The following is a 57,671-nucleotide window of genomic DNA, read 5'->3' as shown; positions in this document are numbered from 1 at the left end:
TACGGGCCGTCCTCCGGGAAACCCGCCACGATGGCGCTGTTGCCGCTGACGGCGTCGTTCGAGGCGAACTTCAGGGCGGGGGCGGGCAGCGAGGGCACGTCGAGCACGGCGATGTCGCGCTCCCAGTCGTAGAGCACGACCTTGGCGTCGTACTTCTCGGCCTCACCGCCTATCTGCACCCGGGGCTCGTCCACGCCGCCGACCACGTGCGCGTTCGTCATGACGCGGCGCGGGGCGAAGACGAAGCCGGTGCCTTCGAGGGCCTTGCCGCAGCTGTGCGCGTCGCCGCTGACCTTCACGATGGAGCGCTTGGCGGTGACGGCGACCTGGCTGCGGGCGAGCTTCGGGTCCGGGGGCGGGACCTCCTTGATCGGCTCGTTCGAGAACGGGCTGAAGACCTGCGGGAAGCCGTTCCTCGCGAGGACCGAGGAGAAGTCGGTGAACCAGGTGTCGGCCTGGCCCGGCAGGGCGCGGTCGATGCCGAGCAGCACCTTGGAGTTGCGGACCTCCTTGCCGAGCGTCGGCAGGGTCGTGCCCGCGAGGAGGGAGCCGATCAGCCAGGCGACCAGGAGCATCGCGACCACGTTGACCAGGGCGCCGCCGGTGGCGTCGAGGGCTCTGGCGGGCTGCCAGGTGATGTACCGGCGCAGCTTGTTGCCCAAGTGGGTGGTGAAGGCCTGGCCGACGGACGCGCAGACGATCACCACGACGACGGCGATCACCGCCGCGGTGGTGGTGACCTTCGCGCCCTCGTCGTTCATGGCGTCCCAGACCACGGGGAGCAGATACACCGCGACGAGACCGCCGCCGAGGAAGCCGATCACGGACAGGATGCCGACGACGAAGCCCTGGCGATAGCCGACGATCGCGAACCACACCGCGGCGAGCAGCAGCAGGATGTCCAGCACGTTCACCGATTCAGTCCTCGCCTCGCATGAATCCCCGCCTCGCGGTCGCCGCCACGCGCCACGCCCCGCGTGGCCGCGCCGTCCCCGGCCCCGGTGGCCTCGGTCCCCGCAACCTTGTCATGAGCCCCAGTCGAGCGGGACGCGGCGGTCCCTGTCCCACGGGCGCTCCCAGCCGGCGAAGTGCAGGATCCTGTCGATCACCCCGGCGGTGAACCCCCAGACCAGGGCGGACTCCACGAGGAAGGCCGGGCCCTGGTGGCCGCGGGGGTGCACCGCCATCGCGCGGTTCGCCGGGTCCGTGAGGTCGGCCACGGGCACGGTGAAGACCCGGGCGGTCTCGGCCGGGTCGACCGCGCCGACGGGGCTCGGCACGCGCCACCAGCCGAGGACGGGCGTCACGACGAAATCGCTCACGGGGATGAACAGGCTCGGCAGCACCCCGAAGAGCTGGACCCCGCGCGGGTCGAGCCCGGTCTCCTCCTCGGCCTCCCTGAGCGCGGCGCGCAGCGGGCCCTCGCCCTGCGGGTCCCCGTCCTCCGGGTCGAGGGAGCCGCCCGGGAACGACGGCTGGCCCGCGTGCGAGCGCAGCGAGCCCGCGCGCTCCATGAGCAGCAGCTCGGGGCCCCGCTCACCCTCTCCGAAGAGGACGAGCACGGCGGACTGCCGCCCTCCACCGCCCTCCGGCGGCAGGAACCGGCTGAGCTGGTCGGGCCGCACGGTGGCGGCGGCCCGCGCGACCGGGGTGAGCCAGGAGGGCAGGCCTTCGGTGGTCAGCTCGGTGGTGAAGGGGGTCCGGCCGAGGTGAGGGGGGACAGGGGTGCCCGGCACGGTGGCGTCCAGGGGGGCGGTGGCGCCCTGCGCGCGGGCGGCGCCGACGGCCTGTGCGCGGGGAGCGTACGGCTGTCGCGCTCGCGGGGCGCCGGGGGCCGGGTGCAGCTGGGCGCCGCTCGGCGGGTGGGGCGGGGCTCCGCCCGGTGTCTCGTGGGTGCGGGGGCCCCGCGCCCCGTGGGAGTCCGTGCCGTGCTTCTCGCCGTCGTCGCTCATGTCCCTGCCGCCTGTGTGCGTGTCACTCGCGTGCGTCATCGGAACCCCGGTCTCCCTTGGTCGGGCCCCGTGATCGGCCCCCCGTGGTCGGGCCCCGTGATCCCCCGTGATCCCCTGTGATCCCCTGTGATCCCGTGTGCGTCCCTCCACCCCTCCACAACGCCGTCGGCCCCGCGGATGGTTCCTCGGTCACCCGGTGGCGCCGAGCGGCGGCGCGGCCTTGCCCGGGTAGTCCGGCGGGGGCTTGAGGCGCTGTCCGGGCAGGCCGCCCTTCTCGTACTTCAGGAGCTTCTCGGCCTTCTCCGGGTCGGTCTCGCCCTCTCCGTACGACGGGCAGAGCGGGGCGATCGGGCAGGCGCCGCACGCGGGCTTGCGGGCGTGGCAGATGCGGCGGCCGTGGAAGATCACGCGGTGGGACAGCATCGTCCAGTCGCTCTTGGGGAAGAGCGCGCCGACGGCGGCCTCGACCTTGTCCGGGTCGGTCTGCTCCGTCCACTTCCAGCGGCGCACGAGCCGGCCGAAGTGGGTGTCCACGGTGATGCCGGGGACACCGAAGGCATTGCCCAGGACGACGAAGGCGGTCTTGCGGCCCACGCCGGGCAGTTTCACCAGGTCTTCGAGGCGGCCGGGCACCTCGCCGCCGAAGTCGTCGCGCAGGGCGGCGGAGAGGCCCATGATCGACCGGGTCTTGGCGCGGAAGAAGCCGGTCGGCCGGATCACCTCCTCGACCTCCTCCGGATCGGCCGCGGCGAGGTCCTCCGGGGTCGGGTACTTGGCGAAGAGGGCCGGTGTCGTCTGATTGACCCGCAGGTCCGTCGTCTGCGCGGACAGGACGGTCGCCACCAGCAATTGGAACGGGTTTTCGAAATCAAGCTCCGGGTGCGCGTACGGATACACGTCGGCCAGCTCGCGGTTGATGCGGCGGGCCTGGCGGACGAGGGCCGTGTGCGACTCGGGCGCGGCGGGCGCCTTCACGCCCTTGGCGGGGGCCTTCACGCCCTTGGCGGGGGCCTTCGCGCTCCCGGCGGGCGGCTTCGCGGCCGACGCCTTCTTCCCGGGGGCCTTCTTCGCCGGGGCTTTCTTCGCGGGGGTCTTCGCCGCGGGAGCCTCCGTGGCCGACACCTTCTTCGCCGGGGGCCGAGCGGCCCGTGAAGCGCCTTGATTCGCCATGCGGCCAGCGTACGGGCCCCCACCGACAGCGGCGGCGGAGATACGCACTTGTCACCGAGGCGGTGGCCGGGGACGGCGATGCCGCGAGGACGACAGGTGGCGACGACGGGCGGCGGCAGGCGACGACCACGGGCGACGACGGCAGGCAGCGGACGGGCGGCGTTAACGACAGGCGGCGACGACAGGCGGCGGCGACGGGCAGCGGCAGGCGGCGACGACAGGCGGCGGCGACGGGCGACAGCGGTAGGCAGCGGACGGGCGGCGACGACGGGTGAGGACCACGGGCGACGACGACAGGCAGCGACAGGCGGCGACGGGCGACGACGACAAGCGGCAGCGACGGGCGACAGGGTAGGCAGCGGACAGGCAGCGGACAGGCAGCGACGACAGGCAGCTGGCAGGCGGCGGTGACAGGCAGCGGGCAGGCGCGGTGACAGGCGGGGACCACGGGCGGCGGCAGGTGGCGACCACGGGCGGCGACGGCAGGTGGCGGCAGGCGAGGACGACAAGCATTGACGGCAGGCGACGGCGACAGGCGACAACGGCAGGCAGCGGGCGGGCGGCGGCGACAGGCGGCGACCACGGCAGGCTGCGACGACGGGCGGCGGGGGCAGGCGACGACGACGGGCAGCGGCGACAGGCAGCGACGGGCGACGGCGGGCGACGACGGGCGACGGCGGGCGACGACGACAGGCAGCGGCAGGCGACGACGACGGGCGGCGGCGGCCTCGGGCGGCCGGGGCAGGTGGCGGCAGGCGAGGACGACAGGCAATGACGGCGGGCGGCGGTGACAACGGCAGGCAGCGACGACGGCAGGCGACGACGACGGGCGACGACGGCAGGCGGCGACAGGCGGCGACCACGGCAGGCGGCGACAGGCGGCGGGGGCTGGTGGCGGCAGACGAGGGCGACAGGCAATGACGACGGGCGGCGGCGACAACGGCAGACGGGTGCGCGCTGGGGTGCGCTCCCCTCCCCGCGCCCCTCGCGCCCCCACCCCCACCCCACCCGAAGGCCGATTTGTCCGTTTCCCAGCAGTGGCGGAAGCGTGTTCGCCCACAGCAGAATTGTCCTGCGTAACCACGCCGCGCGCCGCCGTGGCCTGTGTTCTCACGGGCCCGGAGGCGGATGTCCGGCTCTCGGCCGGGCAGTCGTATCCGGAGCTGATCCCCCGGATCGGCCCCCAATTGGCCCCCTTCCGCATTGCCTCCGTCACAAGTGCGGCAGACTTGAGTGACTGATCACACTGTTTGAACCGTCCGGCAAACTGGGGGCACCGTCCCCTGATGCAGGTCGACAAGGAGAGAACTCGTGGACGACGTTCTGCGGCGCGCCCCGCTCTTCGCGGCGCTCGATGACGAGCAGGCCGCGGAGCTCCGCGCCTCCATGAGTGAGGTGACGCTCGCACGCGGAGACGCGCTTTTCCATGAGGGCGACCCCGGAGACCGGCTGTACGTGGTCACCGAAGGCAAGGTGAAGCTCCACCGCACCTCGCCCGACGGCCGCGAGAACATGCTCGCCGTCCTCGGCCCCGGCGAGCTGATCGGCGAGCTGTCGCTCTTCGACCCGGGCCCCCGCACGGCCACCGCCACCGCCCTCACCGAGGTCAAGCTGCTCGGCCTCGGCCACGGCGACCTCCAGCCGTGGCTCAACGCCCGCCCGGAGGTGGCCGCCGCCCTGCTGCGCGCCGTCGCCCGGCGCCTGCGCAAGACCAACGACCAGATGTCGGACCTCGTGTTCTCCGACGTCCCCGGCCGCGTGGCCCGCGCCCTGCTCGACCTGTCCCGCCGCTTCGGCGTGCAGTCCGAAGAGGGCATCCACGTGGTGCACGACCTCACGCAGGAAGAGCTGGCCCAGCTGGTCGGCGCCTCCCGCGAGACGGTCAACAAGGCCCTCGCGGACTTCGCGGGCCGCGGCTGGCTGCGCCTGGAGGCCCGCGCCGTGATCCTCCTGGACGTCGAGCGCCTGGCCAAGCGGTCACGCTGACCCCCGCCCCGTAGCGAACGCACCGTGCCCCTCGGGCGCGGTGCGTTCGGCGTACGTCCCACCGGCCCGCGCCCCGGCGGCGTACGTCCGTGGGCCCGGCAGCCAGGGGTACAACGGGCGCCAGGGCTCCCTGGGGCTAGATCAGGCCGTGTTCCTTGAGGTACTCCAGCTGCGCGAGCACCGACAGCTCCGCGGCGGGCCACAGGGAGCGGTCCACGTCCGCGTACACGTGCGCCACGACGTCGGACGACGTCACGAAGCCGTTCTCGACGGCCGTCTCCACCTGGGCGAGGCGGTTGGCGCGGTGCGCCAGATAGAACTCGACCGCCCCCTGGGCGTCCTCCAGGACCGGTCCGTGGCCCGGCAGGACCGTGTGCACGCCGTCGTCGACGGTCAGCGAGCGCAGTCTGCGCAGCGAGTCCAGGTAGTCGCCGAGCCGGCCGTCGGGGTGGGCGACCATCGTGGTGCCCCGGCCCAGGACCGTGTCACCCGTCAGGACGGCCCCGTCGGCCGGGAGGTGGAAGCAGAGCGAGTCGGCGGTGTGGCCCGGCGTCGGCACGACCCGCAGCTCCAGGCCGCCGGTGGTGATCACCTCACCGGCGGCGAGGCCCTCGTCGCCCAGGCGCAGCGCCGGGTCGAGGGCACGGACCTTGCTGCCGGTCAGCTCGGCGAAGCGGGCCGCGCCCTCGGAGTGGTCGGGGTGGCCGTGCGTGAGGAGGGTGAGCGCGACGCGCTTCCCGGCGCGCTCGGCGGTCGCGACGACCTCGGCGAGGTGCGCTTCGTGCAGCGGGCCCGGGTCGACGACGACCGCGAGGTCGGAGTCCGGTTCGGCGACGATCCAGGTGTTGGTGCCGTCGAGGGTCATCGCGGACGGGTTGGGCGCGAGGACGTTGACGGCGCGGTCGGTGGCGGGGCCGCTGAGCACCCCGCCACGGGGCTGGCCCGGCAGGGCCGCTGCTTCGGTCATGCGGGGGTGGCTCCCGTCGGCCTTGAGGTGGCCGGCGCGCGCGGCGGGGTCATGCCGCGCCGCCGGAGGGGATGTGCTTGGTGAACTCGTCGTGGCCCGGCCAGGTGAGCACCAGCTCCCCGCCTTCGAGCCGGGCGCGGGCCAGGACCGGGGTGAGGTCGCGCCCGGCGGCCGCGGCCACGGCGTCGGCCGCGGTCCGGTGCGGGGCGAGCTGGCGCAGGGTGGCGATGGTGGGCGGCATCATGACGAGTTCGCCGCGGTCGTAGCGGGCGGCGGCATCCGCGGGGCTGATCCACACCGTGCGGTCGGCCTCCGTGGAGGCGTTGCGGGTGCGCTGGCCCGCGGGGAGCGCGGCCACGAAGAAGAACGTGTCGTAGCGGCGCGGTTCGAACTCCGGGGTGATCCAGCGGGTCCACGCGCCCAGGAGGTCGCTGCGCAGCACCAGGCCGCGCCGGTCGAGGAAGGCGGCGAAGGACAGGTCGCGGGCCACGAGGGCCGCGCGGTCGGCCTCCCAGTCGTCGCCCGTGGTGTCACCGACGACGGAGTCCGGGCTCGGGCCCGCGAGCAGGACGCCCGCTTCCTCGAACGTCTCGCGGACGGCCGCGCACACCGTGGCCTGGGCGGCGGCCTCGTCGACGCCGAGGCGGGCGGCCCAGGCGGCGCGCGGCGGGCCCGCCCAGCGGACGGCGCGCTCGTCGTCGCGGGGGTCGACGCCGCCGCCCGGGTAGGCGTACGCGCCCGCGGCGAAGGGCATCGACGTACGGCGCCGGAGCATGTGCACCTCAGGGCCCGCGGGGGTGTCCCGCAGGAGCATCACCGTCGCGGCGGGGCGCGGGGACGCCGGGGTCAGGTCGCCGCTCGCCAGGGCGCGGACGCGGTCGGGCCACTCCGGGGGGTACCACTGCCCATCAGCCATGGGCGGAGGCTATCCGAGGTGGAGCGGATGTTCGAGGGCCCCTTGCGGGGGCGGGTGGACGGGAGGAGCCCCCGCCCAGCCGCCCGTGGCGCTACGGCTTCAGCTCCACCTGGATCTCGACCTCCACCGGGGCGTCCAGCGGGAGCACCGCCACGCCCACCGCGCTGCGCGCGTGCACGCCCGCGTCGCCGAGGGCCGCGCCGAGCAGCTCGCTCGCGCCGTTGAGCACGCCGGGCTGGCCGGTGAAGTCGGGGGCGGAGGCGACGAAACCGGTGACCTTCACGACCCGGGCGATCCGGTCCAGGTCGCCCGCGACGGACTTCACGGCCGCCAGGGCGTTGAGCGCGCACAGCCGGGCCAGGTCCTTGGCCTCGTCGGGCGTGACCTCGGCGCCGACCTTGCCGGTGACGGGCAGCTTGCCCTCCACCATGGGCAGCTGCCCGGCCGTGTACACGTACACCCCGGACCGCACGGCCGGCTGGTACGCCGCGAGCGGCGGGACGACCTCGGGCAGCGTGTGCCCCAGCTCCGCCAGCTTCGCCTCGACGCTGCTCATGCCTGCTTCTCGCGCTTCAGGTAGGCCACCAGCTGCTCCGGGTTGTTCGGGCCCGGGACGACCTGGACCAGCTCCCAGCCGTCCTCGCCCCAGGTGTCCAGGATCTGCTTCGTGGCATGGACGAGCAGCGGCACAGTTGCGTATTCCCACTTGGTCATACGGCGACTGTAATGCCTGGGAGCGGGCCGCTATGGACAGCCTCATGCGTAGCCCGCGCGGGGACTGGTTAGGCTCGAAGACGTGAGCAGGCTCCAGGTCGTCAGCGGCAAGGGCGGTACCGGCAAGACCACGGTCGCCGCGGCCCTCGCGCTCGCCCTCGCGACCGAGGGCAGACGCACCCTCCTCGTGGAGGTCGAGGGCAGACAGGGCATCGCGCAGCTCTTCGAGACGGAAGCGCTTCCGTACGAGGAGCGGAAGATCGCCGTGGCTCCCGGCGGCGGGGAGGTGTACGCCCTCGCCATCGACGCGGAGCTGGCGCTCCTCGACTACCTCCAGATGTTCTACAAACTCGGCGGCGCGGGCCGCGCCCTGAAGAAGCTCGGCGCGGTGGACTTCGCGACGACCATCGCGCCGGGCCTGCGGGACGTCCTCCTCACCGGCAAGGCCTGCGAAGCAGTCCGCCGCAAGGACAAGAACGGCCGGTACGCGTACGACTGCGTGATCATGGACGCGCCGCCCACAGGCCGCATCACGCGCTTTTTGAACGTGAACGACGAGGTCGCCGGGCTCGCGAAGATCGGCCCGATACACAACCAGGCCCAGGCCGTGATGCGCGTCCTCAAGTCCCCCGAGACGGAAGTGCACTTGGTGACGCTCCTGGAGGAGATGCCCGTCCAGGAGACCGCCGACGGCATCGCCGAGCTGCGCGCCGCGGGCCTGCCGGTGGGCCGCGTGATCGTGAACATGGTGCGCCCCGCGCCGCTCGACGAGGCCGCGCTCGACCTCGGCCTGGAGCACACCCCCCGCGCCGCCATCGCCGAGTCCCTCGCGGCCGCGGGCCTCGGGGGCGCCCGCGGGGCGGCCGGGCGGCTCGTGGGCCCGCTCCTGGACCAGGCCGCCGAGTACGCCGCGCGGCACGCCCTGGAGGGCTCCCAGCGGGAGGTCCTCGCCCAGCTCGGCCTGGACACGCACGAACTCCCGCTGCTGGCCGGCGGAATGGACCTCGCGGGTCTGTACGAGCTGGCCAAGGAGCTGCGCCACCAGGGGGCCGTGTGACCTGCCGCCGCCCGCACCCGGAAGCACCCACCCGGAAGCACTCACCCGGAAGCCAAGGAACTCATGAGCCTCGATCCGGCACGTGACCCGCTCGACGTAGACGCGCTGCTCGACGACCGCAAGACGCGCATCGTGGTGTGCTGCGGCTCGGGGGGCGTCGGCAAGACCACGACGGCGGCAGCGCTCGGACTGCGCGCCGCCGAACGGGGGCGCTCCGTCGTCGTGTTGACGATCGACCCCGCGCGCCGCCTCGCGCAGTCCATGGGGATCGACTCGCTGGACAACGTGCCCCGGCGCGTGGAGGACGTGAAGGGCGAGGGCGAGCTGTGCGCCATGATGCTCGACATGAAGCGCACCTTCGACGAGATCGTCGAGGCGCACGCGGACAAGGAGCGCGCGAGGGCGATCCTGTCCAACCCCTTCTACCAGTCGCTCTCCGCGGGCTTCGCGGGCACGCAGGAGTACATGGCGATGGAGAAGCTGGGCCAGCTGCGGGCCCGGGACGACTGGGACCTGATCATCGTGGACACGCCGCCCTCGCGCTCGGCCCTGGACTTCCTGGACGCGCCGAAGCGGCTCGGGTCGTTCCTCGACGGCAAGCTGATCCGGCTCCTGATGGCCCCGGCGAAGGTGGGCGGCCGGGCCGGCATGAAGTTCCTGAACGTCGGCATGTCGATGATGACGGGCGCCCTGGGCAAGCTGCTCGGCGGCCAGCTGCTGCGGGACGTGCAGACCTTCGTGGCGGCCATGGACACGATGTTCGGGGGCTTCCGCAAGCGCGCGGACGCCACCTACCGGCTGCTCCAGGCGCCGGGCACGGCGTTCCTCGTGGTGGCGTCGCCGGAGCGGGACGCGCTGCGGGAGGCGGCGTACTTCGTGGAGCGCCTCGCGGCGGACGACATGCCGCTGGCGGGTCTCGTACTGAACCGGGTGCACGGCAGTGGAGCGGTCGGCCTGTCGGCGGAGCGGGCGCTGGCGGCGGCGGAAAATCTTGAGGAGCGCGGCATTGTGGATCAGGAGGACGGGAAGGTTGGAGGGCGTAGCTCCTCCGAGGCTCCCTCCTCCGAGGCTCCCGTCTCAGCGGCTCCCACCTCCCCTGAGGATTCCGGCAGTTCAGCATCCAGCGCCACCCCGCCCGAAGGGCCCGAGACCGCGTCCGCAGCCGGTCCGGCCACGACAGCAGCCACGACAGCAGCCACGACAGCAGCCACGGCAGACTCCGGGACACCCAGCGCCGGGGCGTCCGACTCCGACAGTGACACGCCCGAAGGCGCCCCGTCGGCCGTCGACGCGTCCGCCAGCTCCTCCGGTCGGCCCGATGCGACCGACGCGTCCGTCGAGCGGCTGACCGCCGGTCTGCTGCGGCTGCACGCGGAGCGGATGCGCGTGATCGCCAGGGAGCGGCACACGCGTGACCGCTTCACGGCGCTCCACCCGGAGGTGGCGGTGGCCGAGGTGGCCGCGCTGCCGGGTGACGTGCACGACCTCGCGGGCCTGCGCGCCATCGGCGACCAGCTCGCGGCGGCACGCGGCACGGACGGCCCCGCCGGGGCCGCGTAGACCCCGGGCACGGCACCCCGAAGGCACCGGTGGCCCGGCACGGCTCCGGGGCCGCCCGAGAGCGGGGGCGGCACCCCTGGGAGCCGGTAGCAGGTGGTGCGTGACGTGGGGTCAGCCCACGGCCGCGTAGCTCTCGTACGTCTCCTCGTTGTCCAAGTCCACGGGCAGCAGGCCCGCGCCGCGCTCGTACTCCGAGCGCGCTGTCTCAAGGAGCCTGCGCCACGAGGTGACCGTGGGGCGCCTGCGCAGCAGGGCGCGGCGCTCCCGCTCCGTCATGCCGCCCCACACGCCGAACTCGACGCGGTTGTCCAGCGCGTCGGCCAGGCACTCGGTCCGCACCGGGCAGCCGGTGCACACCGCCTTGGCCCTGTTCTGCGCTGCTCCTTGTACGAACAGTTCATCCGGATCGGTAGTGCGGCAGGCGGCCTGCGCACTCCAGTCGGTTACCCAGCCCATACCGGCGCCGTCCTCTCCCGAATCGAGGCTCCCCCACGGCGGCAGCGGCATATTCACCGCCGCCAGTTGAGGACGTTACGGAAGGTGGGCACAGCGCAACACCCCCTTCGGGCCCAATCTTGAATGGCCCGAACGGACTATGCGTAAGCGGCAGATCACCCGACGGAGTGAGCTGGCGACATGCGTGACCAACCCGGCAAACACGGGCAGTTCAGTTGGGCCACAGCGGACACGGGGCGACGCATGAGGCGGATCCGGACAGGGCGCGGGCCCAGCGGCCGTGTACGGGCCGTGACCGAATCGCGGGCGGGACATGCCGGACGCACGGAAAAGGCCGACGTAGGACTTGGTGCGGTACCGCACTGCTGTGACAGTTGAGAGCAGCTTAGGCCAAGGCATATACGCGTGTCCGGCGAATCAGAACGTAGGCTGCCCTCCATGGGAAACAAGCGATCGGGCGGTGGTCTGTCCCCTGCGCAGCAGGCCGCCAAGTTCCTGGGCGTCAGCGTGCTCGCCGGCGCGGTGCTCGCCGGGATCGCGCTGCCCGCCGTGGGGGTGATCGGGCTCGCGGCCAAGGGGTCGGTCGAGGGCTTCGACGAGATCCCGGCGAATCTGAAGCGGCCGCCGCTGAGCCAGCGCACCACGATCCTGGACTCCGCGGGCGGCCCCATCGCCACCGTCTACTCGCGCGACCGCACGGTGGTCCCGCTGAAGCGCATCTCCCCGTACATGCAGAAGGCGATCGTCGCCATCGAGGACGCGCGGTTCTACGAGCACGGCGCGGTGGACCTCAAGGGCATCCTGCGCGCGCTGAACCAGAACGCGCAGAGCGGCGGCGTCGCCCAGGGCGCCTCGACGCTCACCCAGCAGTACGTGAAGAACGTCTTCGTGGAGGAGGCCGGCGACGACCCCGCGAAGGTCGCCGAGGCCACCCAGCAGACGCTCGGCCGCAAGATCCGCGAGCTGAAGTACGCGATCCAGGTCGAGGAGGAGCTGGGCAAGAAGCGCATCCTCAAGAACTATCTGAACATCACGTACTTCGGTCAGGCGGCGTACGGCGTCGAGGCCGCGTCCCAGCGCTACTTCTCCAAGCCGGCCAAGAACCTGAAGTTGCAGGAGGCCGCGCTGCTCGCGGGCATCGTGCAGTCCCCGAGCCGCTACGACCCGGTGAACGACGCTACGGAGGCCAAGCAGCGGCGCAACGTCGTGCTCCAGCGCATGGCCGACACGCACGACATCTCGCAGGGCGAGGCCGACCGCGCCAAGAAGACCCCGATCCGCCTGGACGTGAGCCGCCCCAAGAACGGCTGCATCACCGCCGTGAAGGGCGCCGGGTTCTTCTGCAAATACGTCGAGAAGGTCTTCAAGAACGACCCGGCCTTCGGCAGGACCAAGGAAGCCCGCGCCAAGCTCTGGAACCGCGGCGGTCTGCGGATCAGGACGACCCTCGACCCGCAGGCCCAGCGCTCCGTGCAGGCCTCGATAAAGGATCACGTCTACCAGACCGACGAGGTGGCGACCGCCGCGACCATCGTCGAGCCGGGCACCGGCAAGATCCTCGGCATGGGCCAGTCGCGGCCCTTCGGCTACGGCAAGAACGAGACCGAGATCAATCTGTCCGTCGACCAGTCGATGGGCGGCGGCGCGGGCTACCAGCCCGGTTCGACGTTCAAGCCGATCGTGGCCGCGGCCGCCCTGGAGCGGGGCATCTCAGCGGGCAAGCGCTACTCGGCCCCGTACGAGATGCCGTACCCGTCGAGCGTCGCCGCGTGCGACGGCAAGACGTGGCGGAACGACCCCGTCCGGCCCGCGAAGCTCACCAACGAGAACGAGGCCGAGGTCGGCCCCTACCGCCTGCGGGAGGCCACCGCGAAGTCGGTCAACACCTACTTCGTGCAGATGATCGGCGACATCGGCATCTGCCCGGTCACCGAGATGGCCGGGAAGATGGGCGTCCAGCGGGCCAACGGCAAGCCGATGGACCAGGCCCCGTCGATCGCGCTCGGCACCCAGGAGGTGTCGCCGCTGACGATGGCGAGCGCGTACGCGACGTTCGCGGCGCGCGGTACGTACTGCACGCCGATCGCCATCGAATCGATCAGCACGATCGCGGGGAAGTCCCTGCCGGTGCCGAAGTCGACGTGCTCGCGGGCCATGTCGGAGCGGACCGCGGACACGATCAACACGCTCCTGAAGGGCGTCGTCGAGGACGGCACCGGCAGGCAGGCGGGCCTCGGCTCCCGCGACAGCGCGGGCAAGACGGGTACGACCGACTACCGGTACGCGGCCTGGTTCGCGGGCTACACCCCGAACATGTCGGGCGCGGTCTGGGTCGGTGACCCGGCCCACGAGCGCAAGATGATCGACATCTCCATCGGCGGCCGCGGCTACGGCAAGGTCTTCGGTGGCGAGGTCCCCGGCCCGATCTGGCGGGACGCCATGAGCGGCGCCCTGGAGGGCAAGGACGACCCGAGCTTCGACACGGTACGCCTGCCCGGCGACGGGGACCGCGACGACCACGACGGTGACGGGGGCGACGACGGTGACAGCGACGACGGTGGCGACGACGGCGGTGACGGTGACGACGGCAAGCCGGGCGATGGCGGGCGCCGTGACTGAGGCCGACTGAAGCCGGCTGAGGCCAACGGTCCGCACCGGGCTCCACGTTGACGGGGGCGGCCCCTGAGCACTGGCTCAGGGGCCGCCCCCGCTGCGTCGGGATGGGCGGTGATCAGCGGCTCGCGAGGAGGCGCTTGAGCGCGGCCGGGAAGGGCGGTGGTCAGCCGCCCGCGAGCAGGCGCTTGAGCGCGGCCTGGAGAGGCGGTGATCAGCTGCCCGCAAGCAGAGGCGCTTGTGGCCTGGGAAGGCGGTGGTCAGTCGCCCGCAAGCAGGCGCTTGACCGTGGCCGGGAGGCGGTGGCCAGCCGCCCGCAAGCAGGCGCTTGACCGTGGCCGGGAGAGGCGGTGGTCTGCCGCCCGCGAGCAGGCGCTTGAGCGCGGCCTGGAAAGACGGTGGTCTGCCGCCCGCGAGCAGGCGCTTGAGCGCGGCCTGGAGAGGCGGTGATCAGCTGCCCGCAAGCAGAGGCGCTTGTGGCCTGGGAAGGCGGTGGTCAGCCGCCCGCAAGCAGGCGCTTGAGCGCGGCCTGGAAAGACGGTGATCAGCCGCCCGCAAGCAGGCGCTTGACCGTGGCCTGGAGAGGCGGTGGCCAGCCGCCCGCGAGCAGGCGCTAGAGCGCGGCCTGGGAAGGCGGGGTCAGCCGCTCGCGAGGAGGCGCTTGACCGTGGCGGCGACGCGGCCGCCCTCGGCCTGGCCCGCCACCTTCGGGTTCACGATCTTCATGACCTGGCCCATGGCCTTCGGGCCCTCCGCGCCCGAGGCCTTCGCCTCGGCGACGGCCTCGGCGACGATCCTCTCCAGGTCGTCGTCGGAGAGCTGCTTGGGCAGATATTCGGCGAGCACCTCGCCCTCCGCGCGCTCGCGCTCGGCCTGCTCCGGGCGATTGCCCTGGGCGAAGGCGTCGGCCGCCTCGCGCCGCTTCTTCGCCTCGCGGGTGATCACCTTCTGCACCTCGTCGTCGGAGAGGACGCGCTTCTCCTTGCCCGCGACCTCCTCCTTCGTCACGGCGGCGAGCGTCATCCGGAGCGTCGAGGAGCGCAGCTCGTCACGCCCCTTGATCGCGGCGTTGAGGTCGTCCTGGAGCTTCGACTTGAGCGTGGTCATGGGGCAATTGTGGCAGGTGGACCGGGTGCGCGGCCCCTCCATTTCCGGGGGCGGCCACCGGGGGGCGACGGGGCGTCCAACAGGCGTGCCGGGTCTGACACGATGGAGGCATGCGCGCGCGATACGCAGTACCTCTGGGAATCACGGCGACGGCCGCGGCCGGAATCGCCTACTCGGTGGGCATCGAAGCCCGCTTCTTCCGGCTCAGGCGGGTGACGGTCCCCGTACTGCCGCAGGGGATGCGACCCCTGCGCATACTCCAGGTCTCCGACATCCACATGGTGTCCGGCCAGCGCAAGAAGCAGCGCTGGCTGCGCTCGCTCGCGGGCCTGCGCCCCGACTTCGTGATCAACACGGGCGACAACCTGTCGGACCCTGAGGGCGTCCCCGAGGTCCTGGACGCGCTGGGCCCGCTGATGGCCTACCCCGGGGCGTACGTCTTCGGCTCGAACGACTACTACGGGCCCACGCTCCGCAACCCCGCGCGTTACCTGCTCGAAAAGGTCCAGGGCCGCCACGGCCTGAACGGCAACGCGCCGGTGGTGGGCGCCGTCCACAACCCCTGGGAGGGCCTGCGGGACGGGTTCGACGAGGCCGGCTGGCTCAACCTCACCAACACCCGGGGCACCCTCAAGGTCGACGGCTACGAGATCGCGCTCACGGGCCTGGACGACCCGCACATCAAGCGGGACCGGTACGAGCGGGTCGCGGGCGGCCCCGACACGGGCGCGGACTTCTCGATGGGCGTCGTGCACGCCCCGTACCTCCGCTCCCTGGACGCCTTCACCGCCGACGGCTACCCGCTGGTCCTCGCGGGCCACACCCACGGCGGCCAGCTGTGCATCCCCTTCTACGGGGCCCTCGTCACCAACTGCGACCTCGACACGGACCGCGTGAAGGGCCTCTCCACGCACGAGGCCGGAGGCCACACCTCCTACCTCCACGTCTCCGCCGGCTGCGGCACCAGCCGCTACACCCCGCTGCGCTTCGCCTGCCCGCCCGAGGCCACGCTCCTGACCCTCACGGAGCGCCCCGCCCGCCCCTGACCCACCCCCTCCGGGAAACCGGATTTCGTCTCCGGGCGCCGGTCCGCTAAAGTAATCGATGTCGCCGCGACCTGCACAGCAGAGCTGACAGGCAGCGGAGCATCGACATCGGGGTGTGGCGCAGCTTGGCAGCGCGCTTCGTTCGGGACGAAGAGGTCGTGGGTTCAAATCCCGCCACCCCGACAGAGAAATAGCAGGTCAGGCCCGGTGCTGAGAGATCAGTGCCGGGCCTGATTTGCGTTGGGGGGCCATTTTGGGAGCCGACTTCGAGATGCGGCTCCCAGAACAGGGCCGGTCGCCCCAGAAGCGCCCCCAGCATTCGTAACTGCCCTCCGGCGCTGAGAAGAGCAGCCTCGCCCTCGGAAGCGCACGACGACCTTGCTCATACATCCGCGCTTCCGTAGCCTCCTGGCTCCACTAGCGACTCGGCGATCCAGTCCTACCGAGGAATGATCAAGTCGGTCAGCTGCGAAGGTGTGGGTCCCCTGTCTCGATAGACGAGGACGACCAATGCAAGGACAACGACTGGCAGGAGCGCAGTGAGCGCGCCCTCCGCCACCCCGACGAGCGAGGCTCCCACCATGACGAGGACCACGGTGACGCCTACTCCTGCCTGACGCAGGTGCTCCCGATGCACGACTGGTGTCGCGTCACCGATCTGCTCTCCGTCAAGGAGTTCACCGACCCGGCCTTCGGCATACCGTTCGGCGATCGTCAACAGCATGACCGTAAGGCCTTCCAACGCTTCCTTGGGGTGCATGTCCTGCCTTGCCTCGACTGCTCGTAAGGCCCCCACCACGCGTGCGATATGCGCCTTGGTCTTACGTTCCTGATGATCCCGAGCCTGTCCCCTCCGAGTGCGCGGCGCCCTCCACAACACTCGCTCGACGGTTCCCAGCGAGACACGTGGGCCATCCTCCCCGGGCCTGGCCTCTTGCCACTTCTTGCGCGCCCGCCCGCACTCGACATCAGTCAGTACCAGCACGACAACCGGCCAACAGCGCCAATAGCCGTCAGACCAACGCTGCTGCTGTTTCCGCTGCCGTTCTGTCGCCGCTCGGCGTTCCGGCCACTGCGCAGTCACGTGAAGGATTCGCGCGAGTAAGGGGAGCATGCGTACGGCCACAAGAACGATTACGATGCCCCGCAGCGACTCAAATACGTCGATCGGCCCCTGCCAGGAACGGACCTCATCGGGAGACGATCCAGTCCCTCACTGCAGGCACCATGTGCCAGGGTCCGGGCGGCGGTTCTGGGGCATCATGCCGATCAGCACTGTACGCAGCGAAGAATGATGCGGTATTCCAGACCAAGTAGCCGCATCCAGCAAACATCGCCGCAACGCTAGGTATCGCCACCTGCGCCGCATGCCACCATCGCAAGATCCAATCAGGGGTCAGACCCTGCCCAGCTGGAACTCTGTCCGCAACTGCGGCCGGGAGCACCTCCCGGGCCTCGTCGAATAGCGGTTGCGCATGACGAGCCGCGAGAGCGAGCCGCCCACGTCTCACTGTGCGTACGGCACTCGTCCATGCGTGGATCGCCCGCCTGCGGAGCGGGGGATATGAATAGATCACCGGCGCAGATACCAGTGCCGCCAACAACATCCACGAGATGAGTCTCTCCACGACAGACAGTCTGGCGTCCACCACTGACAGTCGGCCCCGCCTCAGGAACAAGCAGGCGCCTGACGACGCAGAAGTCTGGCTTTACCTCGCTTCAACTAGCGCGCCCGCCACCTTCCTCGACCTCCCGGCCGGAAGCCCCGGCGGCGGCGTCGAACTTTTCCCCGGCCTCTGCACCGGCGACAAACCCCTCATCCCGCACGAGCCTTCATGCTGGCCCCCGCCATGCCCAGACCCCAACTACCACCCGGCTCCACCTGCTGACGGTGGCCCCAAAGTACCTGGAGGGCGCCGTCTTCGGTCGCTACGTCGCAGCTCTGCGCCAAGCCTTGGTTACCGTGATCGATCCAGCAGAGATCGGCGTACTGCACCTGCAACACCTCACGTTCGGCGCCACTCCCGCCCTGATCTGGGCCCTGCCGGCCCACCCCAGGATCGCCCTCGTTCACGGCACCGACCTGCTCCCCGTGGTCCTCAAGGGCCGTAACGCTGCGCGGCAGGTCATGTACGGCGACACCTGGCGGTCATCGCTCACGGTGGACATCGGAGCAGGTCAGTTCCTCTACGTCGAGAGGTACTCGCCCGCCCACGTGGTGACCGGGAAGGACCTCAACAGCCAGCCAGGTGCGCAAGGTGGCTGGACAGGTGCTGGGGAATCTGGAGAAGGGGCGTGCGTAGCGGAATCACCGCACTCTCCACCTGAACCAGTGCGGTTCAGCACAGCTACGTCTCAGCCAAAGCCCGACCCGCTCTCATGGTCACCGGGTGGTCACGGATAGCGTTGCTTCGCTCGGGTTAACCCTCACCTCACCGGAGACAACAGTGACTCGCTCGACCCGGCTCGTCGCGGCCGCGCTCACCGCATCCGCGGCCCTGCTGCTGAGCGCCTGCGGCGGCTCGGACGACGACAAGGACAACAAGAAGATCGCCGGGGCGGACACGGAATCAAGTGCCAGCCCGTCGACCTCCGCTACGCCCTCCGACACGGCAGCAGGCCGCCCAAAGATCACGCTCCCCAAGAGCTTCCAGGCCGACTTCCAAGGGTGGACGAACTCGGACCCCAAGAAGCAGGCGATCTTGAATGACGGCAAACAGGAACTGCTGGCCGAGTACGCCGCAATCATCGAGGGAAACCCGGACTCCGAGGCGCTGGCCTTCTACACCGACGAAGCCGCCGGCCAGTCGGCCCGCAAATGGATCAAGGGCTTCGTTGACAAGGACTTGGTTCTGACCGGCCGCGCCACGGTGTCAAAGCCGCAGGTGAGCATCGCCGATGACGGCAGCGGCGTGTTGTTCTACTGCGTCGACGAGAGCAAGGGCTCCACCAAGAACACGAAGACCGGCAAGGTCGAGCACACACCCCAGAACTCCAAAGCGCGCGTCCAGTACCGCAACCGGCTCGACAAGACGCCACAGGGTGTGTGGAAGACGCGCTACTCGGAGACCGACCGGGGAGGCTGCTGAGCATGGCGCGCCCCTATAGGACAGCGCGCCTGCTACTTGCCTCAGCGCTCGTCGTCGTCGCGGTGCCCGGCACGGCCCACGCGTTCGGCGAGGACGACAAGTCCAAGCAGCCGAGCAAACCCTCAGGCCCCAGTGGCGACGCCTCCGGCAAATCGCTCATGGCCTCGGTGTCCAACTCGAAGATAACGCTCACGTACCCCGGCGGCCGAACAGCGAAGGCTTCCGTGGGCGAGCTCACCTCGGTGGACCCCAACTGGGAGCCACCGGCGTGCTGGTACGAGCCTGCTTTCTCACCGGAGGAGCTCAAGGATGCGGTTGCCGCCGGTGAGGGCGGTCTGGTCAACGCGCACGTCTGGTGGAGCAACGGCCTCTGGGTGGACCACTACGAGAAGGGGAAGCCGGACAGCAACTTCGACCTGACTCTGCCCGAGGACACCAGCGCCGACGGCTACAAGGACTACAACCTCGGCAAGAAGGGCATGTTCTGGCGCAGCGTGGTCCGAGAAGGGCGCTACCAGGATTCCGCAGCGTGGGAGTGCGGCCGCATCATGTTCTGGCAGGATGCCGGCACCATCCCCAAGGACAAGCACGCCCCAACCCCAGAGACGCTCGCCGCGTTCGCCTACGACAAGATCAAGGTCCCGGACACCGAGGTCGAGCTGAAGCCGCAGGCCAAGTCGACGGTGAATCTGCCCACTTGGGCGTGGCTAGACAAGGGAACCTTCAAGGACGTCACAGTCCGCGCCGACCTGCCGGGCACCGGTCTGTGGGCGGCGACCACAGCAAAGCCGGTCGCCCTGCATCTGGAGCCCGGTACCGACGATGCGGAAACCCACCCCGCCTCCGGTGACTGCGAGATCAACGACAACGGCTCGATCGGCGCCCCGTACACCAAGGGCGCCTCTGGTGAAGTCCCGCCATGCGGCATCACGTATCTGCGGGCCGCCGACGGGAAGCCGTATCAACTCAAGGCATCGATCACCTGGGAAATCTCCTGGGAGGGCACCGGCGGCGCGAAGGGCGACCTGCCCAACGGCACCTTCGAGACGACCCAGGACATGAACGTCCAGGAAGTCCAGTCCGTCAACCGCTGACCACGGTGGCGGCCGACGAGCACACAACGCACAACGCGACACACTCGGGACCATCTCAACCCACGGGGGCGGGCACAACGCATGGCGGACTTGAAGAAGGACGCGGAAGCCCTGCACAAGGCGGCCTCCGCGCTGGGCAAGGTCGACCACCACACCACCAAGCCGCTGCACGACTTCAAGGCCGCCTCGCACGACCTGTCCGTCTTCGGCGTGCTGGGCACCCTGATGAGCGCCAAGGACGACATCCAGGACGGCATGGACACCATCGCCAAGCTCACCAAGGACCTGCACAAGGAGTGGGAGGCCGAGGCAAAGTTCATGGACGACGTCTCCGACGCCTTCGACCTGCTGGACGTCCTGCTGTCCGCCGCGGCCCGCGCCAAGAAGGGCTGAGCCGTACATGGGCTTCGACATCATCCCCGGCGACGCCGAGTTCGAAATTGACGCCGGGGACCTCAACCCCCTGCACTGGATCAACAAGGCCAACCACGCCTTCGGCAGCACCCTCGCCAGCAATCTGGAGTTCCTGGGCATCACCGACCCCGCCGTCGACCCGGACGGCATCCGGGAGGTAGCCAAAAAATGGCGAGCCCTGGCCAAGGGCCTCGATGCCGCCGCCCACGCCGCCGAGTCGGCACTCAAGGACCTGGAGTGGGAGGGCAAGGCCGCCAAAGCTCTGCACAAGCGGGCCAAAGCCAGTCGCACGCAGGCCACCGACATGGCCGACTCCCTGCGCCAGGGCGCCAAGGCACTGGACGACTTCGCCGACGAGGCCCACGACCTGCTGACCGAGATCGGTGTCATCCTCGCGGAGATCGCCGAGTTCGAGATCGCCGGCCTGGCCCTGTCGGTACTGACCGGTGGCCTCTCCGCAATAGCCGGCAGCCTTGCGGCCGGGGCACGGGCTGCGAAGGTCGTGGCGCTGATCGCCCGGATCGAGGAATCCGGCAGCCGTATGGCCCGGGTCATCCGCACCGTCATGGAGGCCATCCGCGGCCTGGAGCGGGCGCTGAAGGCCCTCGGGGAGATCAAGACGATCGCCAAGGCCGGCAAACTCGCAGGTGAGGGCATGAAGTTCTCCGCCTTCGACGCGTTGTTGCAGGAACCGGGGACGTTCAAGGATCCGGACAAGCTCGCGGAGACCCTGGCCCTGGGAGCCGCTTTCGGAGTCGGTGCGGGCGGTCTGGGCAAGCTCCTCGGCAAGGGCCTGGGCAAACTCAAGCCCAGCGAGCTCGCGAAACTCGGCAAGACTTTGGGACTCGACGGCTCTGGTCTGTCCCGACTCAAGCTGCGCCCATCGGAATGGGAGAAGCTGCCCGCCTCCATCAAGGCAGTCCTCAAGAAGTGCGCCCTGGACCCGATCGACGTCGCCACCGGCGACATGCTGCTGCCCCAGACCGACGTCCAGCTGCCGGGCACCCTGCCCCTGGTGCTGGAACGCACCCACCTCTCGTCGTACCGCTGGGGCGGCTGGTTCGGCCCCAGCTGGGCCTCCACCCTCGACCAGCGCCTCCAGGTCGACGAGGGCGGGATCACCTACGCCGCGCCCGACGGTGCCCGGCTGAGCTACCCGCTCCCCGCGCCCGACGGAGAGGCTCCCGTCCACCCCGAGCTCGGCCCTCGAGCACCCCTGACCTGGGACACCGAGGTCGAGGGCGCCCTGCGCCTCACCGATCTCGACACCGGCCTCGCCTACGTCTTCCACTCCCCGTGCCCCGCTGATGACGGACAGGCGGTCGATCTGCCCCTGCAGGCCATCGTGGACCGCAACGGCCAACGCATCACCGTGCACTACACCGCCGACGGCACCCCGGTGGAGGTCGCTCACAGCGGCGGCTACCGCATCGCTCTCGACCATCACAGCGACCTGCCCCGCATCAGCGCCCTACGCCTGCTCGATCCGGAACAACCCGACGGCCGCGGCACGACCCTCGTCTCGTACGGCTACGACGCCCAGGGGGACCTGATCGAGGTCACCAACTCCTCCGGCCTGCCGCTTCGGTTCACCTACGACGCCGAGGGCCGCATCACCTCGTGGACCGACCGCAACGACACCACCTACACGTACACCTACGACGAGCGGGGCCGCGTTGTCCGCACTGAGGGCAGCGACGGATTCCTCTCCGGCACTTTGTCCTACGACGACGCAGCGCACACGACGCGCGTCACCAACGGGCTCGGCCACACGATTTGCTACGAGCACAACGACGCCTACCGCCTGATCCGCGAGACCGACCCCCTGGGCAACACCACACATCAGGAATGGGACGAGGATCATCGGCGGATCGCGATCACCGACCCACTCGGCCACACCACCAGATACACCTACGACGACCGCGGTCATCCGACCGGCGTCATCCGCCCCGACGGCCACACGATCACGGTCACCCGCAATGATCTCGGCTTGCCCGTCGAGGCTGTCAACGCCGACGGCGCCACATGGCGCCGCGAGTACGACACCCGCGGCAACCTGACGGCGGTGACCGACCCCACCGGCGCCGCAATCCGCTGCACCCACACGCCCGAAGGCCACCTCAGCACCGTCATTGACGCACTTGGCAATACCACTCGTATCGAGTGCGACAGGGCGGGCCTGCCGCGGAAGGTCATCGACCCTCTGGGCGCGGTGACCAGATACACCCGTGATGCCTTCGGCCGCCCGACCTCCATCACGGACCCGCTCGGTTCGATAACCCGCCTGGAGTGGACACCCGAGGGCAAGCTCGCCCGCCAGCAGGATCCGGACGGCGCGGTGCAGCTGTGGACGTACGACGGCGAAGGCAACTGCCTGACCCGCACCGACGCGCTCGGCCAGACAACCACATTCGAATACACCGCCTTCGACCTTCTGGCTGCCCGCGTCGATCCCGACGGCAGCCGCTACACCTTCACCCACGACCTCGAGCTACGCCTGACCCAGGTCACCAACCCTCAGGGCCTGAACTGGGATTACACCTACGACCCGGCTGGTCGCCTGACGGCCGAGACCGACTTCGACGACCGCACCATCACCTACACGCACGACGCCGCAGGCCGCACCACCGCACGCACCACTCCCCTCGGCGACGTCGTCGGCTACACCTATGACGCGCTCGGTCGGCTCACGGAGAAGGACGCCGCCGGACTCCTCACTCGGTACAGCTACGATCCGGCCGGGCGAATGCTGGCAGCCGCCAACACGGACCACGAGCTGGCTCTTACGTACGACTCCGCAGGCCGCCTCATCGCGGAGTCGACCGACGGGCGTACCGTCCGGCACACCTATGACGCCGTGGGGCGCCCCGTGCGCCGCACGACGCCGACGGGTGCCACGACCAGCTACGCGTACGACGCGGCAGGTAACCGCACCGAACTGGTCACTCCCACCGGTCATGCCCTCAGCTCCAGCCACGACCTCGCCGGGCAGGAACTCCTGCGCACCCTGGACGATGGCACCCTGACCATTGCGCAGTCCTGGGACCCCACCGGCCGCCTGACCCAGCGACGCCTGGTCGGTGGGACGGGCGCCTCACACACCCGCGACTACAGCTACCGAGCCGATGGCTACCTCGCGCTCGTGGAGGACAGCCGCAGCGGCCCCAGCCGCTACGACCTCGACCCGCTCGGCCGGGTCACGGGTGTGAGCGCACGCAAGTGGTCCGAGACCTACGCCTACGACGCTGTCGGCAACCAAATCTCGGCTGCCTGGCCGGATACCCGCCCAGACGACAACGCCTGCGGCGAGCGGAACTACAACGGCACCCGTCTCATCACTGCGGGGAGTATCCGCTACGAATACGATGCCGCCGGCCGCCTTACGCTGCGGCAGAAGACTCGCCTCTCCCGCAAGCCCGACGCCTGGCACTACGTCTGGAACTCCGACAACCAACTTACGGAGGTCACCACACCTGACGGAACTCGCTGGCGCTATACCTACGACCCGCTCGGGCGGCGAACGGCGAAGCTACGTCTCGCTGAGAATGGCGATTCGACCGTCGAGCAGACCACGTTCACCTGGGCCGGCTCGGTCCTCATCGAGGAAATCACCACCGCTCCGGAACAATGGCAGGGCTCGGTCGCCCTCACTTGGGACCACGATGGCCTGCACCCGGTCGGGCAGACAGAACGCCGTCTGGATGCGATCACGCAGGAAGAGATCGACGCCCGGTTCTTCGCGATAGCCACAGACCTCGTCGGCACCCCGACTGAGCTCATCGGCACCGACGGCAACATAGCGTGGCACACGCGCACCAGCCTGTGGGGCACTACTACATGGTCTCGACTGAGCTCCGCATACACCCCCTTGCGTTTCCCGGGGCAATACTTCGACCGGGAAACTGGCCATCACTACAACGTTCACCGATACTACGACCCTGCCACCGCCCGCTATCTCACACCCGACCCGCTCGGCCTTATCCCAGCCCCCAATGCCGTTACGTACGTGCGCAACCCCATGGCATGGGCGGACCCCATGGGCCTAGCCCCTTGCCTCGCCCTGGGGCTGAGCAACAAGGGGGAGCTGGCGCGATTCGCGGATGAGCATGGATTCAGGAATCTCATGCATATTCCTGACAGAAACGATGTGCTGGCCGTGGTGCGGCATATCGCGCACGAGCAGCCGAGCCGAAATATTCACGTACGACTGGACGGATTCATGATGGAGAACGGCAAGAAGGGGGCGCCGCAGGAGCTATTTGAGGACTTCTATAAGGCTGGGCGAGTCGGCGGGAATTGGATCACGACACAACGTGAGATGAACATCCTGGGAGAAGCTGTGCGACGCGGCGACAGGGACTGGAGCTCCATAACCTTCTGGCAGAATGGTGAGCGGGTCCATCTGACTCAGCCAGACTTTGCCGCACTGCGTCGCGCCGCAGGTATAGTTTAGGGCACCGAACGCCGTGCGGCACGTGAATGAGCGCGCACGAATGAATACGGAGCATCACGAATGCAGATCGCTAGCTGGGAACGCAACTTTCAGGTTTGGCACTTTACGTTCAGCTATGCGCAGCTTTTGCTGCGAAGCGGGCAGCGAGATGACATGGACAAGCGCATCGACGTGCTGTTTTCGAGAGTTCGCCACATGGAGCTCCCGCATGAGTTGACTGAGCTCACCATTGACGAGCTCCCGGCCTCAGAGAAGGACCTACCTGCAGGCGCTTCCATCGAGTACGGCGTTCCATGCAAGCTTTTCCTGATCAACGGTGGAATTGGGAAGATTTACGCCGGAGACTGCAAATGGCATGAAGATTATGAATGGCTCGATGCGCCATCGCATTTTGGCCCTCTTCGAGGGGTCAAGTGACGGATCGCCTCACAAGACCGCACTCCGTGAATACTGGGTATTCACATTGCGCATCCGAGAGGCATCCTCCGTGCGGCGAGGGAGGTAATACAACCCCGGTAAGCCTCTGAGGAGTGTGGACTTCAGGCTTCCATCGACGACCTATGGCTTTTGATCCCAATCCTGCTTCCGTGCTAGCCGAGACCGCCGTCCTGCGCCTCGGAAGAAGTGTGAGCAAGGGATGCGCAGCCACATGACGGCCCCGGTGCCAAGTCCTATCGCTTCGACTATCGTAAGCAATGGTAAACCATCGGATTCCTCGCCCCTGGGACACAGAGTTCTCGGGTATCGCGAGTGACGGACGGCTTTGGTGACGGGCGTTGAGATGATGGATTCCCGCGACGCACTCTGGCGAATACTGACGTCGGCATTTGAATTCAGGTACAGGACGGAGGTAAGCGACAAGCCCCGCTTCCCGCTCTCAATCAGGGGCTGAACCTCAGCATCACCTTGCGTGCGCCGGGAGGGGCTCGCGAGTCCGGCGCGGAGTATGTCATCACAGCAGCGCTCGGAATCCAGCCAGGCCTTCCGGAAATCCGCAAGGCGCAACCGAACGCTGAGGCGATTCTGCAGGCCGCTCCTCAGAGGTCATTCCCCCTCCTGGCATCGGCCCTCGAAGGGGCATTCGATCGTGGGGCCCTTCTGTGGTGCGGGTACGCCGTCGACGGACCTTTCGCAGCCATGCCCGTCATGATCGCTCGAAGACGGCGGCAGCCTACGAGCCATTTGGGGAGCCGACTTGCTCCCGGATCCACTTCCAAGCGACCCGAGACCCATCGAGGCCATGCTCCTGACCAGGGCAAACGTCATCCATGCAGGCAACATCAGCACCCGAACCCCATTCGGGACGAAGAGGTCGTGGGTTCAAATCCCGCCACCCCGACTTCGTAAGACCAGGTCAAGGGCCTGATCCTCTCTGAGGGTCAGGCCCTTCCTGCTTCTCCGGTGATCGTTTGGGAGAAAACTGGGAGAAGATCTTGGTCGGGCCCCCACCGCAGTGCTGGCGCTGATCTCGCAGGCCAACAGAGACCCAGCCCCGCGCAGCGGCAAATCGCCGTTTGCCGCAGCGTCCGCTGCGGCAAACGCGAGCAGACTTCTGCAAGCGCACTGCGGCGGCCATGCTCAGCAGAGGGCACCTACAAGCCAGGAAAGACTCCCAAGAAGTCGCGCACACGACGCCACCCCACAGCCGTGACGGCTGCCGCTAGAGCACCCCCGGCGAGAAACCAGCCCATGAGATCGTCGCGGACTCCGAGCGTCGGCAAGAGGTGGTCCAAGACGAAGACGGCACCCAGAGCCGCAGCGATGCCGCGCACAATGGCGAACGATTCCCGGAGCGCATGGCGTCGCAGCGAGACCGGCGTGACACCTTCCAGAGCCTCGGCAGGAAGGAGGGCGGTGACGAATCCTGCTGCGTGCTGTTCACCGATCGTCGCGAGCATCTTGGCCAGGTCGTCCAGCGCAGTGTCGGGCTCGATATCGAGCTTGACGAGTTCGCGGTGTAGGGCGCCAATGACAGCAGCCGCGTGGTGCCGTGCAGCAACCCTTCGCGGTGAGCGCCGGGTCATGCCTCTGCGCCAGAGGTGGGAACGCCAGATGCTCCACTCGACGGCTCGGCAAAGGCTGTCCACGCGCCGGAGCTGATCCGGGCGGTCGACATCCGTGGCGGCTTTCGCCTGCGCGCATCGCACAAGTGCTGCGCAGGTGCGCTGTGTTAGCCAGAACTTGCGGAGAACTCCCTTGCGCAGGGTGCGCCACATCACCCAAACAGCAATACCGAGCGGCGCCAGCTTGGCCACCGCGGCGAAAACGAGGTCGCGTCCCGAAGCCGAGTCGGCCTGCGCCTTGCCCCACTGCCCGTAGACGAACGCTGCCGTCTGTGTCATATCTTCGAAGCCGTAGTGGTGTGCAAATTTCCAGGCCGCCAGCGCCAGGACCGGCACAGCAACGATAGTGATCACCATGCCCGCGACGGGAGCTACGACGCCGCGAGTCAGCAAGTAACCCCAGGTAATACTCAGCGACCGCTGAGCCTGCACTGTGAGGGGTAGATCCTCACTACGGATGCCCAAACGGTCCAAGGACGCCCAGAGGTTCCGGGTTTCCTTCTGAAACCTTCGCTCATCAACGTTCGCCCGCCAGTCTCGGAAAACCCTTCTGCTCAAACGGATCGCACGACGGGCGCTCAGACGGATCCGCACCCATGCTCGGCTCCGGATGTCGGGCGCCGAAGGAGGGGAAGGTCTACCGCTCGGTTGCACTGTGGTCATGGGCGCGATGATGCAGTACGTGACTGACAACGCCCGCATGAAAGGGGCCTAGTTGTCGTCTACTGCCAAACCGTCCCGCAACTGCGGGCAGCCCTCTACGGTGCCGCCGCTGCGGAAACAGAGCAGGGCTGCTCCCGGATCACCACACGGCTCATGGGGTATGACCCTCGTTTACGTAGCTCTCAGCTACAAGCGTCTTGCCAGGGCACGGACATTCTCCATCAGAGCATGGAGCGGAAACGGGGGCTCCGTCGCAGTCGTCCGGGTTGTCTCCAAGTAGACGACACCGGCCGCGTCGGGGTCCAAACGCTCATTCAGCGCCGCAGCCGCACGGTAAGGATGGACCTCCCTGATAGGGACTACCACACGGCCGTGCACTGCCACGATGCCGGAATCTCCGTCCGCGTGAGTGGCACGCTGACCAGTCCACCCGGCGGGCTCGCCCGCATGAATGTCACCGTATTCGGCCCTGACCCGTCGCTGGGGACAGACGACTAGCAGCTCAAATGGACGAGCCGGGACTGCACGAACGACAGCCCCGTCTCTCGCGACTTGCCAGCCGCTCTATCCCTTCGCCCGCAACAGGCGATCGAGCACTCGAACTGGCGAAGTCGAGCACATGGCGCGACGCACATCGCGAGCGGCCTCCCACTGCTCGCTCAGGCCGAGCATGAGGCACTGGCGCATGCCGGAGGTCACGTGGGCGTAGCGCGCCGACACCGAACCATCGATGTGGCCCATGCGCTCGTCCATGAGGACCTTCTCCGTGCCGAGGTCCTCCATCATCGTCCGGTGAGTGTGCCGGAGGCCGTGGGGTGTGAGGCCCTTGGCAATCGGGAGCCAGCAGGCGTCGGCCCGCTGGCTGGCACCACGGCCCCGCGCAGGCACTCCTGGCCACGGTTCGCAGACGATCGGCACTGGACGGGCCTCCTGGGGAGCCTTCTTCGGGTACCAGCCGGAGGCCGCCGGGTTGAACAGCCAGGTGGCGAAGCCGTTTCTGCGCCAGTGAGCAGCGTGCTCCGACGTAGTGCCGCCTCGCACGAATCCGAGGTCGCGATCGCCTGCTCGACGCGGACGCGGGTGTCCTCGCGTAGGCGGTCGGGGTGGTTGAGGACGTTGGAGACCGTGTTGGCAGATCCGGTTGTTACGCACCCGGGCGGGCGTCTAAGGTGCGGATAGGCACGGAGCTCGGGACAGGACCTGAGCCACCGCCGGTCTCTTCAAAGGCATGGAGCGTCGGAAGACACCCTCGCCACCGCCTCTTCCGTACACCTTCCATGGCCATGCAGCCGTCATCGGCTATTGGCCGAAAGGCGTTCCTGTGACTATTTACTCTCAGCACGCGAACCGCGGGAAGACCCAGATCCTGGCGACGTACCAAGGGCTGGACGGGGTCGTTTCCGCGACCGTTACGAGCGTCGGTGACTCCGCGCTCGCGAAGCCGATCACCGACGCGTTCAACCGGGTCTCCGCTCTCGCCACCGTCCCGCTGAGCGTCTACGACCGACGCGACGGCGGCGTGGAGGAGTATCCGACGAAGCATCTTGCCGCGCTGACCGACCGGGGTTCGCGTGCCGAACTCCTCAGTGGCACGTACAGTTTGTGGTACGAGTACGCCTGTCTTGAGCTCCACCAGGCGCTGGCCGACTTGGACGACGCCTTGCTCGCGGTGCCCGAGCCGGTTCGGATCGCGGTGAACGCGGAATTGGAAGCGGAAGCAAGGGGGTTGACCGAGGCGGTCGCCGAGGACTCAGAGGAAGACTCCCTCCCTGACGCGGAGAGCCGGCGTCTGTGGGACGTCGACCATCCGTTTGTGGTGCACGACGGCGCCATGGGCGCGTTGAACCGTGAGGCTCGTGAGCGACTGGACAGCCTCGAAGGGGGAATCACCTCGAAGGAACGCGCGAAGGCCGTCGCAGATATGCGAGTACTGGCCACCGCCTTCTCTCGCTGCTCCGGGGTAGGAGGGCACGTGGATCACTCCTACCCTGAGATCTTCGCTGAGCCATACGACGCTGACCGCTACTACCTTTCAGTTCACGCGCCGCAGCCAGGAGACGGCAGCGCAGACACCTGGGAGATCGAGATTGGCCGCTGGGAACCCGATGATCCCAGCGAGGAGGACGCCGACGACTACAGCTCCGCGACGGGGAGCAGCGTGATTCGCTGCGAGCTGCCCACACCCCCAGACGCTGATGAGCTCGCAGACCTGCTGAATCGGCTCGATCAGGAGCCAGAACAACTCATCGAGTGGGCCAAGACGAGTGTCGGTGCGCCACTCGCTGGGACCGGGTTCGTCGTCACCAAGGGATACAACGGATGAGCCCACCAAGGGGTAGCGCGGCCTTCCGCTCGCCACCCATGAAGGCTCCCATCGCCGTGATCGTCGGCTCGCGGGCCACATAGCAGTCCCGTGCCACTACGTGCCATCAGGACGGCAAACAGCGGTCAACACCAGCCCTCGGCGGCAGCCGTCACACGGCGCCATCGAGGGCATCCGCACAGGTCAGAGGAGCTCTAACCTCGAACACCGGTTGATTCCATGCACGGCCGCGCGCGCCGGGTATCAGGCGGGGACCAGCTTGCTGAGCAGCCCCGAAGCGCCGCGCTCGCGGTCGGCGCGACCTCGGCCACCTGCTGCAGGTCGTCACTCTTCAGGTAGCGGTAGCTCTGCGGCGGGTGGAAGGCGCTACAAGGACCTCGCCCACCTGTGGAACCACGTGTGGCAGACCATTCACGCGACGCTGTCGCTCAACAGCTACGCCACTTCCATCCTCACGCGCTCCGTCACCCGCAACCTGATCACCCACGCCGTCGAGATCGCCTTCGAGGACGGCACGGAGCCGCTCCACGTTCTCGTCGTCCGTGACGGCATCACCCGACTTGCCAGCGCCTGGGCGGTACTGGCCGGGCACGGGGCCGACCCCGCCGAGGTGGCCACCCTGGCTACCGACGCACTTCTCGGCAGCGCTTCCGCAGCAGGGACGGCCGCAGGGCCCGATCTCGGGCAGCGTCTCGCCGCCAGCCGGGCCCAGTGGCGGCAAGAACTTCGGCAAGAGTTCCACGACGAGATGAAGGGGGCGGCGCCCGGGCTTCGGGCCGCTCAGATCGCCCAGTCCTACGTCGTCCCGGCGCAGATCGCCGTCGGGGTCGAGGGCCACGAGGGCCGGGTGCTGTCCCCTGAGGACATCTTTGACGACGCCGTCCGTTCCGTACTGGCCTCGGTACACGTCGAGTTCAAGCAGTGGGACGCGGCAGCCCAGAACGTCGAGGTCATCACCCGGGCCCTGAAGCGGATCATTCAGCAGGGTGACCCTCGCTGGAACACTGCTGACCTTCAGGCGGTATACGGCCTTGCCATCGGCCGCATTCCCGTGGCCGAGCTTCCACACGTCTTCGGAGGCGATCCGGCACCTCCCGGGACCGCTCTGTGGCGTGCCGTCTACCTGGTCAGTGCCCTGACTCAGCCGGATCTCCTGGAGCTCCTCAAGGACCAGGCCAAGGCCATCAAGGGCGGCCAACGAATGGGCATGAAGGCGTTCGGCGAACTGCTCGGCCCGATCGTCGACCTGCCCTGGCGTGCGAAGAAGAAGCTCGTCACCAAGCAGGCCCGGAATGCCTGGAACAACGGTGGTGTGCTGTCGAACGACGTCACCAAGGGCTGGACTCCGCAGCCTACAGACGACTTCACCCGGCTGATCACACCGGCGATGAACGGCGACGAAGACGCCTGCCGCACACTGGCTGTGGCCGGCGGCGTCGCGCTGATCGCCGACAAGCTCCTGACCAGGAACGTCGGTTCATCTCTTGGAGCGAAGAAAGAGAAAGGCGGCGTCCCCTTCCGGTCGGACGTGCACAAGGTCATCGAAGGTCTCTCACAACCGACGAACGAACTCGGCTTGTGGACCCTCGCGCTGGCCGCCAACACCTTCCGCAGTGACGACCTGCCACAGAACTCCGTGCGCAGGCAGAGCTTGACCGGCAAGAAGCCGGCCACTTCGGCCGAGCTGCCCTATGTGTACTTCGCAGTGGATCTCAATGCTCCGGACCGCATCGCACGCGATGCCAACGGTGTCCCGATGCCGTTGTACGAATGGGATGTCGTCGCAGCTTCGGATCCGGACCGCGTGGTGCAGGCCGTACCGTCGTCGACGGTCTCCAGTACGACACCGGCTCGAGCTCCGGCAACGCCCTCATCGAATGGTGCGACACCGTCGGCCGACGGCAGCAACTCCACCGGTGCGCCCGCCACCACGGAGCCGGTGGGGGCGTCCCGCGGCGAAGATGCTCCCGTACCTCCCAGCCAACGCGCCGTCCTGCACCGCAAGGCCCTCCACCTGGGGGCGCAGAGCGCCCGGGATGCCCTCGATCACCTGCACCTCTTGGAGCCGGAAGTAGGGGACCACACCCCGGTCGTCCCGGTGGACCAGCTGAATGACCTGCACACACTGCTGGTCGGCATCCTGACTGACGTGGAGAACCTGCGGCGCAGGGCTGTGGAGAACCATGCGCCGGAGGAGGACGATCCGGGATCCGAGGAGCCCGAGGAGACAGGTCTGGACTGACCAGTAAAGGGTCGTGGGCTCGGCTCCCGCGTCCTTGACCGCCGAAATGCCAGGTTCAGGATGGGTGCTCAGAGATGAGCGCCCATCCTGATCTGCTGTACGGGCCGTTTTGGGTGCCTCTCTACAGCTCGTGAAGAGAGGGTTGCAAGCGGTATGCATCTCGCCTGCATCGAGGACGAAACCGGCCCCATCACGTCGGGCAGCCCTCAGCTCGCTCCAACCGGCCGCGTGATTCCTCTAAGCCCCTTTCGCTGTTCGCGGTATGCTCAGCATTTGTCCCTAATGTTCCATTGGGGACAGGCCTGTTGGCTATGGCGCCGGGCGTTGTCGTAACTACCACCGGCGGCTCCTCCCACAGCTGGCGTCGCTCGGCGGGGCCTCCCTATGATCAGCATCGTGGATTGGCTGGAGTGTGCCGCGAAGCTGAGGCAGTGGAGCCGGGACGGGGTACGAGCGCCACACAAGCCTTTGCTGCTGCTGTACGCCCTGGGTCGCTTTCAGGCGGATGCCTCGGACGAGTTGGCGTATACCGCCGTAGAGGCGGATTTGAAGAAACTCCTGGTTGAGTACGGCCCGTCGCGCGGGACCACGCCTGCCTATCCCTTCCACCACTTGGTCAGCGACGGAGTGTGGGAGGTGCGAACCGTCCATGGCGTGGGCAGCCCAGGCACCAGGGTGGGGGAACTGCGGGCCGGCCAGGCCACCGGGCGGCTGGTCCCGGACCTTCAGGCGGCGCTCCGGCGGGAGCCTTCGCTGCTGGGCCGGATGGCAAGGGTGCTGCTGGATCTGCACTTCCCGGCGTCGCTGCACCAGGACCTCTGCGACGCCGTCGGCCTGGACATGGAACGGTCGGAGACCGATGCTCTGGCGGCTGCGGCGGGGAGGCGGCAGCGGGACCGGCGGATGCGGGAGATGGTGCTGACCGCGTACGAATACCAGTGTGCTTTCTGTGGCTACGACGGCATGATCGGCACGGCGCCCGTGGGACTGGAAGCCGCACACGTGCGCTGGTGGGCGTTCGACGGCCCGGACGACGTCGACAACGGACTGTGCCTGTGCTCGCTCCACCACAAGCTCTTCGACAAGGGTGTCCTCGGCTTGGACGACGACCACCGCATCCTGGTCTCGCAGCACTTCATCGGCCGCGGTCAGGCTGCCCGTGAGCACGTCACTGCACTCGCGGGACGCCCCCTCATCGGCCCTCAACCCGGCGCCCGGCCCATAGCGGCAGCTCACCGCTCCTGGCACACCGGTCAGGTCTTCCGCGGCAGCCCGCGTCCCGTCGCCGTCTGATCCGGTACCCGAGAGTTGTCCGCCCGGCGTACGGTCACGTCGGTTCTGGGTGGTGGCGTTTCGGGCGGGGGCGGCAGGGGCCCCAGCCTGAGTCGTGGAGGGCTGGGGGGTGGGGGTGGCCCGGGGGTGGGGGGTCGTTTCGGTACCGGTCCCTCCCCTCGTGGGGACCGGTACCAAACGACATGGGCGACGGCGCCCCGCGCCGTGGCGGAGAGCCGGGGACCGCGGGCGGCGCGGAGGCGGCCCGGGTGGGACCGGCCGTGCGCGTCGTCCGGCACAGCGTGGCGAGACCCTCGCCACCGCTCCGTAACTCCAGCAAAAACCAGCCAGGAAGTTGCAGCGCCATCAGTCGCCTCTCCAGGCGCAGGGCCGGTGGCCTGCCCTGACGCCGCGTGGTTGCCTCGCCCCTGCCGCGATCCTGCCAATTGCGGCGGCCGGTGAGGAGGACGCGGTCTCGTCCGGTCCGCTACGCCGCAGGTCAGCCGTATAGAGTGAGTTTTCCGGTCCGGAATTCCAGGTGCGGCGGAAGTAAAGGGGTGGAGGCCTTGAGCTCCGACTCAGGGGCACGCACAGCCTTCGCGGAGCGTCTCGCGCTGCTGTACCAGGAGGCCGGAAACCCTCCCCTGAAGCGTGTCGCCGAGGCGGTTGCCCGACTGCAACGGGTCGACGAGCGAGGCCGCCCCGTGCGGGTGTCCGCGCAGCGGATCAGCGACTGGCGGCGGGCCAAGAACGTGCCCGCCCAGTTCACCGCCCTCGCGGCGGTCCTGCACGTCCTGGTCCCCGAGGCCCGCCGGGTGCGGACGACCCCGGTCTCCCCCGGCCTGTACGACCTCGCCCAGTGGCAGCGCCTGTGGGAGCACGCGGTGTCCGACCCGGTCGGTGACGCCGCCGCCGCGGCCACGGGCGAGGAGGAGCGCCCCCTCGTCGAAGCCCCGGCCCCCAGCGTGTGCCCGTACCGAGGACTCGCTTCGTACCGTCAGCAGGACGCGCAGTGGTTCTTCGGCCGGGAGCGGAGCACGGACGCGCTGCTCGCCCAGCTCCGCGCGGCGCGGCGGACGGGCGGCCTGGTGATGCTCGTGGGCGCGTCCGGCGCGGGCAAGTCCTCGCTCCTGAACGCCGGGCTCGTGCCCGCCCTGCGCGGCGGCGCGCTCGGCGACGACGCCGGCCGCCCCGCCCAGGTGCTGCACCTCGTGCCGGGCGCCGACCCGCTCGCCGAGCTGACCGGGCTCATACCCGAGCTGGCGCCCGCCGTGGCCGCGGCCGACGAGCAGGCGGAGGAGTCGGGGGAGGAGAGCCCGGGGGCGCCCGGCACCCCCGAGTTCGCGGGCGCGGTCAGGGAGGCCGTCACGACGTGGGCACGGCGCGGGACCGCCTCCGAAGCCCGGCCGGTCGTCATCGTCGACCAGTTCGAGGAGGCGTTCACCCTCTGCGCCGACGAGACGGCCCGGCGCACCTTCGTACAGGTCCTGCACGCCGCGTGCGCGCCGGGCGACACCGGTGAGGCCGGTGCCGCGCTCGTGGTCCTCGGTGTCCGCGCCGACTTCTACGAGGAGTGCCTCGCCCACCCCGAGCTGGCCGACGCGCTCCAGCACCGGCACATGGTGCTCGGGCCGCTGACCACCGCCGAGCTGCGCCACGCGGTGACGGGCCCAGCCAAGGCCGTGGGCCTCGAACTGGAACCGGGGCTCGCGGAGCTGATCGTCCGCGAAGTGAGCACCGACGGCCCGCGCGGAGCCCACGACACGGGCGTGCTCCCGCTGCTCTCCCACGCGCTGCTCGCCACCTGGCAGCGGCGCAAGGCGGGGCGGCTCACGCTGGCCGGCTACCGCGCGGCCGGTGGCATCCAGGGCGCGGTGGCGGCGACCGCCGAGCGCGCCTGGTCGGACCTCGACTCGGCGGCGCGCACGGCCGCGCGGCTGCTGCTCCTGCGCCTGGTACGGCTCGGTGAGGACACCCAGGCGACGCGCAGGCGCGGCACCCGGCGCACACTGGCGGAGGAGTCGACGAACCCCGGCAAGACGGAGGAGTCCCTGGAGGCGCTGGCCCGCGCCCGCCTGGTGACGCTCGACGCGGAGACCGTGGAGATCACGCACGAGGCGCTGCTGCACGCCTGGCCGCGCCTGCGCGACTGGATCGACGAGGACCGCAACGACCATCTGCTGCGGCAGCGCATCGAGGAGGACGGCAGGACCTGGGAGGAGTGCGACCGCGACGCGTCGCTGCTCTACCGCGGCTCCCGTCTTGAGCAGGCGCGCGCCTGGGCCGAGTCCGCCGACGACACCTTCCTCACGCGCAGCGCGGTGGACTTCCTGGCCGCGTCGACGCGGCTCAGCAAGCGCACGGTCCGGCTGCGGCGCGGCGCGGTGTCGACCCTGCTCGTCCTCGCGATGCTCGCCGCCGTGTCGGCGGTGGTGGCGTGGCAGCAGCGGGACGACGCGGTGTCCGAGCGCAACGACGCGATCTTCGCGCAGGTGACCGCGGCGGCCGACCGCGCGCAGCGCACCGACCCCTCGCTGTCCGCCCAGCTCGCCCTGGTGGCCCACCGCTTGCGGCCCGCCGACCAGGGCACGATGAACCGGCTGATCTCCATCGTCAACGCGCCCCTCGCCACCCCGCTCACGGGCCACACGGGCGCCGTCTACCTCACCTCGTTCCATCCGAACGGGCGGCTGCTCGCCACCGCGAGCTACGACCGGACGGTCCGCCTGTGGGACGTGTCGGACCGGTCCCGGCCGAAGACCCTGGGTAAACCGCTGACCGGGCACACGAGTTGGGTGAGCAGCGCCGTCTTCAGCCCGGACGGCAGGACCCTCGCCAGCGCCGCCGACGACGGCACGATCCGGCTGTGGGACGTCACGGACCCCCGGCGCCCGCGCCCCGTCGGCACGCCCCTGACCGGCCATCGCGGCACGGTCTACCTGGTGGCCTTCAGCCCGGACGGGCGCACCCTCGCCTCCGCGAGCGAGGACCACACCGTACGGCTGTGGGACGTGCGGGAGCCGGGGCGCGCGAAGGCACTCACCACCCTCAAGGGGCATACGGCGCCGGTGCGTTCCGTGGCGTTCAGCCCCGACGGGGACACGCTCGCGGCCGGCAGCGACAACGGCGCCATCAGACTGTGGCGGACGGCCGACCCGCGCCGTCCGAAGCCGGTCGGCAAGGTGCTGAGCGGCCACAAGGACACGGTCCACTCCGTGGCCTTCGACCCCGACGGGAAGACACTGGCCAGCGGCAGCTCCGACACCACGGTCCGGCTGTGGGACGTCGCGGACCCGCGCCGCGCGCGCCCGCTCGGCGCGCCGCTCACCGGCCACACCGGGCCCGTGTGGTCCGTGGCCTTCAACCGCGGCGGGAGCATGCTCGCGGCGGCCAGCGCGGACAGCACGGCGAGCCTGTGGAACGTCCGCGACGCCGCGCACCCCTCGCAGGTCGGCGAGCCGCTCGCGGGCAGCAGCGGGGAGATGTACGCGCTCGGCTTCAGCCCGGACGGCCGCACCCTGGCCACGGGCAGCGGCGACAACAAGGTCCGGCTGTGGTCGATCCCGACCTCGGACATGGTGGGCCGCACCGGGGTGTTCCGGCCCGACGGGAAGGTCCTCGTCACGGCCGGCCGTGACGAGAAGCTCCGGCTGTGGGACGTGGAGCGGCCGACCCGGCCGGTGGCGCTCGGCAAACCGTTCACCCCCGGCGAAGGCGCCGTGCGCGCACCCGCGTTCTCCCCTGACGGCCGTACGCTCGCGGTGTTCACGGGAAGCCGCGCGGTGCAGCTGTGGGACGTCTCCGACCCCGCTCGCCCCGTCTCGTACGGAAAGGCGCTCGCCCTGCGGACGCGGTTCGCGGCGGCGCTCGCCTTCAGCCGGGACGGGCGCACGCTGGCCACCGCGTACGAGGACCGCACCATCCGGCTGTGGGACGTCGGCGACCCGGCGCGCCCCCGGCCGCTCGGCGCGCCGCTGACCGGCCACAAGGGCTACGTCAACGACCTCGTCTTCAGCAAGGACGGGCGTACGCTCGCCAGTGCCAGCTCCGACGCCACCGTCCGGCTCTGGGACGTGGCGGACCGCCGGCACGCCACCCGGATCGGCAAGCCCCTCACCGGTCACCTGGGCCCCATCAACACGCTGGCCCTCGCCCCGGACGGCCGCACGCTCGCCACCGGCAGCGACGACGGCACCGTCCGGCTGTGGGACGTCGCGGACCCCCGCGGGGCGGGTCCCCGCGGCGCCCCCCTCACCGGGCACACCGACGCGCTCGTGTCCCTGACGTTCAGCCGGAACGGCCGCACCCTGGCGAGCGGCGGCAACGACAACACGGTCCGGCTCTGGGACCTCACCCGGCCGTCCGGGGCCGCCCCGATCGGGCAGTCGATGAGCCCCAACGCCAAGACGGGGAGTTTCCTCTCGTTCAGCCCGCAAGGACACATGCTCGGAGTTTCGAGCGGCCCCGATACCGTGCGGCTGTGGAATCTGGACGCCGACACGGCAATTCGCCGTATCTGCGCGACCACTCGGGGCGTCCTGACGCCGGAGAATTGGCGCGAGTATCTGCCCCGGCTCTCGTATGAGCCGCCGTGCGCGAAGTAACGCCGCGCATCTTCCCGGTGGCGGATCGCGTCCGTGATCCCGATCACAACTCGGCATCTTTACCAGGAAGTTCACTCCCCATACGCAGATGACCTTGTTAAGGTTGGGAACAACCCGATCGCTGGTGCATCCCCCGTCGCCAGCGATCGGGTTCTTCCATATCCGGTCGCCCCGCGAGCGCCGCGCACACCCCCTACTAGACCCCTAATTACTCAGCGCTTTTCGCCGGCCACAGCAGGCGCACCCGCTGCGGACAAAAGATACTTTCCTGCTGCATGCAACGCTGTCGGCGCGAACTCGCGCACCGGCGGCCCGGGAACCGTTGCACCCTCAACAACGGTGTCGTTGCACCCTCCACAACGCGGTCTTCCAAGCCACCGGAGCCGTCTTCGAATTCACCGGATGTGGATTTCCGCCGACGGCGGCACCGCCGTCGGCAGCACCCGCTCGTCGGCGCGTGGCGACGCGTCGTAGGGTGAGGGCCATGCGTCAGCGCGTCACCATCATCACCGCTGTGCACGCCCCGTCCGCCCGCTTCCTGCCGGACGCGTACGCGTCGATCCGCGCGCAGGAGCTGCCCGACGGCTGGGACTGGCACTGGCTGATCCAGGAGGACGGCCGGAGCGACCTGGTCGCCCCCCACGTGCCCGACGACGAGCGGGTGACCTTCCGGCAAGGGCGCGCGGGCGGCCCCGGCGTCGCCCGCACCATGGCGCTCGGCCACGCCGACGGCGCGTACGTGAAGGTCCTCGACGCCGACGACCAGCTGGAGCCCGGCGTGCTCGCCCGCGACCTGGCGGCACTCGAAGCGGACGGCACGCTCGGCTGGGCGACGTCACGCGCGCTCGACCTGCTGCCGGACGGCTCGACGGCGGGCTTCCCCGGGGACCCCGACCACGGCCCGATCGAGCGCTCGGCCCTCCTGGACCGCTGGAAGGCGGACGGCTACCGCGCCCCGGTCCACCCCGCGACCCTCTTCGTACGCCGCGACCTGCTGGTGGCCCTCGGCGGCTGGATGGCCCTGCCCGCGTCCGAGGACACCGGACTGCTCCTGGCCCTCAGCTCCGTGGCACGCGGCTGGTTCTCCGCCGAGGTCGGGCTGCTCTACCGCAAGTGGGAGGGCCAGGTCACCGGCCAGGCCGCGCACACCGAGACGGCGGAGCGCGCCGCGCGCATGGCCGTCGTGGAGTCCCGGGCCCGAGCGCTCGCGCACTTCGAGTGGCGCTACGCCCTCGGGCCGGACCGGGCCCTCGGGGCGTAGGCCCCTTTACACGGCCTCCACGCTGCTCGCCCTCCTGCTGCGGGACATCATTCCCTGGTGGTTCCTGGCCCTGCTCCTGGCGCGCGACGTATTCATGACGTTCAACGTCGCCGCTCGCGCACGCGTAGCGGGAGCCAGGGCTCACACCAGGGATTCGGCGTCGACCCGCGAGAAGATCAGGTCGGTCTCCTCCCGGATGGGCCCGCGCCAGCGGACCGGGCCGCCGCGCGCGGAGCGGACGGCCGCCGGATAGCTGCCCGGTGCGTAGTCGTTGAGCAGGCGGTAGGTGTGGAAGCCGTGGGCGCGCATGGTCTCCAGGAGTTCGTCGACGCTGTCGCCGAGCTGTTCCATGCGCTCCGGGGTGACCTCCACGGCGATCTCCGCGTCCGGCCGCAGCCGGTCGAGGACGGGGGCGAGGCCCCGCACGACGCTTCCCTCCGCGCCCTCGACGTCCACCTTGATGACCCTGGCCCGCGCGATCTCGTCCGGCTCCAGGAGTTCGGGCAGCGGCACGGCCTGGGCCTCGAAGCGGGACGTGACCGGGCCGTCCCACGGGACGACGCTGTTCGCGCCCATGTTGTGCGCGCTGGCGAGGACGAAGGTGAGCTTCTGCCTGCGGTCCGAGACGGCGGCGTTGACCGCGCGGATGTTGTCGCAGCCGTTCAGCTCCCGGTGGAGCAGCACGCGCCGGTGGAACTCGGGCGAGGCCTCCACGGCCACCACGCGGCCCCCGGCGCCGACCAGCTGGGCCCCGAGGACGCTCAAGTAGCCGATGTTCGCGCCGACGTCCACGAAGACGTCACCGGGGCGGAGCCGGCCCCGGAGCCAGCGCGACATGTGCGGCTCCCAGACCCCGAACAGATAGATGTAGCGCTGGATGAGGTCCCGCGTGTCGACCGCGAACCGGGCGCCGAAGAGCGACTCGACCACCCGCTCTCGGGGGTGCTCGCGCAGCCGCGGGTTCAGATACCGGGTCGCGAGCGCGGCCTTGCCGAAGGTCCCGGGGGCGTCGCGTACGTACCGCCTGCCGAGCGTGGCCAGGACCTCCGACACCGCGCTGCCGCTGCTCATTGCACTCGCCTCTCCCACGGGGCCACGCGAACCGCGGCGGGCCCGCTCCCGAGGGTCAGGCGCCGGCCGCGACCGTCCGGTCCTGGTCGAACGGCAGGTCCAGCATACGAATCGCGTTCCCGCGCAGCAGCTTGTAGGCCACCTCCGCGGGCAGTCCGCCGACGTGCTCGGCGGCCACCCGTTTCGTGTGCGGCCACGTCGAGTCGACGTGCGGGTAGTCCGTCTCGAAGGTGGCGTTGTCCACGCCGACGGTCTCGATGGCCTCGATGCCGTGCCGGTCGCGGAAGAAGCAGCAGAAGATCTGCCGGTAGTAGTACGAGGACGGGGGCTCGGGGACGAGATCGCGCACCCCGCCCCAGGCGCGGTGCTCCTCCCACACGCCGTCGGCGCGCTCGAGGGCGTACGGGATCCAGCCCATCTGCCCCTCGCTGTAGGCGAGTTTGAGCCGGGGGAACTTCACCAGGACCCCCGAGAACAGGAAGTCCATCATCGAGGCCATCGCGTTGTTGAAGGACAGCGCGGCCTGCACGGCGGGCGGGGCGTCCGGCGACGCGGCGGGCATCTGGGAGCTGCTCCCGATGTGCATGTTCACCACCGTGCCCGTCTCCTCGCACGCGGCGAAGAACGGGTCCCAGTACCCGGAGTGGATCGACGGCAGTCCGAGATGGGTCGGGATCTCGGAGAACGTGACCGCCCGCACCCCGCGCGCGGCGTTGCGCCGGATCTCCGCGACGGCGAGGCCCACGTCCCACAGCGGGATGAGGCACAGCGGGATGAGGCGTCCGCCGCTGTCCCCGCACCACTCCTCCACCATCCAGTCGTTGTACGCGCGTACGCAGGCGAGAGCCACCTCCTTGTCCCGTGCCTCCGCGAACGTCTGCCCGCAGAACCGCGGGAAGGTGGGGAAGCACAGCGAGGCCTCGACGTGGTTGAGGTCCATGTCCGCAAGGCGTGCCTTGGGGTCCCAGCAGCCGCGCCGCATCTGCTCCCGCGTGATGCCGTCGAGCGTCATCTCGTCCCGGGAGAAGCCCACGGCGGCGATGATCCTCTTGTACGGGAAGACCTCGCCCTCGTACCGCCACCAGTCCGTGATCTGGCCGCCCGGGTCGGTGGTGAAGCGGTACTTCCCGCCCACGTACCGGAGTTCCCCGATCCCGGCGGTGAAGGGCTGGGGGCCCTTGTCGCGGTACTTGCTCGGTAGCCAGGTCCCGAAGAGGTGCGCGGGCTCGATCACGTGATCGTCCACGCTGATGACCTGGGGGATGTCGCTCGTGCCGGACTCATTGCCGCTCATGCCGCAGCTCCCTGCCCGCCGGTTCGACCGGGCCGCGCCCGATGCCGTATCTGACGACCCATCAGATCGAGAGTAGGGGGCCACGCGGGCACACGGCAAGCGGGGGCGCGGGCGGAAGGCCGGGTGACCCGGCTCTGGCTTCTTGGGCCTCGGCGTGCCACCCTGCCGCAGCGCCGGCGTCCGGAACCGCACTGGAGGTGGCCATGAGCACGCCCGTCCGCAGTGATCAGCAGGAGCCCGCCGACGAGCGGGCCCTCCAGGACCGGCACCTCGCCCGCGCCAGGAGCGCGTACGGCCGTGCCGTCGCCGCCTGCCGCTCCGCGGGCATCGAGCCGGACCAGGCGGAGGTCGTGCCGACAGGGCCGGCCGCCCGGGCCGCGAACGCGGTACGCCTGGCCGCGCGCTCGCTCGCCGAACGAGAAGGCAGAGCCCCCGACCCCGCCGCCGACGCCCGCTGCGCGCGCAACGCCGCGGCCGCCGCGGCGACGGCGGCCCAGGCGGCCCGCGGCACCACGGGCCCCGCCGCGGACACCGCCCTCAGGGCCGCCCTCCAGGCCTCCCAGGCCTCCGCCGAAGCGGCGGGCGGCCGCAGCCCCGGCCGCGACGAGGCCCTGACGGCGCGGGCCGAGGCGGCCGAGGAGAGCGCTGCGGCGGCGGCGCGGCAGGCCGGCTGGACCGGGGCGGCCCCGGCCCGCCGGTAGCCCGGGTCAGGCCCCGTCGTCCTCCAAGTTGCCCTCGGTCTCCAGGTACACCTGGCGCAGGGCCTCCAGGGTCGCCGGGTCCGGCTTGGCCCACATGCCCCGGGACTCGGCTTCCAGGAGGCGCTCGGCGATGCCGTGGAGGGCCCAGGGGTTGGCTTCCTTGAGGAAGTCGCGGTTGGTGGGGTCGAGGACGTAGGTCTCCGTGAGCTTGTCGTACATCCAGTCGGCGACCACGCCGGTGGTGGCGTCGTAGCCGAAGAGGTAGTCGACGGTGGCGGCGAGTTCGAAGGCGCCCTTGTAGCCGTGGCGGCGCATCGCCTCGATCCACTTGGGGTTCACCACGCGGGCGCGGAAGACGCGGGAGGTCTCCTCGACCAGGGTGCGGGTGCGGATCGTCTCGGGCCGTGTGGAGTCGCCGATGTACGCCTCGGGCGCCTTGCCGCCGCGCAGGGCCTTGACCGTGGCGACCATGCCGCCGTGGTACTGGAAGTAGTCGTCGGAGTCGGCGATGTCGTGCTCGCGGGTGTCGGTGTTCTTCGCCGCGACCGCGATGCGCTTGTACGCCGTCTCCATCTCGGTGCGGGCCGAGCGTCCCTCCAGGCCGCGGCCGTAGGCGTAGCCGCCCCAGACCGTGTAGACCTCGGCGAGGTCCGCGTCGGTGCGCCAGTCGCGCGAGTCGATGAGCTGGAGCAGGCCCGCGCCGTACGTGCCGGGCCGGGAGCCGAAGATGCGGGTGGTGGCCCGGCGTTCGTCGCCGTGCTCGGCGAGGTCGGCCTGGACGTGGGCCCGGACGTGGTTGGCATCGGCGGGCTCCTCAAGGGACGCCGCGAGGCGCACCGCGTCGTCCAGGAGGCCGATCGTGTGTGGGAAGGCGTCGCGGAAGAAGCCGGAGATACGCAGGGTGACGTCGATGCGGGGGCGGTTCAGCTCCTCGTACGGGATGGCCTCCAGGCCCGTCACGCGGCGGGACGCGTCGTCCCAGACCGGGCGGACGCCGAGGAGGGCCAGGGCCTCGGCGACGTCGTCGCCCGCGGTGCGCATCGCGCTGGTGCCCCACAGGGAGAGGCCGACCGAGGTGGGCCACTCGCCGTTGTCCTGGCGGTAGCGCTCCAGGAGGGAGTCGGCCAGGGCCTGGCCCGTCTCCCAGGCGAGCCGGGAGGGCACCGCCTTGGGGTCGACGGAGTAGAAGTTGCGGCCCGTCGGCAGGACGTTGACCAGGCCGCGCAGCGGGGAGCCCGAGGGGCCCGCCGGGACGAAGCCGCCGTTCAGGGCGTGCACGGCGTGGTCCAGCTCGGCCGTGGTCCCCGACAGGCGCGGCACGACCTCGCGGGCCGCGAACTCCAGGATGGCCGAGACCTGCTCGCGGCGGTCGGCGGCGACCGAGGCCGCGACCACCGCCGGTACGGCCGCCGGGTCCCAGGCGGCTTCCTCCATCGCCACGACCAGGGCGCGGGCCTGCTCCTCCGCCGCGTCGGCCGTGGTGCGCGTGGCGGCCGACTCGTCCAGGCCGAGGGCCTCGCGCAGGCCGGGCAGGGCCGTGGTGCCGCCCCAGATCTGGCGGGCGCGCAGGATCGCCAGGACCAGGTTGACGCGGTCATCGCCCGCGGGCGGGGTGCCGAGGACGTGCAGGCCGTCGCGGATCTGGGCGTCCTTGACCTCGCACAGCCAGCCGTCGACGTGCAGCAGGAAGTCGTCGAAGCCGTCGTCGTCGGGGCGGTCCTCCAGGCCCAGGTCGTGGTCGAGCTTCGCGGCCTGGATGAGGGTCCAGATCTGCGCGCGGATGGCCGGGAGCTTCGCCGGGTCCATCGAGCTGATCTGCGCGTATTCGTCGAGGAGTTGCTCCAGGCGCGCGATGTCGCCGTAGGAGTCGGCGCGCGCCATCGGCGGGACGAGGTGGTCGATGAGGGTGGCGTGCACGCGGCGCTTGGCCTGGGTGCCCTCGCCCGGGTCGTTGACCAGGAACGGGTAGACGAGCGGGATGTCGCCGAGGGCCGCGTCGGGGGCGCAGGCGGCGGACAGGCCCGCGTTCTTGCCGGGCAGCCACTCCAGGTTGCCGTGCTTGCCGAGGTGGATCATCGCGTCGGCGCCGAAGCCGCCGTCGGACGCGTCCGCCGCGATCCAGCGGTAGGCCGCCAGGTAGTGGTGCGAGGGCGGCAGGTCCGGGTCGTGGTAGATCGCGATGGGGTTCTCGCCGAAGCCGCGCGGCGGCTGGATGAGGATCAGCAGGTTCGCGAAGCGCAGCGCGGCGAGGACGATGTCGCCGTCCGGGTCGCCGCCCTTGCCCACCCGGCTGCGGTCCAGGAACATCTCGCCGGGCGCCGGGCCCCAGTGCTCCTCGACGGCCGTGCGCAGCTCCTCGGGGAGCGTGGCGTACCAGCGCCGGTAGTCGGCGGCCGGGATGCGCACCGGGTTCTTCGCCAGCTGCTCCTCGGTGAGCCACTCCTGGTCGTGGCCGCCCGCCTCGATGAGCGCGCGGATCAGTTCGTCGCCGTCGCCCGAGACGAGGCCCGGGATGTCGGCGTCGCCGAAGTCGTAGCCCTCTTCCCGCAGCCGGCGCAGCAGCTCCACCGCGCTCGCGGGGGTGTCCAGGCCGACCGCGTTGCCGATCCGGGAGTGCTTCGTCGGGTACGCGGACAGGACGAGCGCGATCCGCTTGTCGGCGGCCGGGATGTGCTTCAGGCGTGCGTGACGTACGGCGATCCCGGCGACGCGTGCGGCGCGCTCGGGGTCGGCGACGTACGCCGGGAGGCCGTCCGCGTCGATCTCCTTGAAGGAGAACGGCACCGTGATCAGGCGGCCGTCGAACTCCGGCACCGCGATCTGGCTGGCGGCGTCCAGCGGGGACACGCCCTCGTCGTTCTCCTCCCAGGCGGCGCGCGAGCCGGTCAGGCACAGGGCCTGGAGGATCGGTACGTCCAGGGCGGTGAGCGCGCCCGCGTCCCAGGACTCGTCGTCGCCCCCGGCGGAGGCCTCCGCGGGCTTGGTGCCGCCCGCCGCGAGGACCGTGGTGACGATGGCGTCGGCGGCCCGCAGCGCGTCGATCAGCTCGGGCTCGGGGGCGCGCAGCGAGGCCACGTACAGCGGAAGGGGCCGGGCGCCCGCCGCCTCGACGGCGTCGCACAGGGCGTGCACGAAGGCGGTGTTGCCGCTCATGTGGTGGGCGCGGTAGTAGAGCACGGCGACGGTCGGGGCCGTAGCGCTGGAGCCCGCCGGGGCCTGGCGCTCCAGGGGGCCCCACGTCGGCGCGGGCGCGGGCGCGTCGAAGCCGTGCCCGGTGAGCAGGACGGTGTCGCAGAGGAAGCGGGCGAGCTGCTCCAGGTTGGCGGGGCCGCCGTGCGCGAGGTAGGCGTGCGCCTCGGCGGCGATGCCGACGGGGACCGTGGAGGCGGCCATGAGCTGGGCGTCCGGGGCCTGTTCACCGCTGAGGACCACGACGGGGCGGCCGTCGGCGAGCAGCAGGTCGAGGCCCTCCTGCCAGGCGCGGATCCCGCCGAGGAGGCGCACGACGACCAGGTCGGCGCCGTCGAGCAGGCCGGGCAGGTCCTCCAGCGGAAGCCGGGAGGGGTTCGCGAAGCGGTAGGTCACCGGGCCCGCGGCGGCGCGGGCGCTGAGAAGGTCGGTGTCGGACGTCGACAGGAGCAGGATGCGGGGCCCGGGCGTGTGCTGCATGCGGCGTCGGCCTTCCTCGGGGTGTCCGCGCCCCGGGTGGTGAGTGGGTCTCTCCTGCCCGGCCGGAGCCGGGCGTACGGAGAAGGGAGTTCCTGGCTCACCCGGCCCCTCACGGGGTCGGGCTCACAGTGGCGGGACCGCGCCGGATTCGCACCGGGCTTCCTCCCCTGTCGCCGTGGTGGCGACGGCGGATCGGGTGATCCACCGCTGAGCATAGTAAGCGCCGGGCGTTCGAGGCAGGGCGTGTCCGCGGTGTGATGGTCGGTATGCTCGCCGCCATGTCCACGGCACCCCTCCGCCCGTCCCCGCAGGCCACAGCGGCCCCACGGGACCGCGGCGACGCCTGCCCGGGCAGCCTCAGGCTGCACGCGGCGGACGACGGGGCGCTGGCCCGGGTGCGGCTGCCCGGCGGTGTGCTCACCGTCCGGCAGGCCGAGGCGCTCGCCGCGGCGGCGCGCGACCTGGGCGACGGCGACCTGCACCTGACCTCGCGCGGCAACGTCCAGCTGCGGGGCCTCGCGGACGGCTGCGGCGCGGATCTCGCCGCGCTGCTCGACGCCGCGGGCCTGCTGCCCTCGCGCGGCCACGAGCGGGTGCGCAACATCGTCGCCTCGCCGCTGTCCGGCCTCGACGGCCGGGGCGCCGGCGACGTGCGGCCCTGGCTCACCGCCCTCGACGCGGCGCTGTGCGCGAGCGAGGCGGCGCGGGACCTCTCGGGCCGGTTCCTGTTCGCGCTCGACGACGGCCGCGGGGACGTGGCCGGGCTCGACGCGGACGTGACCGTACGGGCGGCGGCGGACGGCCGGGCCCTGCTCGGTCCCGGCACGCCGCACCCGGTCCTCTCCGTGGCCGCGGCGGACGCGCCCCGTGCGGCCCTCGTGGCGGCTGAAGCGTTTCTGTACCGCGTCCGGGAGAGCGGGACCAAGGCCTGGCGGATCGCCGAACTGCCGCTCGCCCCGGGCGCGTTGGCGGACGAGGTGCGGCGCCGCCTCACCGCCGACGGCATCGGCCACGAACCGTGGCACGGCGGGACCGCACCGGAGGTCACCGCCGGGGGCCCGCCCCCCGGAGCCATCGGCTCCGCCCTGTCCGTCCACATCCCCCTGGGCCGCCTCTCCGGCCGCCAGTGGCGGGAGTTGACGCACGCCGCCGCCGCGGGACCCGGCGAACTCCGGCTGACCCCCTGGCGCGGCGCCGTCGTGCCCGCGCCGGGGCTCGGCCGCTCGGACGCGGACGCCGCGCTCGCCCGGCTCTCGGCCACCGGCCTCGTCACCGAGCCGGGCTCGCCCTGGCTGCGCGTCGGCGCCTGCGTGGGCCGCCCCGGCTGCGCCAAGTCCCGTGCCGACGTACGGGCGGACGCGACGAGCGCCCTCGCCGCCGCCGGCCGTTCCGGGCTTCCGCTGTACTGGTCCGGGTGCGAGCGGCGCTGCGGGCACCCGCGGGGCGACCGGATCGACGTGGTCGCCGCGCCGGGCGGCGGCTACGACCTCTCCGCCACGCGCGGCGGACGCGAGACACCCGGCGCCCGCGTCGCAGGACCCACCCACCTCGCCACCGCCCTGGCGGCGTTTTCCCCCGCATGACGACCGAGAGCAGCGAGAACAAGACCGTGACCACGTACGACTACGAGAAGGACGGGGCGGCCATCTACCGCGCGTCCTTCGCCACCATCCGCGCGGAGGCCGACCTCGCCGCCCTGCCCGCCGACGTCAGCCAGGTCGCGGTCCGGATGATCCACGCCTGCGGCATGGTCGACCTCGTACGGGACCTCGCGCACACGCCCGGCGTGGTGGCCCGCGCCCGGGAGGCGCTGCGCGCCGGGGCGCCGATCTTCTGCGACGTCCAGATGGTGGCGAGCGGCGTCACGCGCAAGCGGCTGCCCGCCGACAACGACGTGCTGTGCACGCTCTCCGACCCGGCCGTGCCGCAGCTCGCGGCGAAGCTGGGCACGACCCGCAGCGCGGCCGCCCTCGAACTGTGGCGCGACCGTCTGGAGGGCTCCGTGGTGGCCGTCGGCAACGCGCCCACGGCCCTGTTCCGGCTCCTGGAGATGATCGAGGAGGGTGCCCCGCGCCCCGCCGCCGTCATCGGCGTCCCGGTCGGCTTCATCGGCGCGGCCGAGTCCAAGGACGCGCTCGCCGCGCACCCTTCGGGCCTGGAGCACCTGGTCGTGCGCGGCCGCCGCGGGGGCAGCGCCCTCGCCGCCGCCGCGCTCAACGCGATCGCGAGTGAGGAAGAGTGAACGGCAAGCTGTACGGCGTCGGGCTCGGCCCCGGCGACCCGTCCCTGATGACCCTGCGCGCCGTCGAGGTCATCGCTGAGGCCGACGTGGTGGCGTACCACAGCGCCCGGCACGGCCGGTCCATCGCGCGCTCCATCGCGGCGAAGCACCTGCGCGCCGACCACATCGAGGAGCCCCTCGTCTACCCGGTCACCACGGAGACCACCGACCACCCGGGCGGCTACCAGGGCGCCATGGAGGACTTCTACGCCGAGTCGGCGGCCCGGCTCGCCGTGCACCTCGACGCGGGGCGCACCGTCGCGGTCCTCGCCGAGGGAGACCCGCTCTTCTACGGCTCCTACATGCACATGCACAAGCGGCTCGCCGACCGCTACGACACCGAGGTGATCCCCGGCGTCACGTCGGTGTCCGCCGCCGCGGCCCGGCTCGGCGCGCCGCTCGCGGAGGGCGAGGAGGTCCTGACGATCCTGCCGGGCACCCTGCCCGAGGAGGAGCTGACGGCCCGGCTCGCCGCGACCGACGCGGCCGTGGTGATGAAGCTGGGCCGCACCTTCCCCAAGGTGCGGCGGGCCTTCGAGGGTGCGGAGCGCCTGGCCGAGGCCCGGTACGTCGAGCGGGCCACCATGGCCGGGGAGCGCCTGGCCGGCCTCGCGGACGTGAGCGAGGACTCGGTGCCGTACTTCTCGGTGGCTGTCCTTCCGAGCCGGGTGGCGGCGCTGCCGGTGCCGGGCCAGGCGGGCCCGGCCACCGTCACGGAAGCTCCCGGACCGGCCCGTGGCGAGGTCGTCGTCGTGGGCACGGGCCCCGCAGGACCGCTGTGGCTGACGCCCGAGTCGCGCGGCGCGCTCGCCGCCGCCGACGACCTGGTCGGTTACACCACCTATCTGGACCGGGTGCCGGTGCGCCCCGGGCAGCGCCGGCACGGCTCCGACAACCGGGTCGAGGCCGAGCGCGCCGAGTTCGCGCTCCAGCTCGCCCGGCGGGGGCGGCGCGTCGCCGTCGTCTCCGGCGGCGACCCGGGCGTCTTCGCGATGGCCACCGCCGTCCTGGAGGCCGCGTCCCAGGCCGCGTACACGGACGTGCGCGTACGGGTCCTGCCGGGCGTGACCGCCGCCAACGCGGCCGCCGCCCGCGCGGGCGCACCGCTCGGCCACGACTACGCGACGATCTCCCTGTCCGACCGGCTCAAGCCGTGGGAGGTCATCGCCGAGCGGCTGCGCGCCGCGGCCTCGGCCGACCTGGTCCTCGCCCTGTACAACCCCGGCTCGCACAGCCGCACCTGGCAGGTGGGCAAGGCCCGCGAGCTGCTCCTGGAGCACCGGGCGCCGGACACCCCGGTCGTGGTGGTCCGGGACGTCGGCGGCTCCGGCGAGCGCGTGCGGATCGTACGCCTCGCGGACCTGGACCCGGCCGAGGTCGACATGCGCACGATCCTGCTCGTCGGCTCCTCGCAGACGCGGGCCGTGCGGCGCGGGGACGGCGAGGAGATCGTCTGGACGCCGCGGCGCTATCCGGAGGCGTAAGGCCCCGGGCCCCGGTGGTGCTGTGGGCACATCCGGTGGTGAGGCAGGCTGACGGGCGGCAGCTCGGAGCCGGCGATGTATTGCCCGCGAGAATGTGACACTTCCGCGGGTGAGTGTCACATTTCTCGCGGGCGACGAGGCCTGCCCGGCGGTTCACCCACAGCGGCCCGGTCAGCGAAGGCCCGCGATCCAGCGGGCCGCCGCCTCGGGGTCGCCCACCACCAGCACCCCCTCCGGCACCGGCGGCCTGCGGACCACGACCACGGGGAGCCCGGCCTCGCGGGCGGCCGTCAGCTTCGGCGCGGTGGCGGCGCCCCCGCTGTCCTTGGTGACGAGGACGTCGACGCGGTGGCGGCGCAGCAGCTCCCGCTCGCGATCGAGGGTGAAGGGGCCGCGGTCGAGGAGCACCTCCATGCGGGGCGGGTGCGGCGCCTCGGGCGCGTCCACGGACCGTACGAGGAACCACTGCTCGCGCAGGTCCGCGAACGCGGCGAGACCCATGCGGCCCGTGGTCAGGAACACCCGCGCGCCGAGCGCGGGCAGCAGCTGCGCGGCCTCCTCCAGGGAGGCCGCCTCGCGCCAGTCGTCCCCCGCCACCGGGACCCAGCCGGGGCGGCGCAGCGCGAGCAGGGGAACATGGGCGTCGGCGGCGGCCCGCGCCGCGTTGAAGCTGATGGTCCCGGCGAAGGGGTGGGTGGCGTCGATGAGCGCGTCCACCGCGTGCGCGCGCAGCCACGTGGCCAGGCCCTCGGCCCCGCCGAAGCCGCCCACGCGCACGTCGCCGGGCGGGAGCCGGGGCGCGGCGACGCGCCCGGCCAGGGAGTTCGTCACGCGCAGCCCCGGCGGCGCCTCGTCCGCCAGGCGTTCGGCGAGGCGACGGGCCTCGGTGGTCCCGCCGAGGATGAGGATGTGCACGAAAGCCGGTTCCCTTCGGAAGAGCGAGGCATGAGCAGCGAGGCCAAGGGCGGCCGCGGCGCCCAACTCAAGCACACCGGCCTCAGGCCCGGCTGGACCACCGGGGCCTGTGCGACGGCGGCCACGACGGCCGCGTACACCGCGCTCCTGACCGGCGCGTTCCCCGACCCCGTGACGATCACCCTGCCCAAGGGGCAGACGCCGTCCTTCGCGCTCGCGGCCGAGGAGCTGGGGGGCGGCCAGGCGATGGCGGGGGTCGTGAAGGACGCGGGCGACGACCCCGACGTCACGCACGGCGCGCTCGTCCGGGCCACGGTGCGGCGGCTTCCCGCCGGGTCCGGGGTGGTCTTCAGGGCGGGCCCCGGCGTCGGCACGGTCACGCGCCCCGGCCTGCCGCTGCCCGTGGGCGAACCGGCGGTGAACCCCGTGCCCCGGCAGATGATGCGGGACCACGTCGCGCGGGTCGCGGCGGCGCACGGCGGCAGCGGCGACGTGGAGATCACCGTCTCCGTCGACCACGGCGAGGAGATCGCCCGCTCCACCTGGAACCCGCGTCTCGGCATCCTCGGCGGCCTGTCCATCCTCGGCACCACCGGCATCGTCGTGCCGTACTCCTGCTCGGCGTGGATCGACTCCATCCGGCGGGGCGTGGACGTGGCGCGGGCGGCCGGGCGCACGCACGTCGCCGGGTGCACCGGGTCGACGTCGGAGCGGACGGTCGTCGCCGAGTACGACCTGCCCGAGGACGCCCTGCTCGACATGGGTGATTTCGCGGGTGCCGTCCTGAAGTACGTCCGCCGCCACCCGGTGGACCGCCTGACCGTCTGCGGCGGCTTCGCGAAGCTGTCCAAGCTGGCCGCGGGCCACCTCGACCTGCACTCGGCCCGCTCCCAGGTCGACAAGGGCTTCCTCGCGGCCCTGGCCCGCCGCGGCGGCGCCGACGAGGACCTGGCCGCACGGGTGGCGGACGCCAACACCGGCCTCGCCGCGCTCCAGCTGTGCGCGGCGGCAGGCGTCCCCCTGGGCGACCTGGTGGCCGTGGAGGCCCGCGACCAGGCCTTGGCGGTGCTGCGCGGCGCCCCGGTGACGGTGGACGTCATCTGCATCGACCGCGCGGGAGCGGTGGTGGGAAGGTCGGGCCTGTCCGAAGCACCCTAAGGGGCGCGGGGAACTGCGCGACAAGCCACGACGAACCCGCAGCCGCCAGACGCCGAACCGCGGCACACCGGCGAAGCGCTCAGCAGGTATGCCGATCGCGCTCGGCAGAGTAGAGGTGGCTGTCACGGAACTGCGCGGCACCCAGCGTCCGCCCCACCATGATCACGGCAGTCCGCACGACCCCCGCGGCCTTCACCTTCGCGGCGATCTCGTCGAGGGTCCCGCGCAGGACCAGTTCCTCGGGGCGCGAGGCGTACGCGACGACCGCGGCGGGGCAGTCGGCGCCGTAGTGCGGCAGCAGCTCCCCGACCACGCGGTCGACGTAACCGGCCGCCAGGTGCAGCACGATCAGCGCGCCGCTGCGGCCGAGCGTCGCCAGGTCCTCGCCCTCGGGCATGGCCGTGGCGCGCTGCGCGATCCGGGTGAGGATCACGGTCTGGCCGACGGTCGGCACGGTCAGCTCCCGCTTCAGGGCGGCAGCGGCGGCGGCGAAGGCGGGCACGCCGGGGACGACCTCGTAGGGCACGCCCGCCGCGTCGAGGCGCCGCATCTGCTCGGCGACCGCGCTGAACACCGACGGGTCACCGGAGTGCAGCCGGGCCACGTCGTGCCCCTCCTCGTGGGCGCGCGTCAGCTCGGCGACGATCTCCTCCAGGGTGAGCTGCGCGGTGTCCACCAGGCGGGCGCCCGGCGGGCATTCGGCGAGCAGTTCGCGGGGCACCAGGCTGCCCGCGTACAGGCAGACCCGGCAGGAGGCGAGCGTCCGGGCGCCGCGCACCGTGATGAGGTCGGCGGCGCCGGGTCCGGCGCCGATGAAGTACACGGTCATAGGTCTGCTCCCGAAGTCCCGCTTGCGTCTGCTGTCTTCTGTACGGCCCACTGGGTCACCGGCATGGCCTGGCGCCAGCCGGTGAAGCCGCCGACGGGCACGGCGTGGGCGACGGCGAGCCGCACCAGGTCGCCGCCGTGGCGCCGGCGGGCGGCGGCGAGCAGCGCCTCGGACTCCAGCGTCACGGTGTTGGCGACGAGGCGGCCCCCTTCGGGCAGCGCCCGCCAGCAGGCGTCGAGCAGCCCGGGGGCGGTGAGCCCGCCGCCGATGAACACGGCGTCGGGCCGGGGCAGTCCGGCGAGCGCGGCGGGTGCGGCACCCGTGACGACCCGGAGGCCCGGCACGCCGAGCCGCTCGGCGTTGCGGCCGATGCGCTCGGCGCGTACGGGGTCGCGCTCGACGGTGAGGGCCCGGCACGAGGGGTGGGTCCGCAGCCATTCGACGGCGATCGACCCTGAGCCGCCGCCGACGTCCCACAGGAGTTCGCCCGGGGCGGGCGCGAGCGCGCCGAGCGTGGCGGCGCGGACGTGCCGCTTGGTGAGCTGTCCGTCGTGCTCGTACGCCGCGTCCGGCAGGCCGGGCACCGCGCCGAGGCGCAGGGCGTCCGGGGCGCGCCGGCACTCGACGGCGACGACGTTGAGGGGGTCGCCGTGCGGCAGCGCCCAGGTGTCGGCGGTGGCCGGGTCGGTCATCCGCTCCGCCGGGCCGCCGAGTTGCTCCAGGACCCGCATCCGGCTCGGCCCGAAGCCGCGGTCCCGCAGCAGGGCCGCGACCTCGTCCGGGGTCGCGGCGCCCGCGCTGAGGACGAGCAGGCGGCGCCCGTCGTGCAGGGCCGCGGCGAGCCGTGCGGCCGGGCGGCCCACGAGCGTGACGACCTCGACGTCCTCCAGGGGCCAGCCGAGCCGGGCGCAGGCGTACGACACGGAGGAGGGGTGCGGCAGGACGCGCAGCGCGCCGGGCCCCAGCTCCTCGGTGAGGGCGCGCCCGATCCCGTAGAACATCGGGTCGCCGCTCGCGAGCACGGCGATCCTGCGGCCCGCGTGCGCGGCGAGGAGGCCCGGCACGGCGGGCCGCAGCGGCGAGGGCCAGGCGATCCGCTCCCCGGCGCACTCCGGCGGCAGCAGCGCGAGCTGCCGGGGGCCGCCGATCAGGACGTCCGCGGCGCGCAGTTCGTCCCGGGCCGCGGCCGGGGCCCCGGCCCAGCCGTCGGCGCCGAGCCCGACGACGGTGACGGCGGGCGGGGCGGGGCGGGGGCGGGTCACTGCGTGGTTCCTCGGGGTTCGGGGGCAACGGAGGCGCACTCTACTGGGGCCGCGCCGGGCCCTCGCGGGGCGCCCCGGGGCCCGTCCCGTGCGGGCCGGTTCAGGAGTGGGCGCCGGGCGGGGCCCACGTCAGCGCGCGGGCGCGGCGGACGCACGCCCGCCGGACGTCGGCCGAGGCGGCCGTGGCGGCGACCGCGAGGGCGGCCGCGGCGAGCACGAGGCCGAGGGCGGCCGGGTTGAGCCAGCCGGGCACCCCCGCGGTGTACGTACCGTCGCCGGCGACGTGGCAGCCGAACCGCAGCGGGAAGTACGTGGCCTCGTACCCGTCGATGCGCCCCGCGCGGGCGGCGCCCACGGCCCGCCGGCAGGCCTGCTCGTGCTCGGTCATGTCGAGGCGCAGCAACTGGAGGGCTCCCCAGGCGTAGACCCCGGTGGCGCCCGCCGCGAGCAGAAAGGCGCCGGCGCGCAGGCCCGTCGACAGGCCGGGGCGGTTCCTGACCACGCACATCCAGACGTACGCCACGGCCGCCGTGACGACGATCATGGCGAGGAAGACGATGCCCAGGAGAGAGACGAAGCTGTGCTCTATGAGGGGATCCAATGACATGCGCTTCGCCTCCCTTTGCCTTTCCGGGAAGCTATCAGAGGCCGCTGTCGGGGCCGGGGGCGGCGGGCGCCCGCGCGGCCGCACAGCCGTGCGCGCCATGCGCCTGCGCGGCCGCTCCCCTGCGGCCGCGCAGGCGGGGTGCGGTGTCCGCTGCCACGTCCTCAGCCGTGCCGCACCTGGTGACGGTCCCGGATCGGCGTCGCCGCCTCGGGCGCCGGGACCTGGGCCATGGGCTCCCCCCGGGACCAAGATGCCCTGCCGGGGAGGGGTACCGCGAGGGCCGACCGGCCCCCGCCCGGGGCCGGACGGTACCCCCCTTGCCGCCGCGGTGGGCCGTTCGGCCCCTGGCAGGAGTAAGCCCTTACCGTCACCCTCGTAAGGGCCGCGAAAGATCGCGGCCAACGCGGCGAAGGCAGGGGGCAGCGATGAACACACCCGCCGCGGCGGAACGACCGCCCGCGGAGCCGAAGGCCCCCATCCGGGTCTTCCTCCTGGACGACCACGAGGTCGTCCGCCGCGGGCTGCGCGACCTCCTGGAGGGCGAGCCCGACATCGAGGTGGTCGGCGACGCGGGAACCGGCGCGCAGGCGCTGGTGCGCGGGCCCGCGCTGCGCCCGGACGTGGCGGTGCTCGACGTCCGCCTCCCCGACGGCGACGGCATCACGGTCTGCCGCGAACTGCGCTCGCTGATGCCGCGGCTCGCCTGCCTGATGCTCACGTCGTTCGACGACGAGGACGCGCTGCTCGACGCGATCATGGCGGGCGCGGCCGGGTACGTGCTGAAGCAGATCAAGGGCTCCGACCTCGTCACGGCCGTACGGACCGTCGCGTCCGGGCAGTCGCTGCTCGACCCGGCGACGACGGCCCGGCTCATGCGGTCCCTGCGCGGCCCCGAGGAGGAGCCGCCGCCCGAGGACGCGCGCATCGCCGCCCTCAACGACCGGGAGCGCGGCATCCTCACCCTCGTGGGCGAGGGCCTCACCAACCGGCAGATCGGCGAGCGGCTCTACCTCTCGGAGAAGACCGTCAAGAACCACATCTCCCGCATGCTCGCGAAGCTGGGCGTGGAGCGCCGGGTCCAGGCAGCGGTCCTGGCGGCCCAGGTGCCACCGGCCAAGGCGCCGCGGCGCGGGGACCGTTGACGCGGGCAGGCCCCAGACCCTGCGGCCCGTGCCCTAGGGCGTGGCCCGCAGTGGCACGCGCCACTCCAGGCGGGTGCCTCGCCGCTCCCCCGCCCGCACCCCGAGCACCCCGCCGAGGCGCGCGGCCCGCTCCGCGAGGTTGCGCAGGCCCGCGCCGTGCTGCGCGTCCATGGGCTCGGGCGCGGGCTCCCCGGGCCGCGCGATGCCCACGCCGTCGTCGACCACGGCGAGTTCGAGCGTGCCGTCGCGCACCGCGAGGGCGACCTCGGCGCGATGGGCCCGCGCGTGCCGGGCGACGTTGGCGAGCGCCTCGTTCAGTACGGCGATGACGTCGTCGGCGACCTCGCGCGGCACCTCCGTGTCGATCAGGCCCTCCATCCGAAGGGCGGGCGTGAAGCCGAGCGCCCCGGCCGCGTCCTCGATCGCCCGCACCACGCGCACGCGCAGGCCCGCCGCGCCGCCGGGCGCCTCGTGGTCGCGCAGGCCGAAGATGGTGGAACGGATGATTTTGATGGTGGCGTCCAGGTCGTCGACGGCCCGGCGCAGCCGCTCCGCCGCGCCGGGGTGCTCGACGAAGCGCTGCACGCTCTGGAGCGTCATGCCCGTCGCGAAGAGCCGCTGGATCGCCAGGTCGTGCAGGTCGCGGGCGATCCGGTCGCGGTCCTCCAGGAGGCTCATCTGCTCGGCGTCGTGCCGCCGGTCGGCGAGTTCGAGGGCGAGCGCGGCCTGCCCGGCGAAGCCCGTCAGGGGCGTGGTCTCCGTCGCCGAGAAGCCGGGGCGCCCGGCCCTGCGGGCGAGCAGCAGGACACCCCGTACGTCGTCCCGCGTGCTCATGGGCACCGCCACGGCCGCCCCCAGGCCCTCCCAGCGGTCCGCCTTGTACGTCACCCGCGGGTCCTCGCGTACGTCGGTCGCGGACACCAGGGCCTGGGCGTCGAGGGCGGCGCCCGCGAAGGTGCCCTGGCGCGGCAGGGTCGCGCCCCGGTGGGCCTGCGCGTGCTCGCCGATGGCGATGACGACGCGCAACTCGCCGTCCCCGCCGACCAGTTCGATCACCCCCAGCTCCGCCGACGTCAGCTCCCGGGCCCGCTCGGCCATCAGCTCCAGGACCTGGGCCTGGGGCGCGCCCGAGAGCAGGGCGCTGGTGACCTCCGCGCTGGCCTGGAGCCAGCGCTCGCGCAGCCGGGCCTCCTCGTACAGGCGGGCGTTCTCCACGGCCACGCCGGCGGCGACGGCGAGCGTCGAGAGCACCGACTCGTCCTCGGCGTCGAACTCGGCGCCGCCGTGCTTCTCCGTCAGGTACAGGTTGCCGAAGACCTTGTCCCGTACGCGGATCGGTACGCCCAGGAAGGAGTGCATCGGCGGGTGGTGCTCGGGGAAACCGGAGGACGCCGGGTGCTCCGACAGCTCCGCGAGCCGCATGGGCTCCGGGTTGCGGATCAGCTCCCCGAGGAGGCCGTGGCCCGAGGGCAGGTCACCGATCTGCGCGCGCAGTTCGTCGCTGATGCCCACCGGCAGGAACTCGTCCAGCATGCGCCCCTGCCCGATCACGCCGAGCGCGCCGTACTCGGCGTCCACGAGGGCGACCGCCGTCTCCACGATCCGTCTGAGGACCTGCGCGAGGTCCAGCTCCCTGCCGACCGACAGGACCGCCTCCAGGAGGCTGTGCAGGCGGTCGCGGGTGCCGCGTACCGTGCCGATGCGTGCCGCCAGCTCCTCGAGCAGCTCGTCGAGACGCAGCCGCGTCAACTGCTGTCCGCCGCCCGCGCTTTGCTGCCCCATCGGCTCCTCCGCCCCCACTCCGCCGCTCACCGTAGCCCCTACCGCCCCCACCCGAAGCCGAACCCACCGAAGCCTGCGCCCGGCTCTCTCCTGAGGGGGGCGCGCCCTCGTGCTTTCCTGCCCTCCCCGGGGGGCCGCACCATCGTGCTTCCCCGCTCTGCGAAGGGGAGCCCTCTGCCGTGCTTTCCTGCACTTCCCGGAGGGGAGCCCCACCACTGTGCTTCCCTGCCCTGAAGGGGAGAGCCCCGCGCCTGTACTCACCTTCCGGCGGAGGGGAGTCCGACCACCGGCTCTCCCGTCCCCCTGGAGGCCTGCCCCGCCACCGTCCTTCCTCCCTTGCGGAGGGGTGCCCGGCCACCGGATTTCACTCCCCCCAACCGCGCCGGCTCACACCCGGGGCAGGGCCCATGGGCAAGCGCGGCCTCCCGCCTCCGGCGGACCGGGACAGGCCGAG

Annotated in this window: 41 protein-coding genes, 1 tRNA gene, 2 pseudogenes and 1 riboswitch (1 of these 45 running past the window's edge); of the genes and pseudogenes, 23 read left to right on the top strand and 21 right to left on the bottom strand. The window is 71.4% G+C overall.

Features of this window, described 5'->3' with window-relative positions; all coding sequences use genetic code 11:
- The 3 genes from AC07GB_RS16385 to nth all read right to left on the bottom strand — a co-directional run.
- Window positions 1-914 carry the 5' portion of a MarP family serine protease gene (locus AC07GB_RS16385; RefSeq protein WP_478845834.1) on the bottom strand. Its footprint begins 289 nt before the window's first position, so 914 of the gene's 1,203 nt are visible here — the first part of the coding sequence; the start codon lies at window positions 912-914; the stop codon falls past the left edge of the window.
- A 111-nt stretch (window positions 915-1,025) separates the two neighbouring features.
- Window positions 1,026-1,682 (bottom strand): NUDIX hydrolase, encoded by a 657-nt coding sequence (locus AC07GB_RS16380; protein WP_478846082.1) that lies wholly within the window; start codon window positions 1,680-1,682, stop codon window positions 1,026-1,028.
- 459 nt (window positions 1,683-2,141) lie between these two features.
- Window positions 2,142-3,122 (bottom strand): endonuclease III, encoded by a 981-nt coding sequence (nth, locus tag AC07GB_RS16375; RefSeq protein ID WP_478845832.1) that lies wholly within the window; start codon window positions 3,120-3,122, stop codon window positions 2,142-2,144.
- 1,311 nt (window positions 3,123-4,433) lie between these two features.
- Here nth and AC07GB_RS16370 point away from each other — a divergent pair.
- Window positions 4,434-5,108, top strand: a complete 675-nt coding sequence (locus AC07GB_RS16370; RefSeq protein WP_006382668.1) for a Crp/Fnr family transcriptional regulator — start codon at window positions 4,434-4,436, stop codon at window positions 5,106-5,108.
- A 136-nt stretch (window positions 5,109-5,244) separates the two neighbouring features.
- On the opposite strand, the gene AC07GB_RS16365 is transcribed toward AC07GB_RS16370, so the two are convergent.
- From AC07GB_RS16365 to AC07GB_RS16350, 4 genes are all read right to left on the bottom strand, one after another.
- Window positions 5,245-6,075, bottom strand: a complete 831-nt coding sequence (locus AC07GB_RS16365) for an MBL fold metallo-hydrolase (RefSeq protein WP_478845830.1) — start codon at window positions 6,073-6,075, stop codon at window positions 5,245-5,247.
- 49 nt (window positions 6,076-6,124) lie between these two features.
- Window positions 6,125-6,991, bottom strand: a complete 867-nt coding sequence (locus AC07GB_RS16360; protein WP_478845828.1) for an NUDIX hydrolase — start codon at window positions 6,989-6,991, stop codon at window positions 6,125-6,127.
- A gap of 91 nt (window positions 6,992-7,082) precedes the next feature.
- The gene (locus AC07GB_RS16355; RefSeq protein WP_478845826.1) at window positions 7,083-7,547 is read right to left on the bottom strand and encodes a RidA family protein; all 465 of its coding nucleotides are present in this window, start codon (window positions 7,545-7,547) and stop codon (window positions 7,083-7,085) included.
- Complete coding sequence (locus AC07GB_RS16350; RefSeq protein WP_003975360.1) at window positions 7,544-7,705, bottom strand: Sp36 family protein; 162 nt, start codon at window positions 7,703-7,705, stop codon at window positions 7,544-7,546. The genes AC07GB_RS16355 and AC07GB_RS16350 overlap by 4 nt, the downstream gene beginning before the upstream one ends.
- Window positions 7,706-7,787: 82 nt before the next feature.
- On the opposite strand from AC07GB_RS16350, the gene bagA reads away from it, so the two are divergent.
- Both bagA and bagB read left to right on the top strand, forming a co-directional pair.
- Window positions 7,788-8,762 (top strand): ATPase BagA, encoded by a 975-nt coding sequence (gene bagA, locus AC07GB_RS16345; protein ID WP_478845824.1) that lies wholly within the window; start codon window positions 7,788-7,790, stop codon window positions 8,760-8,762.
- Window positions 8,763-8,825: 63 nt separating this feature from the next.
- On the top strand, window positions 8,826-10,322 hold the full coding sequence (gene bagB / locus AC07GB_RS16340) for an ATPase BagB (RefSeq protein ID WP_478845822.1): 1,497 nt from the start codon (window positions 8,826-8,828) through the stop codon (window positions 10,320-10,322).
- Window positions 10,323-10,433: 111 nt separating this feature from the next.
- Here the strand turns inward: bagB and AC07GB_RS16335 are convergent, their stop codons facing one another.
- On the bottom strand, window positions 10,434-10,778 hold the full coding sequence (locus tag AC07GB_RS16335) for a WhiB family transcriptional regulator (protein ID WP_190133954.1): 345 nt from the start codon (window positions 10,776-10,778) through the stop codon (window positions 10,434-10,436).
- A gap of 438 nt (window positions 10,779-11,216) precedes the next feature.
- Between AC07GB_RS16335 and AC07GB_RS16330 the strand changes: the two genes are divergently transcribed.
- Entirely contained in the window at window positions 11,217-13,397 is a 2,181-nt protein-coding gene (locus AC07GB_RS16330; RefSeq protein ID WP_478845820.1) for a transglycosylase domain-containing protein, read from the top strand.
- A gap of 633 nt (window positions 13,398-14,030) precedes the next feature.
- Here the strand turns inward: AC07GB_RS16330 and AC07GB_RS16325 are convergent.
- Window positions 14,031-14,498, bottom strand: a complete 468-nt coding sequence (locus AC07GB_RS16325; protein WP_478845818.1) for a GatB/YqeY domain-containing protein — start codon at window positions 14,496-14,498, stop codon at window positions 14,031-14,033.
- A gap of 110 nt (window positions 14,499-14,608) precedes the next feature.
- On the opposite strand from AC07GB_RS16325, the gene AC07GB_RS16320 reads away from it, so the two are divergent.
- Both AC07GB_RS16320 and AC07GB_RS16315 read left to right on the top strand, forming a co-directional pair.
- A complete protein-coding gene (locus AC07GB_RS16320) occupies window positions 14,609-15,544 on the top strand; it encodes a metallophosphoesterase (RefSeq protein ID WP_478845816.1) in 936 nt (311 codons plus the stop codon).
- A gap of 109 nt (window positions 15,545-15,653) precedes the next feature.
- Window positions 15,654-15,727, top strand: a tRNA-Pro gene (locus AC07GB_RS16315).
- 256 nt (window positions 15,728-15,983) lie between these two features.
- Here the strand turns inward: AC07GB_RS16315 and AC07GB_RS16310 are convergent.
- Window positions 15,984-16,304 (bottom strand): hypothetical protein, encoded by a 321-nt coding sequence (locus tag AC07GB_RS16310; protein WP_478845814.1) that lies wholly within the window; start codon window positions 16,302-16,304, stop codon window positions 15,984-15,986.
- A 974-nt stretch (window positions 16,305-17,278) separates the two neighbouring features.
- Between AC07GB_RS16310 and AC07GB_RS16305 the strand changes: the two are divergent.
- The 6 genes and pseudogenes from AC07GB_RS16305 to AC07GB_RS16280 form a co-directional block, all read left to right on the top strand.
- Window positions 17,279-17,633: pseudogene (locus AC07GB_RS16305) on the top strand (glycosyltransferase); the annotation flags it as partial.
- A gap of 358 nt (window positions 17,634-17,991) precedes the next feature.
- The gene (locus AC07GB_RS16300) at window positions 17,992-18,633 is read left to right on the top strand and encodes a hypothetical protein (RefSeq protein ID WP_478845812.1); all 642 of its coding nucleotides are present in this window, start codon (window positions 17,992-17,994) and stop codon (window positions 18,631-18,633) included.
- A 2-nt stretch (window positions 18,634-18,635) separates the two neighbouring features.
- Window positions 18,636-19,727, top strand: coding sequence for a hypothetical protein (locus tag AC07GB_RS16295; protein WP_478845810.1), 1,092 nt, complete (start codon window positions 18,636-18,638; stop codon window positions 19,725-19,727).
- Window positions 19,728-19,808: 81 nt separating this feature from the next.
- The gene (locus AC07GB_RS16290; protein ID WP_478845808.1) at window positions 19,809-20,120 is read left to right on the top strand and encodes a hypothetical protein; all 312 of its coding nucleotides are present in this window, start codon (window positions 19,809-19,811) and stop codon (window positions 20,118-20,120) included.
- Window positions 20,121-20,127: 7 nt separating this feature from the next.
- Window positions 20,128-24,594 (top strand): DUF6531 domain-containing protein, encoded by a 4,467-nt coding sequence (locus tag AC07GB_RS16285; protein WP_478845806.1) that lies wholly within the window; start codon window positions 20,128-20,130, stop codon window positions 24,592-24,594.
- A gap of 60 nt (window positions 24,595-24,654) precedes the next feature.
- Entirely contained in the window at window positions 24,655-25,011 is a 357-nt protein-coding gene (locus AC07GB_RS16280) for a hypothetical protein (protein ID WP_161235438.1), read from the top strand.
- Window positions 25,012-26,186: 1,175 nt separating this feature from the next.
- On the opposite strand, the gene AC07GB_RS16275 is transcribed toward AC07GB_RS16280, so the two are convergent.
- Window positions 26,187-27,014: a hypothetical protein gene (locus AC07GB_RS16275; protein ID WP_478845804.1), complete on the bottom strand. Its 828-nt coding sequence runs from the start codon at window positions 27,012-27,014 to the stop codon at window positions 26,187-26,189.
- 870 nt (window positions 27,015-27,884) lie between these two features.
- Window positions 27,885-28,456, bottom strand: a pseudogene (locus AC07GB_RS16270) (LacI family DNA-binding transcriptional regulator); the annotation flags it as partial.
- Window positions 28,457-28,548: 92 nt separating this feature from the next.
- Between AC07GB_RS16270 and AC07GB_RS16265 the strand changes: the two are divergent.
- From AC07GB_RS16265 to AC07GB_RS16245, 5 genes are all read left to right on the top strand, one after another.
- Window positions 28,549-29,643, top strand: coding sequence for a hypothetical protein (locus tag AC07GB_RS16265; protein ID WP_478845802.1), 1,095 nt, complete (start codon window positions 28,549-28,551; stop codon window positions 29,641-29,643).
- A gap of 397 nt (window positions 29,644-30,040) precedes the next feature.
- A complete protein-coding gene (locus tag AC07GB_RS16260; RefSeq protein WP_478845800.1) occupies window positions 30,041-31,885 on the top strand; it encodes a hypothetical protein in 1,845 nt (614 codons plus the stop codon).
- Between the two features lie 396 nt (window positions 31,886-32,281).
- Window positions 32,282-33,178 carry a phosphorothioated DNA-binding restriction endonuclease gene (locus AC07GB_RS16255; RefSeq protein WP_478846080.1) on the top strand — a complete coding sequence of 299 codons (897 nt, stop codon included), beginning with the start codon at window positions 32,282-32,284 and terminating at the stop codon, window positions 33,176-33,178.
- Window positions 33,179-33,714: 536 nt separating this feature from the next.
- The gene (locus AC07GB_RS16250) at window positions 33,715-37,761 is read left to right on the top strand and encodes an nSTAND1 domain-containing NTPase (RefSeq protein WP_478845798.1); all 4,047 of its coding nucleotides are present in this window, start codon (window positions 33,715-33,717) and stop codon (window positions 37,759-37,761) included.
- 484 nt (window positions 37,762-38,245) lie between these two features.
- Complete coding sequence (locus AC07GB_RS16245; protein ID WP_478845796.1) at window positions 38,246-39,022, top strand: glycosyltransferase family 2 protein; 777 nt, start codon at window positions 38,246-38,248, stop codon at window positions 39,020-39,022.
- A gap of 141 nt (window positions 39,023-39,163) precedes the next feature.
- Here AC07GB_RS16245 and AC07GB_RS16240 read toward each other — a convergent pair whose 3' ends face one another.
- Window positions 39,164-40,093, bottom strand: coding sequence for an FkbM family methyltransferase (locus AC07GB_RS16240; RefSeq protein ID WP_478845794.1), 930 nt, complete (start codon window positions 40,091-40,093; stop codon window positions 39,164-39,166).
- A 55-nt stretch (window positions 40,094-40,148) separates the two neighbouring features.
- Complete coding sequence (locus tag AC07GB_RS16235) at window positions 40,149-41,387, bottom strand: amidohydrolase family protein (protein ID WP_478845792.1); 1,239 nt, start codon at window positions 41,385-41,387, stop codon at window positions 40,149-40,151.
- Between the two features lie 203 nt (window positions 41,388-41,590).
- Between AC07GB_RS16235 and AC07GB_RS16230 the strand changes: the two genes are divergently transcribed.
- Window positions 41,591-42,088: a hypothetical protein gene (locus AC07GB_RS16230; protein ID WP_478845791.1), complete on the top strand. Its 498-nt coding sequence runs from the start codon at window positions 41,591-41,593 to the stop codon at window positions 42,086-42,088.
- Window positions 42,089-42,094: 6 nt separating this feature from the next.
- On the opposite strand, the gene cobN is transcribed toward AC07GB_RS16230, so the two are convergent.
- Complete coding sequence (gene cobN, locus AC07GB_RS16225) at window positions 42,095-45,757, bottom strand: cobaltochelatase subunit CobN (RefSeq protein WP_478845789.1); 3,663 nt, start codon at window positions 45,755-45,757, stop codon at window positions 42,095-42,097.
- A gap of 86 nt (window positions 45,758-45,843) precedes the next feature.
- Window positions 45,844-45,922, bottom strand: a riboswitch (cobalamin riboswitch).
- Between the two features lie 101 nt (window positions 45,923-46,023).
- Here cobN and cobG point away from each other — a divergent pair.
- Genes cobG through AC07GB_RS16210 form a run of 3 tightly spaced genes read left to right on the top strand, consistent with a single transcriptional unit; the run spans window position 46,024 to window position 49,522 of the window.
- Entirely contained in the window at window positions 46,024-47,340 is a 1,317-nt protein-coding gene (cobG, locus tag AC07GB_RS16220; protein WP_478845787.1) for a precorrin-3B synthase, read from the top strand.
- Window positions 47,337-47,999: a precorrin-8X methylmutase gene (locus AC07GB_RS16215; protein ID WP_478845785.1), complete on the top strand. Its 663-nt coding sequence runs from the start codon at window positions 47,337-47,339 to the stop codon at window positions 47,997-47,999. Before cobG ends, AC07GB_RS16215 begins: the two co-directional genes overlap by 4 nt.
- A complete protein-coding gene (locus AC07GB_RS16210; protein ID WP_478845783.1) occupies window positions 47,996-49,522 on the top strand; it encodes a precorrin-2 C(20)-methyltransferase in 1,527 nt (508 codons plus the stop codon). The genes AC07GB_RS16215 and AC07GB_RS16210 overlap by 4 nt, the downstream gene beginning before the upstream one ends.
- A gap of 171 nt (window positions 49,523-49,693) precedes the next feature.
- Here AC07GB_RS16210 and AC07GB_RS16205 read toward each other — a convergent pair whose 3' ends face one another.
- Window positions 49,694-50,437 carry a cobalt-precorrin-6A reductase gene (locus tag AC07GB_RS16205; RefSeq protein WP_478845781.1) on the bottom strand — a complete coding sequence of 248 codons (744 nt, stop codon included), beginning with the start codon at window positions 50,435-50,437 and terminating at the stop codon, window positions 49,694-49,696.
- Window positions 50,438-50,467: 30 nt separating this feature from the next.
- On the opposite strand from AC07GB_RS16205, the gene AC07GB_RS16200 reads away from it, so the two are divergent.
- The gene (locus tag AC07GB_RS16200; RefSeq protein ID WP_478845780.1) at window positions 50,468-51,595 is read left to right on the top strand and encodes a cobalt-precorrin-5B (C(1))-methyltransferase; all 1,128 of its coding nucleotides are present in this window, start codon (window positions 50,468-50,470) and stop codon (window positions 51,593-51,595) included.
- A gap of 79 nt (window positions 51,596-51,674) precedes the next feature.
- On the opposite strand, the gene cobM is transcribed toward AC07GB_RS16200, so the two are convergent.
- The 4 genes from cobM to AC07GB_RS16180 all read right to left on the bottom strand — a co-directional run bounded on the left by cobM (window position 51,675) and on the right by AC07GB_RS16180 (window position 54,450).
- Window positions 51,675-52,424: a precorrin-4 C(11)-methyltransferase gene (gene cobM, locus AC07GB_RS16195; RefSeq protein WP_478845778.1), complete on the bottom strand. Its 750-nt coding sequence runs from the start codon at window positions 52,422-52,424 to the stop codon at window positions 51,675-51,677.
- Window positions 52,421-53,686: a precorrin-6y C5,15-methyltransferase (decarboxylating) subunit CbiE gene (gene cbiE / locus AC07GB_RS16190; RefSeq protein ID WP_478845776.1), complete on the bottom strand. Its 1,266-nt coding sequence runs from the start codon at window positions 53,684-53,686 to the stop codon at window positions 52,421-52,423. Before cbiE ends, cobM begins: the two co-directional genes overlap by 4 nt.
- Window positions 53,687-53,786: 100 nt before the next feature.
- Window positions 53,787-54,293 carry a hypothetical protein gene (locus tag AC07GB_RS16185; RefSeq protein WP_478845774.1) on the bottom strand — a complete coding sequence of 169 codons (507 nt, stop codon included), beginning with the start codon at window positions 54,291-54,293 and terminating at the stop codon, window positions 53,787-53,789.
- Between the two features lie 34 nt (window positions 54,294-54,327).
- Window positions 54,328-54,450, bottom strand: a complete 123-nt coding sequence (locus tag AC07GB_RS16180; RefSeq protein ID WP_478845772.1) for a hypothetical protein — start codon at window positions 54,448-54,450, stop codon at window positions 54,328-54,330.
- Window positions 54,451-54,718: 268 nt separating this feature from the next.
- Here AC07GB_RS16180 and AC07GB_RS16175 point away from each other — a divergent pair, with 268 nt between their 5' ends.
- Window positions 54,719-55,435: a response regulator gene (locus AC07GB_RS16175; protein ID WP_478845770.1), complete on the top strand. Its 717-nt coding sequence runs from the start codon at window positions 54,719-54,721 to the stop codon at window positions 55,433-55,435.
- A gap of 33 nt (window positions 55,436-55,468) precedes the next feature.
- Here the strand turns inward: AC07GB_RS16175 and AC07GB_RS16170 are convergent, their stop codons facing one another.
- The gene (locus tag AC07GB_RS16170) at window positions 55,469-57,217 is read right to left on the bottom strand and encodes a sensor histidine kinase (protein ID WP_478845768.1); all 1,749 of its coding nucleotides are present in this window, start codon (window positions 57,215-57,217) and stop codon (window positions 55,469-55,471) included.
- Between the last annotated feature and the right edge of the window lie 454 nt (window positions 57,218-57,671).

Source organism: Streptomyces sp. NPDC045778, from assembly GCF_056431945.1.
The sequence above is the reverse complement of the archived record's forward strand: the minus strand, read 5'-3'. Positions and strand labels throughout refer to the sequence as shown.

Bases quoted from the DNA above. Each gene is read 5' to 3' on its own strand.
- nth (WP_478845832.1), bottom strand. From the start codon at position 3,122: ATGGCGAATCAAGGCGCTTCACGGGCCGCTCGGCCCCCGGCGAAGAAG.
- AC07GB_RS16365 (WP_478845830.1), bottom strand. From the start codon at position 6,075: ATGACCGAAGCAGCGGCCCTGCCGGGCCAGCCCCGTGGCGGGGTGCTC.
- AC07GB_RS16360 (WP_478845828.1), bottom strand. From the start codon at position 6,991: ATGGCTGATGGGCAGTGGTACCCCCCGGAGTGGCCCGACCGCGTCCGC.
- AC07GB_RS16355 (WP_478845826.1), bottom strand. From the start codon at position 7,547: ATGAGCAGCGTCGAGGCGAAGCTGGCGGAGCTGGGGCACACGCTGCCC.
- AC07GB_RS16350 (WP_003975360.1), bottom strand. From the start codon at position 7,705: ATGACCAAGTGGGAATACGCAACTGTGCCGCTGCTCGTCCATGCCACG.
- bagB (WP_478845822.1), top strand. From the start codon at position 8,826: ATGAGCCTCGATCCGGCACGTGACCCGCTCGACGTAGACGCGCTGCTC.
- AC07GB_RS16335 (WP_190133954.1), bottom strand. From the start codon at position 10,778: ATGGGCTGGGTAACCGACTGGAGTGCGCAGGCCGCCTGCCGCACTACC.
- AC07GB_RS16330 (WP_478845820.1), top strand. From the start codon at position 11,217: ATGGGAAACAAGCGATCGGGCGGTGGTCTGTCCCCTGCGCAGCAGGCC.
- AC07GB_RS16325 (WP_478845818.1), bottom strand. From the start codon at position 14,498: ATGACCACGCTCAAGTCGAAGCTCCAGGACGACCTCAACGCCGCGATC.
- AC07GB_RS16320 (WP_478845816.1), top strand. From the start codon at position 14,609: ATGCGCGCGCGATACGCAGTACCTCTGGGAATCACGGCGACGGCCGCG.
- AC07GB_RS16310 (WP_478845814.1), bottom strand. From the start codon at position 16,304: ATGCACCCCAAGGAAGCGTTGGAAGGCCTTACGGTCATGCTGTTGACG.
- AC07GB_RS16295 (WP_478845810.1), top strand. From the start codon at position 18,636: ATGGCGCGCCCCTATAGGACAGCGCGCCTGCTACTTGCCTCAGCGCTC.
- AC07GB_RS16290 (WP_478845808.1), top strand. From the start codon at position 19,809: ATGGCGGACTTGAAGAAGGACGCGGAAGCCCTGCACAAGGCGGCCTCC.
- AC07GB_RS16285 (WP_478845806.1), top strand. From the start codon at position 20,128: ATGGGCTTCGACATCATCCCCGGCGACGCCGAGTTCGAAATTGACGCC.
- AC07GB_RS16280 (WP_161235438.1), top strand. From the start codon at position 24,655: ATGCAGATCGCTAGCTGGGAACGCAACTTTCAGGTTTGGCACTTTACG.
- AC07GB_RS16275 (WP_478845804.1), bottom strand. From the start codon at position 27,014: ATGGTGATCACTATCGTTGCTGTGCCGGTCCTGGCGCTGGCGGCCTGG.
- AC07GB_RS16265 (WP_478845802.1), top strand. From the start codon at position 28,549: ATGGAGCGTCGGAAGACACCCTCGCCACCGCCTCTTCCGTACACCTTC.
- AC07GB_RS16245 (WP_478845796.1), top strand. From the start codon at position 38,246: ATGCGTCAGCGCGTCACCATCATCACCGCTGTGCACGCCCCGTCCGCC.
- AC07GB_RS16240 (WP_478845794.1), bottom strand. From the start codon at position 40,093: ATGAGCAGCGGCAGCGCGGTGTCGGAGGTCCTGGCCACGCTCGGCAGG.
- AC07GB_RS16235 (WP_478845792.1), bottom strand. From the start codon at position 41,387: ATGAGCGGCAATGAGTCCGGCACGAGCGACATCCCCCAGGTCATCAGC.
- AC07GB_RS16230 (WP_478845791.1), top strand. From the start codon at position 41,591: ATGAGCACGCCCGTCCGCAGTGATCAGCAGGAGCCCGCCGACGAGCGG.
- cobN (WP_478845789.1), bottom strand. From the start codon at position 45,757: ATGCAGCACACGCCCGGGCCCCGCATCCTGCTCCTGTCGACGTCCGAC.
- cobG (WP_478845787.1), top strand. From the start codon at position 46,024: ATGCTCGCCGCCATGTCCACGGCACCCCTCCGCCCGTCCCCGCAGGCC.
- AC07GB_RS16215 (WP_478845785.1), top strand. From the start codon at position 47,337: ATGACGACCGAGAGCAGCGAGAACAAGACCGTGACCACGTACGACTAC.
- AC07GB_RS16200 (WP_478845780.1), top strand. From the start codon at position 50,468: ATGAGCAGCGAGGCCAAGGGCGGCCGCGGCGCCCAACTCAAGCACACC.
- cobM (WP_478845778.1), bottom strand. From the start codon at position 52,424: ATGACCGTGTACTTCATCGGCGCCGGACCCGGCGCCGCCGACCTCATC.
- AC07GB_RS16185 (WP_478845774.1), bottom strand. From the start codon at position 54,293: ATGTCATTGGATCCCCTCATAGAGCACAGCTTCGTCTCTCTCCTGGGC.
- AC07GB_RS16175 (WP_478845770.1), top strand. From the start codon at position 54,719: ATGAACACACCCGCCGCGGCGGAACGACCGCCCGCGGAGCCGAAGGCC.
- AC07GB_RS16170 (WP_478845768.1), bottom strand. From the start codon at position 57,217: ATGGGGCAGCAAAGCGCGGGCGGCGGACAGCAGTTGACGCGGCTGCGT.